Genomic DNA, 57,671 nt, shown 5'->3' on the forward strand with positions numbered 1-57,671 from the left:
AGCCGGTTCCTTAGGGAGCCGGCTTTATTTATCCTTATCCCGCTATTTAAGGGCAGTAACACCCCCACTTCAAGGCTTAGAGAAATCAGAAAAGGGCTAAGTGGGGGATAACTGCCCGTAAAAGCCCGAATTGGGCGGGCTAACCCTCGGTGGGGGATGAGAAAAAACCCCCACCGAGGGAAGTTTCACTTTATGTTAGTAATGGTTAGTAATAGTTACTTTATGAATATACAGGAGGGTTTGCTTTCAGAAGCTGCCCCTTCTTTGTATAATAGTAAGAAAGGACTATTTTCTTACGTATATAATAATTCGGAATGATTGCTCATAAAGTAATAGAAACCGTAAAGCGTACAAGCTATATGCTTTAAACAAGGATATAAAGGATAGATAAACTCGTTGTGAGAGGAGGGGGTTTTTCTGAAGCGGGAACAGGAGATTACGATACATCTGTATCATACGAATGATTTACATAGCCACTTTGAAAATTGGAAACCAATCTCTCAATTTTTTCGAAAAGAAAAAGAACGGTTAGTAAATAGGGGAGAAGACGTATTTACGTTAGATATAGGAGATCATGTGGATCGTTTTCATACTATTACAGAAGCGACCGCAGGAAAAGCGAACGTCCAGTTATTAAATGAAGCAAAATACGATTTTGCTACAATTGGAAATAATGAAGGAATTACGCTGAAGAAGGAAGATTTAGATCATTTATACGATGAAGCGGAATTTTCGGTGCTCGTAGCAAATTTATTTTACAAGGATGGAACTCGTCCGGCTTGGGCAAAGCCCTATGAGCTTCGCACGCTGCCAAGTGGAATTACGATAGCATGTATTGGGGTAACGGTAGCATATCCTGTATTTTATTCGCTGCTTGGCTGGAGTATTACAGATCCTTACGAAGCATTAGAAGCATGTATGGACGAGGTGCGAGAGAAAGCGGATGTCGTCGTCTTATTGTCGCATTTAGGTCGAAATGAAGATGAATATATTGCGGAGCATTATGATATAGACGTCATTTTAGGTGCCCACACTCATCATTTTTTTGAACAAGGCTTACTATTGCATGGTACATTACTATGTTGTGTTGGCAAATGGGGAAGACATGTTGGTCATGTTCAAATCGGATTGAATCCCGTAACGAAGAAAATTATTCGTAAGAAGGCTCGCACTCTTGCCACTTCGAAGCTACATGGCTATACAGATACCGGAACGATGCTTTTGAGACTGCAAGAAGAAAGTGAGCATATCATGAATGAACAGGTCGTAGAGCTAAAGGAAGACCTCGTCATAGATTGGTTTGCTGATTCTAACTTTTCCAAGCTATTGGCAGTTTCTTTAAAAGAATGGTGTCATGCTGATATAGGTATGGTCAATGCCGGCATAATCTTAGATTCTTTGCCGAAGGGAATTGTTACAAGAGGAGATATTCACCGAGTTTGCCCGCATCCAATTAATCCATGTAGGCTTGTGGTAAAGGGAAAAACGTTGCGGGAGGTTATCTTAAAAGCACAGCGGCCACAGACTGAACATATAGAGGTTAAGGGTCTAGGCTTTCGCGGGAAAGTGATGGGGAAGATGATCTATGAAGGGGTTGAAATTATCCCCGATACGATTCCTGGGAACAAACGCTTACTTGAAGAGGTATTAATTAATGGGGAACCGCTAGAACTAGAGCGCCTGTATAGCGTTGGCACGGTTGACATGTTCACGTTTGGTTATTTGTATCCAGAGCTGTTAGTGGCGAAAGAAAAGCACTATTTTATGCCGGAGCTATTGCGTGATGTATTAAGAGAAAAGTTGATTGAGGTAGGACACTCTGTAAAATCGTAACAAACGAACACTCTTCTTCATAGAAATAAAGAGAAACATTTATAGGTGTATGTACGATGTCTAGTACGAAGAGGAGTGTGGGTTTGTCATGATGAGTTTAGAGCCGCTCGTAATTAACGGGCATACTTGTTTAGCAGTTACGGTACATTTACCGAAAACAAATCTGTTAGCAGTAACTACCGATAAAGGATACATCATGTGTGGTGCCCTTGATGTTGCTCTATTAAATGATAAGTTAAAGGATAGAGAAATACTTGCTGCAAGAGCAGTTGGTGTTCGAACGATTCAGGATCTATTGGAAGCACCGCTTGAATCTGTCACCTATGAGGCAGAAAAACGTGGCATTACCGTAGGAATGATGGGAAAAGATGCTCTGCTCAAAATGATTTAGATAATGTCCCCTCATCTTGCATACATATGAAGTGAGAAGGGGGGATTTTTTTTGCGTGTGTTTCGAACTTCACGATTTCGGCGAGGGCCGCTCCCGTTTCGATACGTATTGCTCATTTCCTTTCTTATTTTCTTACTATTAACGGTTCAAGGTCTGTGGATTATTAGTCGAAGCATCACCCCTACGCTTATGCTGTATGCACAATCACAAACGAAACGATTAGCGACAGTTATCATTACGAAAGCTGTACAGGATAGAGTTCAATCGGGTTTTTCTGTTGATAAGCTGATTGCTGTAGAACGTGATAATCAAGGGAAGATAACAACGATTGACTTCAATCCGGAGGTTGTGAATGGAATTTCATCTTCGACAACAGCGTCAATTGAACAATATTTACGCTTAGCAGAAAAAGGAGATATGGCGAAGCTTGGACTGGATGATAACACACAGCTTACATTAAAACAAAAAGAAGGAAATGGGGCAGTATTTGCGATTCCGCTTGGTCAAATTACAAACAATGCGTTAATAGGAAATTTAGGGCCAAAGATTCCCGTTTCCTTTACGACCATTGGGGATGTACATACGAATATCAAGCGTGACGTGAAGCCCTATGGGATTAACAATGTTATGGTGGATATTGCGTTAGAGGTAAACGTGACGATGCAAGTCATCATTCCGTTTCAATCGAAGGAAACGATTGTAACGACCGATGTACCGATTGCAATGCGTGTAATTCAAGGAGAAGTGCCGACGTATTATAGCGGTAGTAAAGATGGAGGTACACCAGCTTTGCCCGTTCCAAATCCAAAACAGCCATAGTAAGGAAGAAGTCGAATCACTGCTTTTGAAGTGATTCGGCTTTTCTATTACATGATGATTGACCAAGCTTATAACTTTGTAAAAAATAAAAGGGGCTTCACAGTATTTTGATTGTGGGATAGCCCCTACGTGGTTATCTTTTCTTTTTCTGTCGTTCCTGTCTTTCCCATACCGATAAATACGCATAGGGATCAAAAGCCCATTCGTTTATGCCGTTATCTTTGTAGAGACCATAATGAAGATGTGGTGGAAACTTTCCTGATGTTCCTGGAGGACCGTAGCCCGTGCTTCCTACATACCCAATTACCGTTCCGGGCTCGACAATTTGTCCCACTCGTAAATCCTTATCCTTAGCAAAGCCCCCTAAGTGTGCATAATAATGATAATTATTTTGCAGGTCACGAATACCGATACGCCATCCTCCGAGGCGATTCCATCCTTTTAGTTCAATCGTTCCGTAGCAGGTTGACCGAACGGGTACACCGTAATTGGCAAAAATATCTGTCCCTTCATGTACTCTTCTCCCTCCGAAGCTTCGTTTGTCCCCGAAGGTACTCCGATAGCTATGACTGCTGTTTATTGGAAGTGGAAAGACGTTTCCTTCGATGTCTAAGCGCCCGTAGTGTTTAAATATATTGGCATATTCCATAATCATGTCAACGGTTTTCCCGCGTTTGTAATGCTCCCAAAGCATGATTTTAATATGATCCTTATCGCTTCCAAAATGGCTAAGAACCGTAGCCATTGTATAGAGCACATCTTTATCATTCGATTGATCTGCAAAGCCATCGCCGTCTCCATCTTGTCCAATTCCACCGAATAAGCCAATTGTATACAGGCTCTGATCTTGTTGATTTGGATTGATTAGCCCAGACCATACCTCTGGCTTAAAGTAAATGCTAATAGCACCATTTTCTTTTTTCGGAATATCGCGTCTCACTTTTCGAATATTGCGCTCGTATTGATCTACAGCTGCAAAATATTCCCAAGGTACGAGCGATAGAGCTTCCATTTGTTTATATAAAGCCATTCTTTCTGTATAAATAGATTGCTTATTTGGTTCACCATATACTTCTTCCAGTGGTAGAAGCATACTGATACAAAGTACGAGACATATTTTTTTGAGCACAAGATCAAATCCTTTCCACAGCATCTCTATTTATATTGTGGAATATATGTTTATTTTCATAATAGTAAATAGATGGTAATTATTTTCGCGTGAGATAATTGAGGAGTTTTTCTTCCTTTCGATATAATGTGTATGATATATTTAATATCACTTATATGATAGAAAGCTCGGGTGATTTGATGCAATCTAATGAATATAAACGAAAACCAGATTGGTTAAAAATTAAGCTAAACACGAATGATAATTATAAAAATTTGAAGCAAATGATGCGTTCAGAAGGACTTCATACGGTGTGTGAGGAAGCAAAATGTCCGAATATCCATGAATGCTGGGCGATGCGTCGTACGGCTACGTTTATGATTTTAGGAGATATTTGTACGCGTGCGTGCAGATTTTGCGCAGTAAAAACAGGCTTGCCGACAGAGCTGGATTTACAAGAGCCAGAGCGGGTTGCTGATTCTGTTCTACAAATGAATTTAAAGCATGTTGTCATTACTGCAGTGGCACGCGATGATTTAAAGGATGGCGGAGCTTCTATTTTTGCAGAGACAATTCGGGCGGTACGGAGAAAAAGCCCATTCACTTCTATTGAAGTTCTTCCTTCTGACATGGGAGGCGTGCGTGAAAACTTGCAAATGCTAATGGATGCTAAACCAGATATATTAAATCATAATATTGAAACCGTCCGTCGTTTATCAGATCAAGTTCGTGCAAAAGCAAAATATGATCGTTCTCTCGAGTTTTTACGTCGTGCGAAAGAAATGCAGCCTACTATTCCTACAAAATCAAGCATTATGATTGGTCTTGGTGAAACAAAGGAAGAAATTATCGAAGCATTGGACGATTTACGTGCAAATGCTGTAGATATTGTGACACTTGGACAATATTTGCAGCCAACGAAGAAACATTTAACGGTTGAAAAATATTGGACACCTGCAGAATTCGCAGAATTAAAGGAAGTAGCTCTAAGTAAAGGATTTAGTCATTGTGAAGCGGGTCCGCTCGTGCGCTCTTCGTATCATGCAGATGAGCAAGTGAAAGCTGCTCAGGAAGAAAAACTGAAAGCTAATTAACAATAGGGACTGTCACAGAAGGCTTTCTTTTTCTGTTTGACAGTCCTTTTATTTGATACGGAGTTATGGATTGATTAGAATGAAGGAATCGATTAAGCACCGTCTATTACAATTTAGAAATTGTTGGATGGTGCCATTTGTGATAGGATTAGGATAAAGTAGTATAGAAAGGAATATGGAAAGATGGAAAAGCCTGAGGTGAAGAAAAGCATAATTGTTAATAATACACTCTATGAAGTGGTTGAAGAAGTTCACAATGCCTTTAATGAAGAAGCATTTAAAAACCGCTATGCGGACATTTTAAATAAATACGATTATATCCTTGGAGATTGGGGCTATAGTCAGCTTCGTCTTCGCGGATTTTTTGATGATAACAATCAACGTGCAACGTATGACACACGTATTAGCACATTATCGGAATATTTGTATGAGTATTGTAATTTTGGATGTGCATACTTTGTTTTAAAAAAGGTGAAAAAATAAACTTTTAAAAAAAGGAACCCATGGTGAAATGAATGATTTCTCCGTAGGTTTTTTTTATGTAACCAGAACCAATAAAAAAGCTGTCTTCTAGTCTGAAATAGACTAGAGACAGCCTCCGTACTTTACTGCACAGCCTCATAAAGAAAGTCACGAAGCTCGTTTGCAGTATCTTCATCTACACCAAACGCAACCTCTAAATAACCCGGTTCATCTAAATCATCAGAGCCGATGATTGCAAATTTATTACGCTGAATATCAAGGACCAGCACTTTATTGTAGTAGTGATCAGAGAAGATTAATGCTAAATCATGTCTTACATTTTCCCCCATAAAGCTTACAAAACGCGTTTTTGTTACTGCCGTATCATCGTACAGAAAAAAACGTTCTCCCATATTCCCGCTCCTTTATATGTTTAAATTTAAATGCGGCTTATGATCTAAATGGTGATGAGCACGAATAAATCGTACGGTTCTCGTTTTTGCACGCATTACGATGGAATACGTTTCAGCTAAATCTCCGCCTAGAAATTTAACCCCTTCTAATAGCTCTCCATCAGACACACCTGATGCTGCAAAAATGGCATCGTCACCAGCAACCAAGTCTTCCATAGTTAACAGTTGGCGTGGATTTTCAAGTCCCATTTTTCGGCAGCGAGCCTCTTCTTCATCTGTCATAGGAACAAGTCTTGCTTGCATTTCTCCTCCTAGACATTTTAAAGCGGCAGCAGAAATTACGCCTTCAGGAGCACCACCGATGCCAACGAATAAGTCAATGCCCGTAGTAGGGATAGCGGTAGCAATAGAAGCTCCAACGTCACCATCGCTAAATAGTTTAACACGAGCTCCTTTCGCACGTACACGGTCAATGATATCTTGATGTCGTTCACGTTCTTGAACAATGACGGTTAAATCACGAATTCGTTTGTTATTTGCCTTTGCAACGGTTTCAATAGTCTTTTCGATTGGATCATCCAAGCTTATTTTACCGGCTGAATTTGGTCCTACTGCTATTTTTTCCATGTACATATCAGGTGCATGCAATAGGTTTCCTTTATCTGCAATCGCAATAACTGCCATTGCATTTGCCACACCTTTTGCAACAATATTCGTTCCTTCTAGCGGATCAACAGCAATATCTACATCTGGTCCATTTGTAGTTCCTAGTTTTTCTCCAATATACAACATCGGTGCTTCGTCAAGCTCACCTTCACCGATGACGACTGTTCCATTCATATTTACAGAATCAAACATAGTGCGCATCGCAGTAGTTGCGGCATCATCTGCTTCCATTTTTTTGCCTCGACCCATCCACTGGGCGGAAGCTAAAGCAGCTGCTTCTGTTACACGGACAATTTCTAACGCAAGTTCACGATCCAAGATGACATTCCTCCAATTTCAGAAATCCAACATTATAACTATATCAGAGATATGGGAAAAGATAAAATCCAAAGGAGTCGATTTTTTTTAAGGAAAGAAGTAAAATATAGATAAATAGTGAATGAAAAGGCTTTAATTTCCTATTAAGGAGTGGTTTCATGTATTTCGTTGATCGTAAGAAGATTGAACTAATGCTTCAATGCCTAGAAGAGGTTACTACTATTTTTACAAATGAAAAGCAATATAAAACATCAATTGAAAAGCTTGCATTAGAGCGAATTGTACTTCTAATGATAGATTCCATTTTAGATGTTGGAAACAGTATGATTGATGGCTTTATTATGCGAGATCCTGGCAGCTATGAGGATATCATCGATATTTTAATGGATGAAAAGGTTGTGCTAGAAGAACAGGGGAAACAGCTTAAAGAAATAATCAAGCTTCGGAAAATACTCATGCAAGATTATATGAATATGGATCATGAGCATGTTGAATCTGTTGTGAATGCAAATATACAAGCGATTCAAGCATATCCTTCCCGTATTCGTAATTATTTAGAAAAAGAGCTTGGTCCGGTATCTGCTTTTAGTAATTCTTGAATGGAAAACCAACAAAAAAAGTGACAAAACAAGAACGCTTCAGTCGAGGCGTTTTTTTTCTGTCATAAAATCGATTATCATAGAAATGTAGCTTATTGAAGAAGGAGTAAACAATATGAAATCATATAAAGGATATTTAATCGACTTAGACGGTACCATGTATCGTGGAGAAGAGAAAATCGAAGAAGCGAGCGATTTTATAAAGGTATTAGTGGAAAAGAACATTCCGTATTTATTTGTAACGAATAATTCTTCGCGTAAGCCAGAGCAGGTTGCTGAGAAATTAATGAGCTTGGATATTCCGGCAACACCTGNATTTTATAAAGGTATTAGTGGAAAAGAACATTCCGTATTTATTTGTAACGAATAATTCTTCGCGTAAGCCAGAGCAGGTTGCTGAGAAATTAATGAGCTTGGATATTCCGGCAACACCTGATCATGTCTTTACAACGAGTATGGCAACTGCAAACTATATGATGGAGCGTAAGCCGCAGGCTGCTGTGTATATGATTGGGGAAGAAGGATTACGCGCCGCTTTACAGGAGAAGGGTTTTATTCTTACCGATGAAAATCCTGATTATGTAGTAATGGGTATTGATCGAGAAATTACCTATGAAAAATTGACGAAGGCATGCTTATCTGTGCGAAATGGTGCTACTTTTATTTCCACGAATGGAGACATTGCACTGCCAACTGAGCAAGGTATGCTTCCAGGCAACGGCGCGTTAACATCGGTCATCGCAATCTCTACGCAAGTAGAACCAATCTTTATAGGAAAGCCGGAAGCCATCATTATGGATCAAGCTTTAAAGGTTATTGGAACGAAGCGCGAGGAGACCGTCATGGTTGGGGATAATTATGATACAGATATTTTAGCAGGGATACGAGCTGGAATGAACACGCTTCTTGTTCATACAGGCGTAACGACAGTGGAAAAGCTGTCACAATATGAAATACAACCAACCCATGTTGTCCATTCGTTAACAGAATGGTTAGAGAACATATAATAAAAAAAACAGTAGCCTAGGCTACTGTTTTTTGTTAGGATTTTGCAAAGCGTTTTAGCATAGGAATACGCTTGATTTGGCTACCGAGTATACCGGAAGTTAACGAGCCTCGTAAGGATAGCCATAGGAAAGTAATTGCACCCAATCCACCGCAGACAATCACAATAATGAATGATTTGAAATAGGTTTGTCCTGGAATCAATGATGATAGCAGAAGACGAGCTACTATAACGATAGCAGCCATAATGAAAGAGTATGTCAAAATGGAAAGAATAACCTTACTGGTCTTTCGATAATCAAACTCTGTATATTTGATTATCGAATATATCATAATGACATCGGATACCAAATAGCCAAGTATCGTACCAATTACAGCACCATGGCCGCCAAACATATATAAAAGAGGTACATTTAAAAGCAGTTTAACTAAAATTCCAATCGAAAATGCAACCATCGTTCTTTTTTGATAATCAATTCCCTGCAAGATAGCGGCAGATACAGTGAATATCGCACTAAAAACGGCAGAAGGCGCATAGGAAATTAAATAAGGAGATCCTTCTAAGGCGACCTGTGGATTTACATAAACGATTCGAAATGCATCGTGGGCGATACAAGCTAAGCCAACAGATGCAGGTATTGTGAATAACAATAGAATTTGATAAATTTTTGAAATTTGTTGCTTTAGCTCTTCTGTTTGTCCCATTGTATGGGACTGTGTGATAGCAGGTATGATACTAAGGGAAAAGCCTGTTGCTAGAGAAGCAGGAATCATAATCAGCTTTTGCGCATAGTTCGTAACATAAGCAAATATTCCATTTGCTTGCTCCTGGGGCATACCGGTACTCTTTAATACATCTGCAACGGTATATTGGTCAATCAGCGTATAAAGTGGAATCGCAATTCCTACAAATACAATAGGGATAGCGTAGCGAAGCAATTCTTTATACATATTGGGAAGAGGGACGTAGGACGAACGAGTCTTCAACTGGCCAGGCTTTGGTTTCAGTCCATTGTATTTTCTCCAATAGATAATTAAAACGACTATGCTTGCTATTGCGCCAATGGTTGCGCCAAATGTTGCAACCGAAACAGAATAAGCAATCGAGCCATTCCATATTTTCGTGACTACAAAACTCCCAATTAATATGAACAGGACGCGGGCAATTTGTTCAATTACCTGTGACAGCGCACTTGGCTTCATATGTTGAAAGCCTTGGAAATATCCTCTCGTTACACTCATAGCAGGTACGATGATAAGTGCGAAACTAAGCGCACGCATCGTAAGTGTTACATTTTCCACAAATCCAGGTTCTGGTGTTGTCGAACGAATGATTAGCTTGGATACGTAAGGAGCTCCGAAATATAAAATGGCAAACCCTATAAACCCTAGTAACAGCATTAATTTCAAGCTAGAGCGATATAGCTTTTTACTTGTGTTGTAGTCATCTAATGCGTTGTACTTTGCAACAAATTTTGAAACGGCAATCGGTACACCAGCTGTAGAGAAGCTAAGCAGTATCCCATACCAAGAATAGGCATACGAATATAACGCGACGCCTTCTTTTCCAACCAATAGCTGAAACGGAAAGAAGTAAATAAATCCTAAAATGCGGGAAATCATCGTTGCTCCGCTAAGAAGCATCGTTCCTTTTAATATTTTTGAATTAGACACATTTTTCACCCTGTTTACTTCGAATAAGTTTATGCTCTTTAACATGTAATGAAACAACTATTAGTATATGTCAAATTCCTCTCGATGTAAAAGTTCGAAATGGTGAACAACATCGTTAAGAAGATTTTCTTTAAAATAAAATGAACGATTCGCCTACTTGAAACGTATTACGAATATACGGATTAAAGGAGGGAACACGATGCTTCATATCAAACATTTATCCAAAGCGTATAAAGGTGGTAAACAGGCAATACATGATATAAATCTGACAATAGAAAACGGAGATATTTATGGCTTTATCGGACCAAATGGCGCAGGGAAAACGACAACTCTGAAGTGCGTGGCAGGAATACTGGAGTTTTCAGAAGGGGAAATATATATTGATGGAAAGTCTGTAAAATCAGATCCGTTAGCGTGCAAAAGAGTGACTGCCTATATTCCGGATAATCCGGATTTATACGAAAATATGACCGGTATTCAATATTTGAATTTTATTGCTGACGTTTTTAAAATTCCAAAGTACGAACGTGAGAAGCGAATTGAACAATATGCGAACCTATTTGAAATTACGGAACGGCTGGGAGATGTATTGACCGCTTATTCACATGGGATGAAACAAAAATTAGCCATTATTTCGGCTTTGATTCACGAGCCAAAATTATTAATATTAGATGAACCGTTTGTTGGCTTAGATCCAAAAGCAGCCTTTCAATTGAAACAACTTATGAAAGAATGCTGTCAAAATGGAACAGCTGTCTTTTTCTCCTCCCATGTACTTGAGGTTGTAGAAAAACTATGCAATAAAATTGCTATTATTAAGGATGGACATCTTATCGCTAGTGGTGAAACGCAACAGGTAAAAGGAAATGGTTCATTAGAAAGTCTGTTTTTGGGGTTGACGAATCATGCATAATGTATGGGTATTACTCAAAGCAAATATCCTCCAATCTCTCGGTCTCAATAAACTACTTAATATAAGAACAAAAAGCGAAAAAGGACGCATCGCTTTGGTAACCTCTATTTTAATAGTTGGGCTACTGTTCACATTTATGATGTCCTTCCTATATATGTTTGGTTTAGCTACGTTACTGAAATCAATTGGGGCATTTCAGTACTTTCTTTCCTTTGCAGTCATTCTTGCTTGGATCTCTATTTTTTGTGTATGTCTTTATATGATGCCCGGCTATTTATTAGCTTTTAAAGATTTTCATTTATTATGGGCGTTACCATTGAACTCTACAGCTATTTTGCTTAGTAAAATGTTGTTTCTGTATCTATTGAACTATCTAATTACATTGCTTATTACGATTCCAATCGTTGTAATCTATGGCACCGAAACCAATGCCAATCTTTTATTTTATCTATTTGCTCTCATCACGACCATTTTTATTCCATTGATACCAATGGAGATAGGGGCTTTCGTATCGTTTCTATTAGGCAAACTCTCTACCAAATTTCGATCCCAGAATACGGTCCTGCTTATCGGTTCCTTTATTCTTTTATTAGCTTTCTTTGCAGGTCCATTATTTATAGGTGGAAATACTACTACCCAGGTAACAGCTCTGTTACCTGTCATTGAAAAAACAGTAAATCTATTGTTTTTACCAGCCGTATTTATGCAAGGATTACGTGATTTACATGTAGGTGATTTACTATTATTTGCAGGAATTAACGTTGTTCCCTTTGTGTTGCTTACTGCTGTATTTTCGAAAGGGTTTATGTCAATTAATGCTCAAATGACCGAAACATATAAAGCAGAAACGTTTCAGTTGACTTCATTAAAAACTAGCTCAATTTTCAATGCCTTAGTAAGAAAAGAACTTCGGACGTATTTTAGCTCCTATATTTACGTATTGAACACTTCTTTTGGCATGGTATTACTTACATTTTTCGTCATTATGACAACGTTTTTGGGTTCGGATATGTTAAAACAATTCATTGGTATATCCACTAACTATCCAATGGAGCTTCCTATTTTCATGGCAATATTTACAGCCTCTGTCTGCTTAAGTTGTACAACAGCTTGTTCCATTTCGATTGAGGGGCAAACTTATTGGATTGCAAAATCGTTACCGCTTGATCCATGGTCCATTTTTAAAAGTAAAATTACTGTCAATTTAATAGTCATTATGCCATTGTTAGTAATAGATACAGGTATTGTAGCTGTAACCTATCATGTATCATTTATTTCTTCCATCCTATTACTGGTTGTCCCTTCTTTATATGCACTATTAATTGCAAGCGTCGGATTGTTAATCAATCTATATGTTCCAAAACTTATTTGGAGTTCTCCAATGATAGTCGTGAAACAAAGTTCAAGTGTACTTCTTTCCATGTTGTTTGGTTTTCTTGTTGCCGTTTTGTCTTTCGGCTGTTTTATGATTTTTCAACCGCAAAATTTTCTAGCTTTTTCTTGCGGCCTTATTCTCTTCCTATTGGCTGTTAACGCGATTGTATGGCGTGTACTGAAAACAAAGGGAGTCCATCTTTATCAGCAGCTATAAAACAATTCCTATTGGCGAACACGATTTAGGAGGGAGTTCATAAACCTACAATGTCTAAACAAGAATTAATAGAACGGGCTAAACAGAAGGACAAAGAAGCATTTGCAACGCTCTTTCAAATGCATTATTTGTTTTTGTATCGGTACTTGTTGAAATTGACGTTACATCATGAAACGACTGAAGACATCATTCAAGAAACAATGATGAAATGTTTTTTATATATTAACAAGTACAATGCATCTTCTTCTTTTTCTTCCTGGTTAATTACGATAGCGACCCGCACGTATTTTGATTTATTACGTAAGAAGAAACACGAAAGAGAATGGATCAATCATCAAATGGAAGCTGGAAAGCATCAGCTAAGTTGGCAGCTCCAATCGATCAATGAGCGTTGGTCGGATATGATGGAAAGCTTTAGTGAACTGAAGCCGGATGTAAGATGTGCTTTGTTATTAAAACATTATTATGATTATTCTTACGATGAAATTGCGCAGATGACGGGGGAAAAGTGCGGCACGATTAAATCACGCGTCCATTATGGAATCGCACATGTAAGAAAGGAGCTTACACATGATGAATGAACAAAATCATTCTCTAAGAACCGAATTGCAGAAATTGGATCAAATCCCCACAAGAAATGTAACAATAGAAGAAATTATGATGAACATGAGCGAGCAAGAACAGCGGCAAAAGGCCAAGCTGAGAAACGACATATTGATATTCTTATTGGTAGCAAGTGTTTTGCTGACCGGGCTTATCGTATCCTTGTTAAAAATGTCCATCGTTTTCATTGCATTACAATTTATCGTGTTTGTCTTCCTTCCTTTATTGACGTATTTTGATAAGCAGTATAGTAAACGGATCAATTGGTGGGAGGAAAGATGAGCGGGTTACAGATTACATTATTAGTTAGTATATTGCTTTCCCAAGGAGTTTTCTTATTTATTGATGCAAGAAAAAGGGGGTTACAGTTACATGCATGGTTTTGGGGGATTATTGGTTTAATACAATTTCCGTTCCCAATCGTTTTTTATTATATTTTTATTATGAGAAGAAATAAAAAGAAGGCAAATTAGGATCAAAATGTAGGGTATGCAAAAAAGAGCTGACGCAAATGGGGATGATGATCTCCCTTTACGTCAGCTCCTTCCTTTATTCGTTATTCGCAATGCGGTGTGCTAATCGGCTAGAAGCTGCTGCAGCGATAGCGCCGACAATGTCATCTAAAAAAGTATGAATAGAACCAGTTGATTTATCATTTAAATGTTTTAATATACCAGGTTTTACTTTGTCTACATAGCCGAAATTCGTAAAACCAATCGATCCATAGACGTTTACAATAGACAATGCGATAACCTCATCAATCCCATATAGCCCTTCATCACGTGCCACGATACTTTGCAATGGTTCATCTAACATCTTTTTTTCAGCCAGCATATCAAGCTGAATACCTGTCACAATTGCGTTTTGCACTTCTCGTTTTGCTAACACACGACTCACGTTAAACCGGCATTCTTCCATCGTTAAGTTTTCGTGATATTGTTCTTGTAAAAAATAAACGAGCTCAGCAATATCTTCTGTTTTTACGCCGCGCTGTTGTAATAGTTCTAATGCTTTGTCCTGAATTTCATTGCCAGTTGACATTCAATCACCTTTTCTTCTTAGTATGGTATTTTTTATCCGATTTTACTTATTGAGAACTCCTTTTTTCAGTTACATAGAAAATGGCGTATGAAAATAAAGGTAAAGATAATCTCATATATATCATAGCAGGGTGGTGAATATATGATACAAGAATTGTTTGATTATTATCAGTTACAAGTAAATGAACTTGTTACATTAGGAAATTATAAGAGTTTTTGGATACGAAATAAAGTATACATTCTGGCTGAGGTTGGTTCCTTTAAGGAAGAGGAACTGGTTGAAATGAAAAAGCTAAGTGATTTCATGGCGCAGCAGGGTGATCTCTCGGTTGTTACGTTTGTACCAAATATGCAAGGTTATTATGTGAGTGAGATACAAAAGGTACAATACAGCCTGTTAAAAGGAACACGATTGGCTGAGAGGCAACAGCTTCCAGATGGAAAGGAGTTATCTCTATTTCATCAGCGTGGAAGAGTATACCCTAGTGAAGTAGAGCAATTGAACCGGATTGGAAAATGGAAAGCGCTATGGGAAACGCGCCTTGATCAACTCGAAAGATTTTGGCAGGGCAAGCTCTATAGCCATCCTACAACACCTTTTGAAACGCTGTTTATTGATTCATTTCCTTATTATCTAGGTTTAGCAGAAAATGCAATACAATATGTGGTAGATACAGAAATTGATGATGAACCAAAGCACTTTGATGCAGCAACTATATGTCAAGAGCGGTTTACATCCCAAACATGGCCTGCTACGAAACGGTTAAAAATTCCTACAGAATGGGTATATGATCATGGAACAAGGGATATAGCTGAATGGATTCGTTACGTTCTATGGGAGGAAAGCGAGAATGTAGAAGGGAACATTCTTCAATTTTTGCAGGACTATGAAAGTGTTCAACCACTTACCTCATTTGGTTGGCGACTTCTCTATGGAAGGCTGTTATTCCCTCTTCCTTATTTTGAAGCGGTTGAAGGATACTATTTAGCGGGAACTGAAGAGATAAGAAGTATATACGCTGACCAATTAGAGACCATCGTAGAAAACTCTAATAGAATAGAAGCGTTTCTTCGCAATTTTTACGAAATGGTTCGAATTCCTACAGAAAAATTAGGTATTCGTGAAATTGATTGGTTATCGAAATGAACAGAAACTGCTCCATTATCTTAATAACCCTCGGGTCCAAAAAAGCAAATAGCATTGACACGAGGGTTATTGTATAGGGAATGTTACACCTTTGTTTAGAATACTTGTTCCACTTCAATTACACCAGGAACTTCTTCTAATAGTGCACGTTCAATACCAGCCTTTAGTGTAATAGTAGAACTTGGGCAGCTGCCACATGCGCCCATAAGTCGTAATTTTACGATACCTTCTTCGATATCCACTAATTCAACGTCTCCACCATCTCTAAGTAAGTAAGGACGTAATTTATCTAGAACTTCTTGAACTTCATTAAACAGTGTTTCGTTATTCATTTTATCGACTCCTTTCTTTAGTTTTATTATAATCAGGTTAGTGAGAAAAAGCGAACGAATAAAATTGAGTTTTTACTTTTTTCTACATGAAAATGATGGATACGATGTGGAGGTATGGGAGTTATGAAAATTAGTGTTTACGGAGCAGAGGTAACATGTGCAAGCTGTGTTGGAATGCCATCTTCAAAGGAAACCTATGAATGGCTGCAAGCGGCGATTGGTAGGAAATATCCAAATTACCAGTTTCATTTTGAGTATGTTAATATTTTTGATCCGCAGGTGGAAGAAGAAAAACGCGCCTTTTCGCAACGAGTGATTGACGAAGATTTATTTTATCCCGTTGTTTTGGTGAATGGAACCATTGTAGGGGAAGGGAATCCTAGGTTGAAGGACGTGTATGCGGAGATTGAGAAAAGTTTGTAAATGGGCTTTGTTAAAGAAAAAGTAAAGGAGGGTTTTTTCACCTCCTTTACTTTTTCTCCTTAGATAAACAAACAGTCTGTCAAGCCTTCAGGCTGCTTACATTAGTTGCGCCCGTTTTGTGAAAAATGTTTGGTAGCCGAACTGGACAAGGGCAATGACGGTGAAAGATACACTGCCTGTAATACCGAGCATGATGGCGATTTGATATTGAATGGCGATAAGCGGCGAAACGCCTGAAAGGATTTGACCGGTCATCATCCCGGGGAGCGTTACAATGCCCATGCCCACCATACTATTTATAGTTGGTAAAATAGCGGTATCAAAGGCTTGCTTTACGACTTCTTTAGCTGCTTGCTTTGGGGTTGCACCAAGCATAAGAGCGCCTTCGATTATGCTTCGATTATCTCTCATTCCGTTCACAAGAGCAGTAGCACCAAGTGAAACGCCTGTCATCGCATTTCCAATAATCATACCTGCAATCGGAACAACGTACTGGGGCTCATACCAAGGCGAGTGTCCAATGACAACGAAAATGAAAAATAGGAGAGGAATAAGCGTCCCGCCTATCATGGAAAGGGCCATTATTTTCTTTAGCGGTTGCGATAGCGGAATCTTTACCCGTTTGTGGGCATTATGAATCGCAAAGCCAAGCATGATTGAAATAATAAGTATGGTGTAGAAGGGATTGCTGTTGTCAAATACATACGTCAAAATATAAGCGACGAGAACGAGCTGCACTGTCATACGAATGGTTGCAATCGTAATTTCTTTTTCCCTAGGAATCCCCATCCAACGAACAAGGCCAAGCAGGATTAGAATAAAGATATACGCAGCAGACAGCTGCCAAATTTGAAGTGTAATGATTCCTTTCATTTCACAAGTTCCTTTCGTGTAATGCGATGCTCTTTATCGATTTCGATGATGTCATCTGCTTCATCCTCTGCAAGACTGCGCAAATGAGTAATCATAATGACGGTTTTCTGCTCCTTTTTAGCATTTTCTAAAAATTGAGACATGACCGTATGCGCTGTTTGCTCATCAAGAGCAGAGGTAGGTTCATCTAATAAATAGACGTTTGGCTTCATCAGTGCAATTCTCGCTAATGCTAACCGCTGCTTTTCCCCTCCAGATAAAACTTCGATTTTGTCATCTAGCTTTTTATTTAGTTGTACATTTGCAAGTGCATGGCTAAGTGCTTCGTCGTCTTTCTCCTCTTGATCGGAAAAACGGAGTCCAATAAGAAGATTGTCTCTCACATTGCCTTCAAACATAGGTGGTGTTTGACCTAACATCACGATCTCTCTTCGAAGTGCGATAGGATCATAGGAAGAAAGAGGCTTGCCCTGATAGAGAATGGTCCCGCAATCTGGAGAATGAAGATCATTTAGCAGCTTCAACAGAGTCGATTTGCCGCTGCCACTTTCACCAAGAATACACGTTATTTTTCCGTTACGGATCTTCAGTTGTGGAATATGTAAAATGTGTTTAAACTTCACGTCTTGTAGTTGAAACATGAAAGAGCCTCCTTTGTCATGTTTATTATGAAGAAAATTCACTTCTGACACAAGACATTATAAGTAAAAGGAGGTGAGTTGCAGGGGAGTGCTACATAAACAAATCTGTCTATCCAGCTATTCTATTCTTTTTGAAGGTAAAAAAAGAGGTCTGTGTTAATTCACAAGACCTCATTAAGGATTTTGAATATTATCCATTATGATATTTATACATCCATAATATCCCGGATTTTAACAATCGTGGCACGCGTCCCATAAGAGGTTGATTTGCTAATAATCCAAAGCCGTGCTTCTTACCGAGTGCGCCAAGGATTCCTTTTAGCTTAATAATAGGCATTTCCTCTGGTAGCTCTTCACCGTTCCAACGTTTTAATAAAATTGTTACGATTTGTTCAGCTTGTCCTTCTGCTAATTGTGCAGATGGTGCATGAGGAAGACTTGCACAGTCTCCGAGAGCGTATACGTTTTCATTATTAGGAATATTGTGGTGCTTCGTTATAACAATTCGTCCGCCTTTATCTTTTTCAACAGGTAGCTGTTGTACAACGGCGTTTGCTTGAATGCCAGCAGTCCAAACAACCGCATCACAAGGAAGGGCTTCGTCATGATTGTAAACGATGTTCGGTTCTACTTTTGTAATATTGGAGTTGCGAACGATTTCAACATTGTTTTTAATAAACCAATCTTCGACATAATAGCTTAGTTTTTCTGGGAATGCCGGTAGAATACGATCGCCTCGGTCAAATAAAATAATTCTTAAATCTGGTCTACTTTCACGAAGTTCACTTGCAACTTCCACACCGCTTAATCCTGCACCAACAATGGTAACAGTTGCATTTGCAGATAGACTATTTAACAACTGGTACGTATGTCTTGCTTTTTCAATAGATTGAATGCTACAAGTGTACTCTTTTGCTCCTGGTACGTTATGGTACTTATCATCGCAGCCGAGGCCGATAATTAAATCATCATATCGTATCGCGCTATCATCTTTAAGCTCTACTTCTTTACGATCAAGATTAATATTTACGACTGTACCGTATTTTACGGTAAGGCGTGGGTGCTCTGGAAATGGAATGCGAATGTTTGTCTCACTAATTGTTCCTGCAACTAATGCGTAGAATTCAGTTTTAAAACTGTGGTACGGCACTTTGTCAACAAGAGTAATTTGGACATCGTCCGGAAGCTTGTCATTTGTAAGAAAACGCTGTAAAATTCTCATCCCACCGTATCCGCCACCGAGAATAACGAGGTGCTTCATGATGGATTTCCCCTTTGCAATTTAGTTCCATAAAACGAATGGTATCCCGTTTTAACGGGAGTAGTCCCCCAACTTTAGAGAAGATTCACTTAATCTAGTCTTATATTGATAAAATTTTTTGAACATTACCCATCAAAATTATATCGAATCCTCAGATAAATAACAATTAATATCTAGTCCTTTTTGCAACTTATAAATGTAGGAATTGCTTGACGAGTGCTTTAAAAACAATTACATTAGCTGTAAATAGTGAGGTGAATATTCGGTGATTAAGCCATTAATTGAATTTTGTGTTAGTAACTTAGCAAACGGTTCACAACAAGCCCGAGCTGTATTAGAAAAAGATTCGAATTTAGATGTTATTGAATATGGCTGTCTCGGTCATTGTGGAATTTGTTATGAAGGACCTTATGCTCTTGTAAATGGTGAAGTTGTATCTGGAACAACACCAGATGAACTGGTTGAAAATATATATGAATATTTAGAAGAAAATGAGATTTTTTAAAGACTATAAAACAAGACCGTATGTAAAAACTCAAGTTATGAGTTTTACATACGGTCTTGTTTATTAGGTGAAAATATTACTTTTCACCTTTATGAGAAACAGGGGATGTTCCTATTGTGTTCAACATCTTGGCATTTTATACTTAGGACAAATCATTATTTTGTTTGGGGTGAATAATCATGAAGAAGTTTGCGTTTACGAAAATGCACGGTCTAGGTAATAATTATATATATGTGAATATGTTTGATGAATATTTAGATGAAAGTCAGCTTCCGGATATTGCACGCCAGGTTTCGAATATATATACAGGTATTGGATCAGACGGGATGATTCTCATTTGCCCATCGGAACAAGCACCTGTAAAAATGAGAATTTTTAATCGAGATGGATCCGAAGCGAAAAGCTGTGGAAATGGTCTTCGCTGTGTGGCAAAGTATGCCTATGAACATAATCTAGTAGATGAAACAACATTTCTAATTGATACCGTATCAGGACCGGTTCAGGCACAGGTAGAAGTCGTGAATGGAAATGTGATGTATGTGACAGTTGATATGGGTAAGCCGCGCTTAAAGCGAAATGAACTTCCTATGCTAGGTGCGGGTGATAATCCGTTTATCATGGAGCCATATGAATTTGAAGGAGATCGCTACGATTTAACGGCTATTTCGATGGGAAATCCCCATGCGGTCATCATGGTGGATAAAGTAGAACAAGCACCTCTTACTACATTAGGTCCCGTATTAGAAAAACACGCTATGTTTCCAGAAGGAGTCAATGTTGAATTTATTGAACTAATTAGTGAATCTGAAATGAACTTTCGCGTTTGGGAAAGAGGCTCTGGCGTTACACAAGCATGTGGTACAGGAGCGTGTGCTGCAGTAGTAGCAGCTATTTTACAGGAAAAGATGAAAAAGGGACAGGAAATTACCGTTCATTTAGCTGGTGGAGATTTGCAAATCACGTGGACAGAGCAAGGCAATGTGCTTATGAAGGGACCAGCGGTTACGATTTGTGATGGGGTATACTATTACTAAGCTTTGGGTTTGTGGATGAGCGATATAAGAGTATAATGAGGTTTGAAAGGAAGGGTGTTACGTATGATTATAGTTACGGAACAAGCAGCACTTCATATACAAGATATGCTTAAGGAAAGTGGAGATATGAATCAGTTTGTTCGCCTTGCTGTTCAAGGCGGAGGATGTAGTGGACTTTCTTATGGTCTTGGGTTTGACAATGACATTTATGAAACAGATGAGAAGTTTGACTTTTTCGGGGTGAAATTTGTAGTTGATAAAAAAGATATGCCCATTCTAAAAGGGGTAACAATCGATTATAAGGAATCTATGCTAGGCGGGGGATTCACCATTGACAATCCGAACGCGATTGCGACATGTGGATGTGGATCATCTTTCCGTACTGCAACGAATGCAGGTGCTCCTGAAGAGTGTTAATGTAGAATATATCCATATTAAGAAACGAAGCCTAGCAAAGAGCTACGCTTCGTTCTTTTTTTCGTTGATTTTGTAATCATTGCCTTTTCTAATCAAATTTTCGTACAGTTGGTACACGTATTGCTACGAATACGATAAATAAGATTACGAAAAGTGCACCGCCTTTCATAATGGTTGTAACAGAAAGATGCATCGTAATGAGGAGTGAAGTTATCGTATAGGATACCGGAATCAGTCCCATCGAGGATAGCATCAGTAAGCTCATCACGCGCCCCATCATGTCTTCCTGCACACTGGATTGAATAACTGCCATAAGAGGAATAGCTCCCATCGCTAACGTAGCACCATATATACTACCTGCTAGTAAGGCATGCCATACGACTTGGCTTTCCGTTAGTACAAAGAAGGATAAACCAGATATGAAAATCATGATGATACAGAACAATCCGCGGTGCCGCTTTATATTTAAAATAGCTACAAAAATAGCTCCTACGGCCATTCCTCCACCAACCGATCCTTCTAAATAACTAAATAAGAGGGAATCTCCATGTAATACATTTTTCACAAAGATCGGGAAGCCAATTTGCATAGGACCGATTAAGAACATATTCAAAAAGGCGCTACAAATTAATAGCGTCGATAGAAAAGCTGATTTCTTTACGTATAAAATTCCTTCTTTAATAGAGGTTAGCATGTTTCGTTCTTGCTTGTCTTCTTCTTTTGTAACAGACATCTGGATTTTACGTACGAGAATCGCTGCCATAAGTAGCATACAAATGGTAATAGCAAAAACCGTTGTATAATTACTTACTTTAATTAAATATCCAGCTAGCATGGGTCCAAAAATAGTTGAGGACTGATTGGTCATCTGTGTAATTGAGTTCGCTTGTGTCAGTCGAATCTTTGATACGATCTCTGGTAGGATGGAACCATCGGCAGACCAGAAAAAAGCATCTGCTAGTCCAAAAAATAATGCAAAGAGGGCAAACGTATATAATGTAACACCATCACTAACTAGCCATATGATCAGCCCTGCAACTAAACAAGCCCGAATAATATTGGAATAGAACATGATGTTCTTTTTTGGGAACTTATCAGCAGTCGCACCGCCAATTATCATAAAAACAAGACGTGGAACACTCGATGCAACAAGGACAAGACCAAGGGATGCTTCTAGATCCAGTTTTTTTACGATATACCAGGTTTGGGAGAACGTAAAAAAGGCTAAAGCAAAGCTTGAACAAAGAGTAGCTGCCCATAAATAAAGGAAATTCGAGTTTCGAAATAGCGTTGTGTTCGGTTTTGAAACAGATATGGGATTACGTTGTTCCAATTCTTCCATTTTGTTTCCTTTCATATGAGATTTCGATACAAATGTAGACAAGTTGAATTTCATTATTCATTGTAGACAAAAATATGGAAATTGTACATTCCTTTCTATGGAAACAAAAAAGAGCCAGCAAATGCTGCCTCTTTTTCGTTGTTAATCAGAGAACAAAATCAATCTCTATTTTGTTTTCTATTGTAACATCTAGAAGAATTCAGCTATTAAAATAAACTGGAGCTATGGAGATGTTGTGTCTTTGCAGTTGGATCAATGTAAGATCTAATTGCGTTAATAGCAGTTGGTGCTTCACCAAATCCAGCCGCTATTAATTTTACTTTTCCATCATAAGTACAAATATCGCCAGCAGCATACACGCCAGGAATATTAGTTTCCATCTTTGAGTTTACAACTATACTATTTTTTTCAATTGTTAGACCCCAATCCTTGATTGGACCAAGGGAAGAGACGAAACCATAATTTACAATGACATCGTCAACATCGATTACTACGGTTTCTTCGGTTTTTGAATCTCGAATAACAACTTGCTCAATTTTGTCATCACCAATTAGCTCTACAGGTACATATGGTGTTTTTACATCTACCCGTGAATTCATCAATGTTTCTACACTATGCTCATGGGCACGGAATTTATCACGGCGGTGTACAATGGTTACTTGTTTTGCAATTGGTTCTAGCATAAGAGTCCAGTCAACTGCAGAATCCCCACCACCAAATACAACAACTCTTTTATCTGTAAACTTGCTCATATCATCAACAAAATAATGAAGATTTTTCTTTTCATATTGTACAGCACTTTCAATTTCTAATCTTCTTGGTTGGAATGCACCGTTTCCAGCTGTAATGATGACAGCTTTGGAATAATGTGTTCCGACATTTGTTACAAGCTTAATTGTACCATCCTCTTGTTTATCTAATGCTTGTACAGATTCTTCTAAACAAATAGTTGGTTCAAATTTACTCATTTGTTCCTTTAAATTTGCAATAAGCTCGGCAGCTCGAACTTTTGGAAATCCTGCAACGTCATAAATAAATTTTTCAGGATATAGTGCTGAAAGCTGTCCGCCAAGTTGAGGTAAGCTTTCGATAATTTTTACACTTAATTGTCGCATTCCGCCATAAAACGCAGTGAATAATCCAATCGGACCCCCACCGATAATTGTCACATCGTAAACTTTTTGATCTACCAAAACATTTCCCCCCGATAGAAATAATAAAATGTATAGTTTAAACTGGATTTACTAACTATTCTTACATTTCCGTGCTCATAGAAAAATGATACCATATTTCAAATAAAAATACCTAAATAAACGTAATCCGAAGCTCAACATAAATTGTCCATTTTGTATAAATTTTATTAACAATCAAAGAATAAAGTTGAAAGCCTTTTCTTAGGATTTAGAGGTTTTTTATATGCTAAGTTTCTTGAAAATTGACGAAAAAAAAACTAATATGAAGGTAGAAATATTAATTACGACAATTTTATAACTTTTTATTGAATTTTTTTTGTCGTGTGCATTTATATTTGGTACAATTTTTTTACAAACGATTTTGCATTTGTTTATATTTACTAATAAGAAAAAAGGGTTGTGATTAGGGTGAGTAAACCAAAGATCGTTGTTTTGGGCGCTGGGTACGGTGGTATGATTACTACTGTAAACTTACAAAAGGAATTATCTATTAATGAAGCTGAGATTACACTTGTAAATAATAACAGCTATCATTATCAAACAACATGGTTACATGAAAATGCAGCAGGAACATTACATCAAGATAAAACTCGTATCAATATTACAGATGTTATTGATACAAACAAGGTTCATTTTGTACAAGATACAGTAGTAAACATTAATGCTGCAGAAAAACGTGTACAATTACAAAATGGTGAGCTTGAATATGATTATCTTGTTATCGGATTAGGATTCGAATCTGAAACATTCGGCATTAAAGGATTAAAGGAACATGCTTTTTCAATTGGAAATATTAATGCTGCTCGTCATATTCGTGAACATATCGAATATACATTCTCTAAATATGCTACTGAAAAACGCGATGAGCTGTTAACAATTGTTGTAGGTGGAGCTGGTTTCACAGGTATTGAGTTTCTCGGCGAGCTTGCAAACCGTATCCCTGAACTTGTAAAAGAGTATGACCTTCCTCGTGAAAAAGTGCACATAGTTTGTGTAGAAGCCGCTCCAACTGTTCTTCCTGGCTTTGATCCTGAGCTTGTAAGTTTTGCTGTGAAATATCTAGAAGATAAAGGCGTAGAGTTCAAAATCGGAACAGCAATTAAGGAAGCAACAGCGGAAGGAATTATCGTTGCAAAAGGTGACGATGTTGAACAAATTAAGGCAGAAACAGTTGTATGGGCTGCCGGTGTTCGTGGTAACTCTCTTGTAGAGGAATCTGGCTTTGAAGCAATGCGTGGCCGTGTTAAGGTAGATGAATATATGAGAGCTCCAGGCCATGACGATGTATTCATGGTAGGTGACGCTGCTTTAATTATTAACGAAGCAATTAATCGTCCATTCCCTCCAACAGCTCAAATCGCTATTCAAGAAGGTCAAAATGTTGCGGGAAATATTGCCGTTCTTGTTCGCGGTAAAGGTGAAATGAAGAAATTTTCATTTGATAATAAAGGAACGGTATGTTCTTTAGGAGAAGATAACGGAATTGGGGTTGTCTTTGGTAAGAAAGTAACAGGCTGGAAGGCTTCAATTATGAAGAAGGTAATTGACAATCGTTACTTATACATTCTTGGCGGACCTATGCTTGTCTTGAAAAAAGGTAAATTAAACTTTTTGTAAGATACAAAAAGGATTAAAATAAGAAAGGGCAAGGTAGCTTCAAGCTACTATTGCCCTTTTTTTATCCCGTCAAAGTAGAAGGATAAGCTAGCGGAAATAGGGGGAGAAATTCATCTTGAATAAACGAGGAAATGTTTGGTTGGCGGTTAGCGGCTTAGTACGAACAGACGATGGAAGATGGTTAGTTGTGAAAAAAACGTATGGTGGATTAAAAGGAAAATGGTCGTTCCCGGCAGGATTTGTAAAGGAAGGGGAAACGATTGATGAAGCGGTAAGAAGAGAAATAAAAGAAGAAACAGGGATTACTACGATCATTCACGGAGTTTTAGGTATACGTTCAGGAGTTATTAAAGGAAAAATTAGTGATAATATGGTTATATTTTTGCTGAAACCTGAAGATGAGAGAATCACAATACAAAAGAAAGAGCTATCACAAGCTGCATTCCTATCACGTGATGCAATTTTACAAGATGAAGATACTTCTGTATTGGTTCGGCATTTATTAGAAACAATGTCCAATACGATATTTCAGATGAATGATGCCGTTAATCCTGGTGATCATTTTGGCTATACATCATATCGTGTATTTCTTAATGAAAATAGCAATTGACCTATAATACCTATTTTTGTAAACTTAAGGAAATGATGATTGGAAGGAGAATGTACATTGAGCATTCCTGTTCTACTCATTTCTATGTTGCTTTTTTTTATTTTATTTTTTGGTATTGGTTTTTTATTAAATATGCTGTTGCGTCAGACCTGGGTGATGAGTATGCTTTACCCGATTGTGTGTATATTCATTATTAATCGAATACATATTACGGCATACTTTCAACAACCTTCCTCAGCTTTCTCTTCTCTTCTTACTCATCTATCTTCTCTTGGTCAGGCAGATTTGTTTATATTGACTTCTGGAATGATTGGAGCGCTTGCTTCTGGATTTTCAATGAAAGCGCTTCGAAATAGTGGCTATCGTATGTTTTGACGATGTGAATGGGAAACAACCTATTCACTTTTTTTATTTTTTGTGCATAAAAGAAAATCGTCTTGGTCAACACTACAGATGAAGGAGTGTTGAAATAAACATGACGATACGAATAATTGCGATTCGCCTGTTCATGACGTGTCTATTCTGCATGGCTGTACTCGTTACCTTTCAAGCGATTTCGCATCTAACAATCTCTGATTTTATAAAAGGAAATGTAAAAACGGAGAATGTTCAAACTTTGACAAGTGTAACTATAGAAAAACAGCCGAAAGTAAAGCCAATGATTAATGGTAATATAGAAAATCAGCCAGAATCGAAACCACTTGAACAAGCTGTGGATTGGTCAAAATATGATGCAGTTGAGGTTACGGCTACAGGCTATACAGCCGGTGTTGAATCAACAGGAAAACATCCGAAGCATCCCCAATATGGCATCACCTACTCTGGAGTAAAAGTAAAACGGGACTTATATTCCACTATAGCAGCTGATTTACGAGTATTTCCAATCGGATCAGTGCTCTTTATTCCAGGCTACGGCTACGGAGTTGTAGCTGATAAAGGGGGAGCTATTAAGGGAAAAGCATTAGACTTGTATTACGAAACCGTTCACGATGTGTATGAACAGTGGGGAAAGAAACAACTGAAGGTATATATTGTAAAAAAAGGAACAGGAACCTTAACAGAGGAAGAATTAAAGCAGTTAAATGAAGACAAAGCTATGCAGGTATTTAGACAGCAATATATAAAGAAGCAGTAGGCGGATTTTAGATTGGACTATCATTTTAGTGATGGTCTTTTTTGTTTCTTTGCTTTTGTTATACTGAAGATAGAGATAAAGGGAATAGAGGGATAAGATGAAGGACTATCCACTTGAGTACTATGAGTTTTTTGTGAAATTTAATGAGGATGATTATTATACTTGTCATGATTTGCTCGAAGAAATATGGTTAATAGAAACAGATAATTTCTTTTTAAAGGGTTTGTTGCAAATGACAGTGGCTTTATATCATTATGGATATGGAAATGTGAAGGGGGCACGAGCTATGATGGGTGCTGCAAAGCGATATTTACAGCCTTACCGCCCGCATTATTGGTCATTGGATGTAGAGTATGTACTGCATTTCGTAGAGAAATGTCTCGCAATTATTCCTGCTGATATCGATCGTGTTTCATTTGAAGAAAGTAAGAGGCTCCCGGTTCTACCTGACCTTGTCTTATACATGGAGTAGTAAGCAGTCGCATATTTTAATAAAGAAGACTATAATGGAATCAAAAAAAGTATGGGGGGTACTGGATATGTTTGAGATAAAAGAAAAGCTGAGCAGTCACGATGCCATTGTTGTCGCACTATTTGAAGATGAACAATGCATATATATGAAAGAACTAGAATTAGAAGCACAAATCACTACGTTAGTAAAAGAAGGGGAGCTATCTCCAAAGCAAAAGAAAATTTCTGCTATACATATACTGCAAAATAATTGTATGCAACGATATTATTTTGTTGGACTTGGAAAAAAGGATTCTTATAGCTCGGACGTATTGAGAGGAGCACTAGGTAAGCTGTTTAAAATGTTGAAGGAAACAAGCCTATCAGATGTTGCTATTTTATTGGATTCATTCGTTGCAGATGATATACAACATCTAGATGTTGCTCATATGGTGGGAGAAACATTCTGTTTAGGAACATATGAATTACAAACGTATAAAACAGCTAAGAAAAAAGAAAAAACATTACAAACGATAGCTGTTGTCACCTCCTTCGATAAGGAAGAAACGAAGGCGGCTTTATCAGTGGGCTATATTCATGGCCGTGCAACGAATGAAGCACGTACGCTTGTGAATATGCCTCCTAATATGTTAACAGCAGAAGAACTGGCAAACTATGCAGTATCACTTGCTGAAAAATATGATATGGATTATAAAGTTTTGGATAAGGAAGAAATGGAAGAACTAGGAATGGGTGCCCTTCTAGCTGTAAATCGTGGTTCCGTAAATCCTCCTAAGATGATTGCTCTTCTATATAAAGGAAAAGAAGAATGGACGGACGTGATCGGTCTTGTCGGAAAAGGCATTACCTATGATACGGGTGGTTATTCCTTGAAGCCGCGAGAAAGTATGATTGGGATGAAAGGAGATATGGGAGGAGCTGCTGCTGTTTTGGGTGCGATGGAAATCATCGGAGAGCTTCGTCCAGAAAAAAATGTGATAGCGGTTATTCCGTCTACGGACAATATGATTAGTGCAGATGCCTTTAAGCCTGATGACGTTATTACGTCAATGAGCGGAAAGACGATTGAAGTGTTAAATACAGATGCAGAAGGTAGATTGGCTTTAGCAGATGGGATTACGTATGCAAAGAAGCTTGGTGCTACGCATCTTGTTGATATTGCGACTTTGACAGGTGGAGTTATTGTAGCACTTGGAAACCATACGACAGGTGCCATGACAAATAATCCAGCCTTTTATGAACAGGTTGTGGAAGCATCGTTAGAAACGGATGAACCAATTTGGCAGTTGCCAATATTTGAACGTGATAAGATGCGAGTACGAAATAGTAAATTTGCTGATTTAAATAATTCGCCTGGTCGTGATGGCCATGCCGTTATGGCAGGAACTTTTATAGGTGAATTTGCTGAGGATACTCCTTGGGTTCATCTTGATATTGCAGGTACATCTGAAACGAAAAGTAGTCATGATCTAGGCCCGGCTGGTGCAACAGGTGTTATGGTACGAACGCTTGCAACATTGATAGAGCGATTTTAACAAAAATAGATGTCCATTATCGGACATCTATTTTTTTATGCTTCTTGAAGTAGCCTGTACCTTCGAAGCAATCCTCTCAATCAAAATATTTGAGCCAAAATCAATGAAATAAATGTGAGAAAACGTTTGAAAATTGTTAAGAAAATCCTAGTATACCTTGACGGATAAAAAAGCAATCATGTAGAATTTGAAGGAAGCGTTTTTGCCATATGATTTATACCAAGAATTGTTAACGAAACTTAACAATTTTCTAAAGTCTATTAGTTGTATAATAGAATGGTATGTGTTTGTAACGAATATCACCTTCACTTGTAGTTTAAACTAATCTATAGCAATGTAAATTATTGAAGGATAAAATTGTATGTAGAGAAAGAGGTTATAGACATGAAAAAAGTAAAAAAAGCGATTATTCCAGCTGCTGGATTAGGAACTCGCTTTTTACCGGCAACCAAAGCGATGCCTAAAGAAATGTTGCCAATCGTAGATAAACCAACTATACAATATATAGTAGAAGAAGCAATTGAATCAGGTATTGAAGATATTATTATTGTTACAGGAAAAGGAAAGCGTGCAATTGAAGATCATTTCGATCACGCATTTGAACTAGAACAAAATTTATTAGAAAAGAAAAAATTTGAGTTGCTTGAAAAGGTACAGGCATCTTCTAATATGGTCGACATTCATTATATTCGTCAAAAAGAACCAAAGGGACTTGGTCACGCGGTTTGGTGTGCTCGTAAGTTTATTGGAAATGAACCGTTCGCTGTTCTCTTAGGTGATGATATTGTTCAGGCAGAAACTCCTTGCTTACGTCAATTAATCGATGAGTATGATAAAACTCTTTCTTCTGTAATTGGCGTGCAACAAGTGAATGATTCTGATACACATCGTTATGGAATCATTGACCCATTAGAAAAGGAAGGTCGCCGTTATCAAGTGAAACGCTTTGTAGAAAAGCCAGCACCAGGGACAGCTCCTTCTAATTTAGCAATTATGGGACGTTATGTTTTAAGTCCAGAAATTTTCATGTTTCTTGAAGAACAACAAATTGGAGCTGGCGGTGAAATCCAGCTAACGGATGCGATTCAACGTTTAAATGAAATCCAACGTGTATTTGCTTACGACTTTGAAGGGAAACGTTATGACGTAGGAGAAAAGCTTGGATTCATTCAAACTACGATTGAAATGGCACTTCAGCATGAAGAATTAAAAGATGATTTATTACGCATTATGAGTGAACTTGTTGATTCACAAACACCTTCAATTAAAGGGTAATGAATGAACGTAAAGTAGGCATAGGAAATTGGAGAAATTCAAGGCCTAATTTCCTATGTCTCCTATGTGCTTATAGAAAAAGAATGGGTTTTAGAAGAATAGAACAGGAAAGGAGCGTCTTCTTTGAAAACCATCACGATTTTAGTTCCAGCCTATAATGAGGAAGAAGTTTTAGATCAATTATATAATCGGGTAACTGGTGTAGTGAACGGAATTCCAGCATATAATTTTGAAATCTTGTTTGTAAATGACGGAAGTAAAGATAATACGCTAAATATTATTAAAGAATTTCGTTTAAGAGATGCGCGTATTTCGTATGTAGATTTAGCTCGTAACTTTGGTAAGGAAACGGCTATGATGGCTGGGTTAGACCATGCTAGTGGCGATGCCGTAATCATCATTGATGCAGACCTGCAGGATCCTCCAGAATTAATCCCAGAAATGATAAAATATTGGGAACAAGGCTATGATGATGTATATGCAAAGCGAAGATCAAGAGCTGGTGAATCATGGGCTAAGAAATGGACAGCTGCTAAGTTCTACAGCTTATTAAAACGTACAACCCGTATTCCTATCCAAGAGAATACTGGGGATTTCCGTCTGCTTGATCGCAGATGTGTAGAGGCATTAAAACAAATTCGTGAAACGCAACGATACACAAAAGGTATGTTTAGCTGGATTGGCTATAATAAGAAAGAAATATTGTTTGACCGCGATCCTCGTGCAGCAGGTGAAACAAAATGGAATTTCTTTAAGCTAATGGAGCTTGCGATTGAAGGAATTACTTCTTTTACAACATTCCCGCTTCGTATTGCTACTTATTTAGGATTTTCTGCGTCTCTTCTTGCTTTCCTATATATGGTTTGGATTATTATCAAAACGTTAGCTTTTGGAGAACATGTATCAGGCTATCCTTCCATGATGGCTGTTATTTTATTCTTTGGCGGTGTTCAATTAATTGCTCTAGGAATAATTGGAGAATATTTAGGACGTGTCTTTAATGAGACAAAGAATCGTCCACTTTACTTTGTAGATGAGTATAACGATCAAAAAGCTACAAACCTAAATGGTGGAATTCAACCACCATACGTGGTAAAAGATCAACGAGAAAAAGTTGGTAGATAGGAGAGTTACATGTTGAATAGAAGAAAAGAGGTTTTCAACTACTTACTTTTTGGTGGCTTGACGACTCTCGTTAACATTGTTACCTATTATTTGTTTGTAAAGTTTTTTCATGTAGACTATAAAGTAGCAACTACAATTGCATGGATTGTGTCTGTGCTATTTGCATATATTACAAATAAAAAATATGTTTTCAATAGTCAACACAGCTCTATGACGCAATTGTTTAAAGAATTTTTCTATTTTATGGGATTTCGTATTCTATCCTATTTTATCGACATTTTTTCCATGATTCTTTTTGTAGGAGTACTTCACGTAAATGATTTACTTTCAAAAATTATCGCAAATGTAGTTGTTGTTGTGTTCAATTACTTTGCAAGCAAGTATGTGATCTTTAAACATAAGACACAATTACGCGAAAAATCACACACATAATAAACATAGACAAGCTGGGCACCCCGCCTAGTTTTGTTTTTTATTTCTTTTCCTGTGTGGAGTTTATCCCGCTATTTATGGGTAGTAAGGGCAAGATGGGGAAACTGCTCGTAAATGTAAGGTTCGCGTGTGGGGCTAACCCTTAAGTAGGAGAATGAAAGTCTCTCTTACTTAAGAGAAGTTTCACTTTCATTTGAACACGAGGCTAAGGAGAGTCATGTATTAGCTGTTAACTACAATTTACAGATTTTATGGAGGAGTATAATGCAGCACTTATTGCAACTCTTTAAAAAGAACAAATATGTATTATATGGATCTGCGTTCTTGCTACCGTTTGCTATTTATGGAATTTTATTTATGCTGCTTGGGATAGCACCATTCGGTCCGAAATCCATACTTGTTACGGATATGCATACACAATACGTTCAGTTCTATACGTATCTTTACGATGTTATGCGAAATGGAAAGAGTATTTTCTACAGCTGGGAAGCAGGAATGGGACTTAACTTTTTTGGCGTGTTTGCATATTATTTAGCTAGCCCATTTTCCTTGTTGATCCTTTTATTTGATCGTAGCCATATTCCTGAGGCATTACTTCTTATCACATTGCTGAAGGTAGGATTAGCTGGAGTTACGATGGCTTATTTTCTCAGCAAGGTTACAAAATATCGTGACTTACCTATCATTTTCTTTTCAACTTTTTATGCGCTAATGTCATTTGTTACAGTATACTCATTTTGCGTGATGTGGCTTGATGGCATTTATTTACTTCCTCTTATTTTACTAGGGGTGGAAAATTTAGTTCAAAAAAATAAATTTCTCTTGTTAACATGCAGTTTGGCCCTTATGTTTATTTCGAATTTTTACATAGCTTATATGGTAGGAGTTTTCACGTTTCTTTACTTTGTTGCACGATTCGCAATTGTGCACGATATTCGCAATGTAAAGTTCGGTTTAAAGAAGCTAGGAATATTTATGCTAATTACAGCATTAGCAGTAGGTATTTCTGCAATTGTAACATTGCCGACTTACCTCGATTTAAAAAGCAACTTTGCAGAACGTGCGGCCTTGCCATGGACAATGGAATTTAATTTTGATTTATTAACTGTGTACGGTCGCTTCTTTAGTGGAGTAATTGATACAACTGTAAATGGATTGCCGAATTTATATTGTGGTGTATTAACGATTTTACTCGTTCCATTGTTTTTTATTACGAAAAAAATAACTAGAAAAGAAAAAATAGTATATGGAATTTTAGTATTGATCTTGCTTATATCTATGGAAATTCCTCTATTGAATATTGCTTGGCATGGATTTGAACCACCAACAAATTTTCCATATCGCTATTCATTTTTATTTTCTTTTTTACTTATATATATGGCATTTCGTGTATATTTAATATTTGATAAAGAGTTGCTTCCTGTTCTTCGTAAAGTTGTTATCTTTAACATTTTTATGATTTTATTTATTTCTAAAGTGGCGCATTATTACATGCCTTCAAATAAAATTCTTATTAATGTTGGGCTTATTTTGGCTTATACGTTGCTTCTTTACTGGAAGGCTATTCGCGCCGATAAGAAAACAATTGTTTCCTATTTATTGGTGGCAGTCGTTTCATTAGATGTTGGATTTAGTACGTTATATTCCATAAAGCTTATGGGTTTAGAGTATGGCTACATTCCTCGTGATACGTATGCAGTTGTTCATCCAAATTATGCGGAAACATTTGATTCTATTGCGAAGAAAGATACTGGTTTTTATCGTGTTGAAACGACGGAAGAAAGTACTTGGAATGACGCAATGCGATTTGATTATAAAGGAATTACCCATTTTAACTCCGTTGCAAATGGACATCTAAACTTATATATGCAGGATTTAGGATACGGATTTTTGGATGCTCTTATTTTACAAAATGGGAAAGGAATCGTAACGACAGATTCTCTATTTGGTGTGAAATATATGGTGTCTGACATTCCTCTAGATAAATATGGATTTGAGCAGATTAATCAAGTTGGTAATAATCGAGTGTATGAAAATAAAAATGCATTGCCGCTTGGTTATATGATGAATGGTACAAAGTTTGATACTGTTGGGAAAGACAAGCTTAAGATTCAAAAAGTAGATTATAATAATGCATTCGAATCACAAAATCAATTAATTGGACCTTTGGATGTTACAGGTACGGAAAATTACTTTAAACCACTTTCTCCTTTAAAAGAGGAATATATTAATTTAGATGTTTTACCTGCGTCTAGTACGAAAACAGTTGCAGCAAATGGAACAACTAGCACGAATACAACAACTGCTTCTGCTGCCACAAATACGGATACTATGTTGCCAAAGGATACTAAGCAATTATACTTGGCAAAGCAGCAACAGTATAAGCCTGCAAGTATTAAGTATGAATATGATGTGAAAGGACAGCAGCAGCTCTATATGCAACTGCGAACAGATCCGACAGATTTCACAAAAATATATGTAAACGGCAAGTCGCTTGGAGAAAAGTTTACACAATATCCTCAATATTATTGGAACAATGGGGTTTTAGATTTAGGCTTATTTAAGGATGAAAAGGTAGAAGTAGAAATTCAAGTTGATCGCAGTGCGATTGATGTAAATCAAAATCTAGTCTATGGACTTGATGTAAATTCGTTTCAAAATCGGATCGATCAGTTGAAGAGTCAATCCTTGCAAGTTACAAGTTATGATAGTCGTTCTGTTGCAGGTACCATTAACGTAAAACAACCAGGAACAATGTTTTTATCCATTCCATATGATAAGGGATGGAGTGTCATGGTTGATGGACAAAAAACCAAACCACTTAAATTAAATGATGCCTTTTTGGGTGTGAATCTTCCACAAGGGCAACACAATATACAATTGAAATATACTTCGCCTGGGTTTACGGTAGGAGCTATTATATCCTTATTTAGCGTAATCCTTACTGCAGGTGCAGGATGGTGGATGAAGAGGAAACGATTGTAAATATACGCTCCTCTTAAAGTAGACATTCTATTCAGATGCCTTCTTTAGGAGGATTTTTTATTTTCTGACATGTTTTGCTCTTTTATGAATAACAGAAGAATGTCAAGACAAACCGCATTCTATGTCTAGGCTTCACATTGATTTGTTTTGTCATTTACTATGTGAAGGGGGTTAAGAATGAAATATATAACGCATTTTAGAGTTTATCTGCTTAGCTTTTTTATACCTTTTACTATTTTACTATGCTCCTATTTTCTGTTCGGTGTATATCCAGCTGGTCATTATTCCGTTCTTATTAGTGACTTAAACACGCAATATATTCAATTTTATACTTATCTAAATCATGTCCTAACAGAGGGAAAAAGCTTACAATATTCATTTGAACTAGGCGGCGGAACCAATTTCTTCGGTACCTTTGCTTATTATTTAGCAAGCCCATTTTCTCTGCTTATATTTTTATTTCCGAAGCATCTTCCGGATACAATATTTTTAATCACGTTATTAAAGGTTGGATGTGCAGGTTTAACAGCTTCTATTTATTTTCATGTTCTAATGGGAAAGAAGCGCTTAGAAATTGTTTTGTTTTCGACGGCCTTTGCTTTAATGGGCTTTATTATGGATTATTCTTTTCATATTATGTGGCTGGACGGTATGATTTGGTTACCTATCATTTTCTTATCCATTGATCGGATTCTTCATGAGAGAAAGCTTGGATTGTTTATTATTGCACTTGCTGCTACATTTATGAGTAATTTCTATCTTTCTTACATGATCGGTATTCTTACGTTCCTATATTTTCTTATCCGTTTGTTTTCTATTTATCGCATCAATGAAATTACCAAGTGGCTGAAATACGTTGGAATGTTTGTAGTCGGTACTGCCGTTTCGGGAGCATTAGCTTCCTGGGTTATCCTCCCTGCCTATAAAGCATTAGGAAACAATCCATATAATGTACAGACATTGCACTTTAAGCTGGAATGGAAACTCAACATACTAGATTTTTATTGGAAGCTTCTATCAGGTGGATTTGATTCCAGTATATTTGGCGCACCTAATGTGTATGCGTCACTTCTTGTATTATTGCTATTTCCACTTTATGTGTGGATGAAGGAAATTCCTAAGCGAGAAAAGCTACTTGTAACCTTAGCCACTCTCTTTGTATTTGTTAGTTTTGGATTTCCCTTTTTTAATTTAATCTGGCATGGATTGAAATGGCCGAATGCTTATCCGTATCGCTATGCGTTCGCATTTTCGTTTCTTATTATTTTCATGGCTGCTCGTGCTTTTATGTATATGTCAAAGCAATATATCCGCCCACTATGGACTGTTTATGGTATCCATATCGTTTTGATTGGCCTGCTTTGGGTGAAAAGACCAGTGCTAAATAAAAAAATACTTCTGATAAATATTGCTTTATTAACAGTACTTGCGATTTTATTAACAATTCGCTGTATGTCAGTATCCTTTATGAAAGCAACATTGATTCTACTCGTTCTTGTAATGGTAGCAGATGTAGGTTTCAATACATATGCAACGATTCGATATTTAAATAAAGAAATGCAGTATACATCTCGAAATGAGTATGCGATGAAGACGGAAGTGGAACAAGCCTTTCAATATGTAAATAAGGATAATATACAGCAATATCAGGTAGCTTCGATGTTTTATCGAACATTAAATAATTCATTACAATATGACTATCCTTCTTTTCAAAATTTTAATTCAATGGCAAATGGTTCTTTTAATCGTTTCTTACATAATGTAGGATATTCGACATCTCCAGATTTTATTGTTGCAAATAATTCGGGAGATACATTGCTATTCGATGCAATTTTAAGAGTGGGGTATACCATTAATGATAGTAGTATTCACAAATATGGGTATGATACGCTACAAACATTTGACTATGTAACAGTATCGAAAAATAGATTATTGGTTCCGTTTGGGTATGCGGTAAAAGAATTAAATGATGATATAAACAAGGAACAGGATCCGTTTGCAATGCAGGAAATGCTAATAGGAAAAAATAAAGGTGACCTATTTCAAAATCTAACCCCGTTACTTGTTTCCTATGATAATCTGAAGCCTGCTTCCGAGCCAGGAAAGTACAATCGAATAAGTAAAAATAAACCTGCTTCTATAACCGTCCAAGTAACAGCACCCGCTGATATGCAAATATACGGCTATATTGGTGGATTAAACACTTCTACACAAGCTGAAGTAAATCATAATTACCATGTATATATTCCTTCTAAAAATGAACGGAGTATAACGGATTTTGGGTATATGACTGCTAATACTCCTGTAACGGTTTCATTGAAGGTAGACCAGGATACGTTATCACTAAATGATTTCGTTTTTCACGGTTTAGATGTTCATACATTTGAAAATACGGTAAAAGATTTACAACGAAATTCAATGAATATAGAAAATCGAAAAGGTACAACGATTCAAGGTACGATTCATGTAGATGATAACAGTCTATATGTATTTCCTATTCCATATGACACCGGTTGGACAGTACTTGTAGATGGAAAGAAAACACCGGTTGAATCCGTTGCGAAAGGTTTAATCGGAACGAAGCTGCAAAAGGGCGAGCATTCCATCGTGCTAACCTATCAATCTCCAGGATTACGAGATGGAATTATGATATCCATTTTTGGTGTGGTTATCTTTGCCGGATTGTTAGTTTGGCAGTATAGAAGGCAACGGAAAAAATAAAGGAAAACTTCTTTAAGTTCAAGGTGATGACGAGTGCATCTAGAGATCCACTGCTAGTTGTACTCGTTTTGTCGTGTTTGAAAGGAGTTTGTATAGTAGAATAGAGGTAATACATATATAAAGCGGAAGAAAACGCTTACTTTTTTATTTTTAAAATGTATTTACACCTATTATATAAATATGGCAAACTAGAGATTGTGACATAACGTTACATTGCCATATTTATTTTACTTTTTCGATACCATATAGACAGGGGTATCGTTCATTTTGTAAATGGAGTAACTGATAGAAATGAGTGAAACAAGAGTGAAATCATCGTTTACGAATTATCTGTATTTACATGCAACCTTTTTATTGTACTCTCTCATTATGCTATATATGAAATGGAGTTCTCATTTTTCTATTGCATCTATATTCTTTTATTTAGCATACGCAGTGCTTATTGGGTTATTGTTTGTATATGCTGTTATTTGGCAGCAAGTCATCGCCCATTTTGACATTTCCAAGGCCTATTCCCATAGAGGTGTTATTATTGTATGGACACTATTGTGGTCTGTGCTCTTTTTTCATGAAAGCATACATTGGAATCAAATTCTTGGAATCTGCATTATTATTTTCGGAATTGGTGTGGTGACACGTGATGAATAAATATGTCCTCCTATTTTTGTTTGGTGTACTTATAGCGAATTATTCACAAATATTATTAAAAAAAGCTACCTTACAGAAATATGATTCAAAGTTGAGAGAGTATGCGAATCGATATGTTATTGCAGGGTACATGCTTTTTACGATAAATGCAGGTATCAATATCATTGCAATGAAAGGAATGTCTGTTGCCTTAGTCTCTGTACTAGAATCATGTAGTTATATTATTATGCTTATATTTAGTAGATTGTTTCTAGGCGAGCCTATTACAAAACGAAAGGTACTTGGTAATATCATTATCGTTATAGGTATTATGGTTTATGTACTTTTGTAATAGAACGGGTCGACAGTCAGAAGGGGGATTTTAACAAATATGAAACGATTAGCAAAATCGTTTATTATGTTTTTGGTTATTACAACGATTATTTTTGTGTATGCCTCTGCAAGAGGAGATATTATGCATGCACAGGGAGGAAATGCAAAAAATACGAGAGAATTTGTTACTATTATGCCAGGAGATACTGTTTCACAGATATTGTATCCGAAACACACCAATGTAGAGGGGCTAACAATAGCATTTAATCCAGAAGTGAAGGATACAAATTTTACTGCTGATGTTGAAGTACGTTCTGCTAATGGTGTAGATCTTTTTCATATATCTTCTGCTCAGATGGATATTCTTGGACAGATGTCCTTACCACTTTCAAAGAATGTCCAAGGTAGTGAACAGAAGTTAGACCTTGTGATTTCTAATATTCATTATGATAGCAGGAAACCTGTATCTATTAAAACTGCCCAGCCGCTTGAGAATACGGTAATGACAATAAATAAGGAGACAAGCAAAAATGCAGCAGTAGTTGTGTCTTACACGCTATCATCCATTCCTTATTTGAAATGGTTTGTTTTGCTATTGTTAGCAGTTTGTGTGACTTGGTGTTTATCTTTTGCTGGATCAAATCTAATCCGTGAATATGCACTTATTGCTACACTATTTGGTCTGCTGTTTGCGATTTTTACTCCGATTTATCAATCTTCAGATGAATATGTACATTATTTGAAAAGCCAAGATGTAGCAGCTGGTCATTTTATAACACCGAAATATAATGGGTATGTTGGCTATTTCGTATCACCAAAAATCTTAGATACGGAAGTTGCCCCTGTTGAAAAGGATGAAAAATTTAATCCAGATGTGTATCATTTCATAAGCGGCAGTAGCGTAAAGCCTGATGATCTTTCTAAGCAAGTATTTACAAATCAACCTACAACAGCTGTATATACGTTTATTCCGTATATCCCGCAAGCTATTGGTATTAAAATAGCCATGCTATTCAATACGGATATATGGACTGCGAATATTTTCGGCCGCTTAGCAAATTTATTTACATTCGTATTGATGTCTACATATGCTCTGAAGCTTATGCCAATTATGAAACGAACGTTTATGTTTTTTATGCTTGGTCCAATTATTATGTTCCATGCAAGTAGTCTATCGGCAGACACCGTATTAATGGGATCTAGCTTTATGTTTTTCGCATTATTAATGAAGCTCTGGTTTGAAAAGGAAACGATGAGCAGAAAAGAGAAAATACTTCTGGGATTGTCTGGCTTCATCATGGTACTTTGCAAATTTACGTATTGGCCGCTAATATTACTTGTTTTACTTGCACCTTCTGCACGATTGGGAAGCAAAAAAGAATTTATTCGATTTTCTAGTATCTTCATTGGGATAACAACCCTTACAGTTGCTGCATGGAACTTATTTGTCATGAGTTATGTAGGAGATGCTGTTGCAGGCGGTAATGTATCTGCTAGCAAGCAGCTTTCATTTATGTTGAGTCATCCGGCTGAAACGCTGCATGTGTTTACGGTATCACTTGATCATGGATTAAGTGAATGGGTTCAAATGTACAATACGTTTGGTTTTCTCTCAACTCCATTAAAGGCAATTTTATATATATACCCGATAGTAATCGTATTGCTTGCTATTTTAGATCATCAAGATCGTCCGTTGCCTTTGCATAAATTTCAGGTTTGGGGATTACGTGTAAGTGTTATGGCGGTTACATTTTTAGTGATGCTAAGTTTATATTTAACTTGGACACCAGTTGGATATCAATATATTTACGGAGTTCAAGGAAGATATTTTATACCAATTATTCCTCCTTTGTTACTACTGATAAGACAACATTTTACATTACAAGTGGATAAGCCTTCTATACCGATTTTTGCATCACGTGCTGCCACCTTGTTTTTAGCCTATTCGTTCTTATTTTGGTTTGCAAAGATGTTTTAAATTCGTTAAAAGAGAGGGAAGGGATATCTGTTGGAGAAGAAAAAACTTATCATCATTCCAGCCTACAATGAATCTATGAACTTAATTCATGTTGTTAAAGATATAGAATGCTATGCAAAGGATTTTGATTATGTCATCATTAATGATTGTTCTAAGGATGATACGGAAGAAATTTGTAAGGAAAACGGTTTTAATTACGTGAATCTGCCAATTAATTTAGGAATCGGTGGAGCTATGCAAACGGGATACAAATATGCTAAAAAGTATGGCTATGATATGGCTGTGCAATTTGACGGAGATGGTCAACATGATGCATCGTATATAGATGTCCTGCTTCGAACGATGGAAGATAAGCAGGCTGACATGGTAATTGGTTCTCGGTTTATTACGAAGGAAGGCTTTCAATCCTCTTTTTCTAGAAGACTAGGTATTCGTTTTTTCGAGTTTCTTATCTATGCCATTACGAGAAAGCATATTACGGATGCGACCTCGGGATTTAGAATCGTGAATCAAAAAATAATCACTGATTTTTGTTCGTATTATCCGACAGATTATCCTGAGCCAGAAAGTATAGTATCGATTATACGAAATCAATATAAAATAGAAGAAGCACCAGTTATTATGAGAGAACGCCTCGGAGGCACTTCTTCTATCGTTAATCTAAAGGCTGTTTATTATATGATTAAGGTGACGCTTGCCATTGTCATTGACAAGCTAAAGCCAGCGAGAAAGGGTGCTTTGAAATGACGATTCGCCTTCAGGCACTGATTTTAATTGCAGTACTCATTATGTTTATTCAATTTATTAACTTACTGCGCAAAGAAAAGATGGAACTAAAATATGTGCTCGTTTGGTTTGCTGTATTAATAGGCATTGCGATTGTATGCTTGTTTCCAAGTATAATAGATTCGGTATCAAGCTTATTAGGAATTGAAACACCAATGAATTCTTTATTTTTCTTTGGCTTTATCTTTGTATCCTGTTTGTTATTTTCAATATCTGTGACAATTTCTAAGCTATCGGTCCGAGTGAAAGAATTGACGCAAAAGGTTGCCCTCTATCAGTTCGAAAATGACAGATTAAAGAAAACCTTGCAAGAGGGAAAGAACGAGGAAAAATAGAACATGTAGCAAAAAAAGTAGGCTCCTCTTCAGAGGAGCCTACTTTTTGTCTAGAAGTATAACATGTGAATGCTTCAAGATAGATAAGTCCGTATATGCTTGTCCATTTATTCGTTACAATCCGAATGATTATATACTTCAAACGTTTTATGAATCATATTGGCGAAGGTGAAGTGTTGTAAGTAATGGTTTCTACCTTGATTTGCTATGCGAGCATAAAGCTCCTCATTTTCGAGAAGCTCCTGAATTGCATGAGCTAACTCTTTATGATCTCCATATGGAACGAGTAGACCAGTTTCATTGTGTATGACTACCTCAGGTAGACCGCCAATTCTTGTTGCAATAACAGGTTTTTCCATTGCTAAAGATTCAATAGCAACATAGGAAAGCGACTCATTTTCTGATGGAATAACAATGATGTCGTTGTTTATATATTCTTCTACAACATTTTCGCAGAAGCCTTTAAAAGAAACACTGCCAGACAAACCTAAAGATATTGTTTCTTCTTCTAATGCCAGCTTTAATGGACCTTCTCCAATGATGTTGCAGTGCCACTGAAAAGATGGCCTAGCGTTTTGTAAGTTCCGTAATGCGTGTAATAAAAAATAATGTCCCTTTTCCTTGCTTAGTCGCCCGATTACTCCGATCTGTTTGACATTGTTTTGGAAAGTAGGTTTGGTAACGAGGGGGTCTTCAACACCATTGTAGATCACTTGAAGTTTATGACTAGTTGCCCCTTTCTCGAGGAGCCTGTTTTTCATAAACTGAGAAACACAAATGATTGTATCATTATTTTTTGTAAACAATTCATTTATATTTTTTAGAAAAAACGGCATCGGAACATCCACATGATAGGTCCAAATTACACGTACATTCGCTCCAAGTTTTTTGGCTAATATAGATATAAAGTTTTCTCTTAAAAATTGAGTATGAATAATGTCAATGTTTTCACGTAATACAATTTGACGAATTTTCCATGCAGCCTGTAAATCAAACGGATGACGCATTTTAACTTGATATATTGGAATATTCATTTGTTTAAATTTTTTTAAAAGGGGACCTGGAGTTGAATAGACAAATATGCAATGATCGCGCCCTACAGCTTCGATTAAATTCATTACATATTTTTCAGTTCCTCCATCTCCTATATAATTTAATATGTACATTATCTTTGTCATCTTTATTCCTTCCCTATAGAAAAAATACAGCTCGTCGTTGTTGTCATGCTTGTACTCTTATAGAGTCCGAAGAGGAGTCTATTGCATAATGATGGAATGTACAAAGCAGCTTTTCCAGAGCAAACGCCAAGCGTGAAAAAGAAGGTGACAATTACACAAATTGTTAGCGTTCTTTTAAGATTTTCTTATAAAAATAATCTTCATACAGTAAGTTCATCTTTCTCAAGAATAATTTATTTGGAGATAAAAAGCAACGTATGTTATGCAGTTGCTTGTTTGGAAAGTCCATGTAATCCATTTAAAGAAAGGATTATATCTATATGTATTATAAGCCATTATACGTGTGAGAGTTATGCTTTTTTGAGAGGAATAAGAAAAATATGCTCGCCAATTGGCGAGCATATTACTTAAGCAGTACGGGAATAAGATGTGTTCGTTACAACAGATTGGTAAATACGAGGAGCGATCACGGCACCGATAATAGTAAATACGAGATCTTTCACCATAAACCAAGTCATTGTTTTCCAAACGGCTGCATAGGTCAGTGGTAATGCTAGCCATGCCTTTGCTGCAAGATACATGTAATTCGTACCAATTAAGTAGATAAGAACAATTCCGACTAAAGAAGCGATTAGAAAGGTTGAAAACTGTGGGTCTTTTTTACTCTCAACGATTTTTCCGACTACATAGGCTACAACGATATAAGCAAGAATGAATCCGCCTGATAATTTAAAAAGAGTGCCGATGCCTCCGGAAAAATTTGCAAATACAGGTGCTCCTGCGATTCCAACTAACATGTAAACAATCATTGAAGTAGCACCTAAACGGCTACCTAATAATAAGCCTGCTAGAATTGCAAAAAATGGTTGCATAGAGAGTGGAATCCCTCCTACTTGAAGAAACGGAGCCCAAGAAGTAATATTTGCTCCAATTGCCATAAGAGCAACGAACATGGCAGCAAGTGTCATGTCAAGTGTACGAAACTTACGCATATTATGTTAACCTCCAAATAATAAAAGTTAACAATATCGTACAAATATAAAGTTAACTTGTCAACAGGAAAATTGTAATCGCTATCTTTGTAAATATATTAGCTCTAATGCTAATATATTTAAGGGCTTACTACCCTAAAAAGAAGTTTCACTTTATCCCATATGTGTAGAAGGAAAGTATGTGGCATAAGAGAATTAATAAATAAAAGAGTTTATTCTAGTAATAAATAGAAAAGGGGAGAAGCGATAGTGGAGCAAACATTAATGGAAGCGTTAGGTATTAAGATTACGAAGCTTGCAGAGGACCTTGTTGAAGCGACGATGCCAGTGAATGAGAGTACTCATCAGCCTTTTGGGTATTTACATGGAGGAGCGTCAGTGGCATTGGCGGAAACGGTAGCAAGTATGGGAACTTATCATGCTATTGATCAGGAAAATGAGATATGCTTCGGTTTGGAAATAAATGCGAATCATCTTCGTTCAAAGCGTGACGGAATCGTTACAGCTATTGCAATTCCTCTACATAAGGGAAAAACGACCATGGTATGGGATATTAAAATTATGGATGAAGACAATGCCTTAGTATGTATATCACGTTGTACAGTAGCTATTAAACCCAAACGCTTATGATAATTTGAAATGATATCAATATGAAAGCAGATGGAGAAAAGAGGAAATCCTATTACAGATTTCCTCTTGTTTTTTTAAAATTCAATTTTGCTTTCTAAGAATGCTCGTAATTCGCTAATTGGCATGCGAACTTGTTCCATTGTATCACGATCACGAACAGTTACTTGGTGATCTTCGAGTGAATCAAAGTCAAATGTAATGCAATAAGGTGTTCCAATTTCGTCTTGACGACGATAGCGTTTCCCAATTGATCCTGTTTCATCGTAATCGATCATGAAATGCTTGGAAAGCTCAGCATATACTTCTCCTGCACCTTCAGCTAATTTCTTAGATAATGGAAGAATCGCTGCCTTGAACGGAGCCAATGCAGGATGGAAGTGAAGCACAGTACGCGTTTCATTTTCCAATTGTTCTTCTTCATAGGCATCACATAAAAAGGCTAAGGTTACACGGTCTGCACCAAGAGAAGGCTCAATACAATATGGTACAAAGCGTTCATTTGTTTGTGGATCGATATAGTTAAAGTCTTCATTTGAATGTTCCATATGACGTTTTAAGTCAAAATCTGTACGACTAGCAACACCCCATAGTTCACCCCATCCGAATGGGAATTGGAATTCAATGTCTGTCGTGGCATTGCTGTAGTGAGACAATTCTTCTTCGCCATGATCGCGAAGACGGATACTTGTTTCCTTTAATGCGAGAGAAAGCAACCAGTTTTTGCAATATTCACGCCAGAAGGAGAACCATTCTAAATCTTCACCAGGCTTACAGAAAAATTCAAGCTCCATTTGTTCGAATTCTCTCGTACGGAACGTAAAGTTACCAGGTGTAATTTCATTACGAAAGCTCTTACCAATTTGTCCGATACCAAATGGTAATTTCTTTCTCATCGAGCGTTGTACATTCTTAAAGTTAACAAAAATTCCTTGTGCAGTTTCTGGACGAAGAAAAATTTCGCTTGTGCTTGTTTGCGTAACGCCTTGATGGGTTTTAAACATAAGATTAAATTGACGGATTTCTGTGAAATCATCACTGCCGCATTCGGTACATTTAATTTCATGCTCTTTAATCAAATCCTTCATTTGATCAAAGGATAGACCATCTACAACCATTTCAATGCCTTTTGCTTCTAATGCGTTTTCGATAAGTTTGTCAGCGCGATGACGTGCTTTACAATGCTTACAATCGATCATTGGATCGTTAAAGTTGCCAACGTGACCAGATGCAACCCAAGTTTGTGGATTCATTAAAATCGCTGCATCTAAGCCTACATTGTACGGAGACTCTTGTATGAACTTTTTCCACCATGCTTTTTTTACATTGTTTTTCAATTCTACGCCAAGCGGACCATAATCCCAAGTGTTTGCTAAACCACCATAAATTTCAGAGCCAGGAAACACAAAACCACGATGCTTTGCTAAATTTACGATTTGTTCCATAGAAGACATATTCTTTCCTCCCTAAGTTTTAAAATAAATTCATAAAGAATGATAAAAAATGGGTGAGCCGAGTTTCACTTTTCTAGTGTCCAGCTACACCGGCTAGCTCCATCCGGCCAGAGAACCTTTGCCCTTAAAAGGCAAAAAGCGCCTTTTTGGTCAAAGAACCTCTGTCCTGCGGAGCTGAGCGAGCCGGTTCTGCTTTTCTAAATAAAAAACGCTCGTCTCTAGGCATATAGCCTAGGGACGAGCGTTATACTCGCGGTTCCACCCTAGTTGACATACATATTGTATGTCCCCTTGTAGCATGTATAGCTCAGGATTGCCGTTTCCTTGCTTTCTAGGCTTTCACCGTCCCTAGATCGCTTTGTTTGCAAGTACTTATGTATCCTTCATTGCAACAGTATAAAATTAGATGAGGCTATTCTAACATGTTCTGAAAAAATACACAAGACGAGGACAACAATGAAGATTTTAAAGAGTTCCATCTATTTGTACGATGTGTTTTAATGCTTCCCGTTTACTTAAAGGAGCAAGGGAATGTGTTTTAACAAATTGCAAAACAGAAGCCTCATTTGTTTTTGCATATTCACGAAGTGCCCAACCGATTGCTTTTTGAATGAAAAATTCTTTCTGATCTGTAAGCTTTTCTATAATCGAAAAAAGTAGAGTTTCATTGGTTTTCTCTTTATATTTTAATTGAAATAAAATACATGTTCGTTGTAACCAAATATTTTCTGAATGCATCCACTCGTGAATGAAGGATTCAATTAAATCAGGATGTGCAGAAAATATTGGGCCTATAAGGCGAGAGGCTATATAGTCCACCGTATCCCACCACGAGTTTGTTATGATCATTTCTTCAAGTAACGGTAAAAAGGAAGAGTCCAGACACTTTTTATTTTTTTCCAATATATCAAGGGCTATGTAAGTAAATTCTCGTTCAGGCAATCCCCAGAGGGAACGTATGATAATGGGAAGTTCCGCTGCTAAGGGCTTAGGCCTAGTTGATAAAAACGACTTTAGAAGCTCTTTTCGTTCAGGTGCTCTGACTCCAAGAAACGGAAATTGGTTTTTCATATAGCGTTTCATATATTCGGCATTTTCTGTATTGCGGTAAGGATCGTAATGAAGCTGCAGAGCTTGTACGAATGGATGCATAATGCTTACTCCTTTATTCTAATTTTTAATTATTATACATGAACTTTATTACAGCTACATAAAAAAACAGTGATTCGGTTAGGGTTCATCTACAAACATAAATTCATTTTTAAGAATTGCATTTTATAAAAATATTTAATTATTTTTTCTCATATATATAAAATACATAACTGTCGGAAAAACGTCTCAGACCACATACATTTGTTCGTAAGTTGATGTGTGGAATGAAGCATAAGGAAGGGATCGAATGAATGAACATAACTATTTATTTATAGACTTTGAGTTTACGATGCCGGAAAATAAACGAAAACCGTCTGGGTTTTATCCTGAAATTATTGAAGTCGGATTAGTCGCAGTAGTAGACAGTGAGATTGCAGATACATTTTCTAGCTTTATTAAGCCTGAAAAATTTTCTATATTAACGGAGCGCTGCAAGAAATTTTTAAATATTAAGCAAGAAGATATTGAAGAAGGTATACCGTTTTCGCAGTTTGTAGATACGTTACGGGGTTATGAGCAGGGGGAGTCTAGTACTGTGATTACATGGGGGAATATGGATATGAAGGTATTAAAGAATAATTGTGAAGTAGCAGGGGTTTTGTATCCATTTAAAGGAAAACATCGTGATTTATCCCTCGAATACAAGCATTTCTTCGGTGATCGTAATCAAACGGGACTTAGGAAGGCCATCGAAGCCTATGGAAAGAAAGGAACGGGGAAGCATCACCGAGCTCTTGATGACGCATTAACAACGTATAGTATTTTTCAACTGGTAGAGAAGGATAAAGAATATTTAGTAAAGCCTGCCCCTACTACTATTGGAGAGTTAGTTGATCTATCGAAGCTACTAAAAAAGGCAAGAGCACAATAAAGGCCAAATTAACAGGGAATTGATAATCTGGCCTTGTTTTTTATCCCGCTTTAACGGGCAGTAAGCCCCCCTTCAAGGCTTAGAGAGCTCGAAGAAGGCTAAGTGGGGGACAACTGCCCGTAAAAGTCCGAATGGGGCGGGCTAACCCTCGGTGAGAGAAAACCCCCACCGAGGGAAGTTTCACTTTATAACTTATAATCATTTTTTAAATTGTATAAGTTTTCAAGGCAGCGCTCTGCCCATTCAGTATGTTCTTTTTGCAATGTTTCTATTTGCTCTGAAATTGCCTGCTGCAAGGATTCTTTATAGGTTGGAACGGTATGTTCATAACGCTTTACCATTTGTTTTGGAACAAAGGCTTGCTCTTGATAAGAAAGTGCACGGCGTTCATGAAAAAAAGGGACATTCACCTGCTTTACGTGATGCAGATCTCCTTGGATTGGATGCTTTCGTACTGCAAGAACCTTAAGTAAGTATTGACCTTGACGTATGTCCGTTATTTCTCCAATATATTTCCCTGTTTTATAAATGCCAGTGACAATATCTCCGATTTGCAATGTGTCTTCCATATGTATGCCTCCTTTTTATTTATCGTACAAAGTTGAATAGGGTTAGGTCAACTTTATCGTATAGTTTTCTTGGGATTTCTAATATAATGGAAATAAAAGGATGGTGATGTCATGATTCCCGATCTTTATTTTCCTCAAGATAAAACTGAGTATATTCCTGCTGTTTTGTTGTGCTTACTGTTTTGCTTAGCAGCATTCATAACTGTACGAATTTTTATAATGATTTCAAAAAAAGAAATGAGGACGTTTACAAGAATTGAAGAGAAGATCATGCTACAGAGCGAGAAAAAAAAGGAGGGAAAATAACGCATCGTTTTATTTTTTCTTTGTATGTTTCTCCCTTATCCGGTAAACATAATGAAAAACGGATATGCTGGAGGAACATCATATGAAAATGAAGTATGCTTTTGTCGCTTTATCTATTATCATTGCTGGTGGCTGTGATAAAGGTCAGCCAAAGCAAGTGGAACTAAAGCTATATAATTCTACCGGTGATGAAATGGGAACAGCCAAAATGTCAGAACAACCGAATGGGGTAGAAATAAAATTAAAAGTAAAAGGGGTTTCACCAGGGCCACACGGTTTACACGTGCATGAAATTGGACAATGTGAAGGACCCTTGTTTAGTTCAGCTGGAAACCATTTTAATCCAGATCAGAAGGAGCATGGTTTATTAAATGAAAAAGGTCCAGAGAATGGGGATTTACCGAATGTAACTGCGACGAGTGCGGGTGAAATTAATTCAAAAATTGTAGCGACTAACATTTCCTTTCTGGAAGGAAAGAAGACATTACGGCGTAAAAGTGGAACGTCTCTCATCATTACAGAAAGTCCTGATGATGGTATGACACAGCCAGCAGGAAATTCTGGAAAGCGAATTATATGCGGCGTTATTACTGAAAAAGTAAAAGAATCTTAGGGAGATAATTTTAATTACATATTCATCGTTTTTTCTTCACTTGCATGATTATGAGGGGTACAATTAATAATAAGACAATGTGTTACATTTCTATTCGTTTGAATGGAATATGACGATGCACGAAACTATTCTATACTCCAATTATGACACAGTTTGTAAAAACGAATCATAATTTCTCATAGCATAAGAAACAGAATAAGAAAGATAGGAGGAATACGATGAGCGGTGGTGTGTATGCAAAGCTTGTTGAAGTTGTAAAAGAATGGGACCCGTTTCAATTTGGACCTGAATTTTATGAAACAGAAGCAAGTGACATTGTACAGATTGTGACAAAGTTTGATGATATTGATTACATAGCAACGAAAATTCAACGTATTTATTTTTTATCGTTTGAGGAAAAAATCGCCATAGAAAGATGCAAGCAGCTGGCACAAAAGCTCGTTGAATTAAAAAATTCACTCTCACATAGCTGTAAGATTTATCATAAATAATAATGATGACTTTTATTTAGATGTATCTTCCATTCTAGTGTTTTTCGTTTTTGTCTTTTTAAGAAATTCTCCCCGTTTTTCTGTGAGTTCTGTTGATCCTCTCTTCTCATTTTCTCTATATAAAACCTTCCCCTTATAGTAGACAGTATTAGCTTTTAACTGTCTACTATAAAGGGAATCGTGTTAAGAGAACCCTCTGTCTTAAAAGGAAAAGCTCATTTTCAGCCAGAGAACCTCTGTCCTGCGGAGCAAAAGCGAGCCGGTTACGCTTTTCTACATCTCAACAAAGTGTAAGATATTTTCGTAAATATGTTCTGGCTTTTCCTCTGGTAGTAAATGCCCAGCTTTTTCGTAAGAGATGAAGGTTGAGTTTTCTAAATCGTTATGCAGTCTTTTTCCAATGGAGATTGGGACGACTCGGTCTTCTTCTCCCCAAATAAGAAGAGTTGGCGTTTGGATTTTTCGTAATTCGTGTGTCGGTAAATCTCCTTCTCGGTCACGAATCATTCGCGTTAATGCTTGGAAGATACGATCATCATAAAATGGTGCGGCATATCCATGCATCATTTCCTCATCGATTAGCTGGGTATCATGAACAACATTTAACAGATTACGTAGCACGCCTCTTCGTATGAACCAATTTTTCATATATAAATAAAAGAACGGCATGTATGACGAATAGATCAATGGTAAAGAGGAACGAGAAAGGTAGCCTGAACTACATAGAAGTACAGAGTGACTTATTAGGTCTGGACGTATGCGGTTTACGTAAAGTGAAATTTGTCCTCCCATTGAATGGCCAACTAATATGATGTTGCAAAGCTGTAAATCCTCAATAAGAGATATAACAAGATTCGCTAAATTTTTGTAGGAATAGGTGAATGTAGTGGATTTTTCACTTTTTCCGAAAGGTGGAAGGTCTAGAGCGATAACCGTCCCTTTTTTAACTAGGAGCGGGATGAGTCTACGATAGCTAAAGGTAGACGAAAGAAAACCGTGAACGAGAATGAATGTGGGTTGCGATGTATCCGGATTATAGTTGTATAACTCATAGTGAACAGTTATCCCTTTAATGGAATAAGAGGAGTGGTGTGAAAGAGAAATCTCTGCTGTCATGGTTATCACCTCATTGTTTTTTTGTTACTATCATCCCCATCCTATTTTTGTTCTATGCTCATTTCATGTTTTGTAAAATATCCTGTTACTATATATAGGATTTTTTTTATATAATGAATAGGCTGGCTATTTTTTGTTATAGTTATTGCGATGCTATAATATCTTTTATAAGCTGTAGAGCCAAAATGCAGAAGTGTTATAACCATGATCAGCAGGCTCTATGTAAAGGGATCTGTCTGAGGCGTAGAGCTTTGTTTAAAAATTGAAGTAATCTCCTTTATATTTATCAACGGTAATTTCTAAGTAAAGGTTTTCATAATAGCTGTACGTTTTATAAGATTCAATTCATACTCTTTCTAATCCATCCTTTTGCAGGGCTTTTGTTTATAAAAAGACTTGTTCACATAAAGCGGCAAGGAGTTTTATTTGTTACTATTTTATGCGCTTACATTACAATCGTGTCATAATTGTCGCAATCTTCTGAAATGATTACTAACTATTTTTAGTTGTCATATACATTTAGATGCAGTGTCTTGCACTCCTTTTCCACCCGTTTTGTCATATAATAATAAAAAAATTATTACAATGTTATAGAACAAGAAGTTGCAAAATAGAGAATTGTTTGTATACTCAATTCAAGGGTACTTATTTTATCCGCTGTGATAAAATGTTATGTTGAAGAAAGGAAATGACATGTATGACTGAAAAAGAACTAGAGCTTCTTGATTGCTTAGAAAAAAATAGCCGCCTCCCGATCGATGCGCTAGCAAAAATGCTAGACATAGAAGTGGCAGAAGCCGAGGCGATGATAAAAAAGCTTGAGCACGAAAAAATCATCGTTGACTACGTAACACTAGTAGATTGGACGAAGGTAAAAGAACAAGAAGGCTTAACAGCCATGATTGATGTGAAAGTAACACCAAAGCGCAATGTAGGCTTTAATGAAATTGCAGAGAAAATATATCGTTATCCAGAAGTGAAATCTGTATATTTAATGTCTGGTGCTTATGATTTATCAATTGTAATTGAGGGGAAAACGATGTCTGAAGTTGCAGCTTTCGTTGCACATAAGTTATCTACTTTAGATTCCGTCGTTTCAACTACAACTCATTTTATATTGAAGAAGTATAAGCATGATGGCATTATTTTTGACCAACCAGATGATGATAAACGGATTGTGGTGACACCATGAAAAGCTTTACTCTATCTAAAACAGCGGTAGATTTACAACCATCCGGCATTCGGAAATTTTTTGATCTAGCTTCCGGCATGAAAGGTGTTGTTTCCCTTGGTGTTGGCGAGCCTGATTTTGTAACTGCATGGCATGTACGTGAAGCATGCATACGTTCTTTAGAGGAAGGATTTACAGCCTATACAGCAAATGCAGGGTTACTTGAATTACGTCAAGAAGTGTCGCATTATTTAAAAAAACAATTTGATGTATCTTATGATGCGTCGCAAATCATTATTACGATTGGAGCAAGCCAAGCACTTGATGCTGCGCTTCGAACTGTTATTAATCCTGGTGATGAAGTCATTGTTGTAGAGCCATGCTTTGTATCGTATGCACCGACTGTATCGCTTGCAGGGGGAATTCCTGTAACTATTTCTACTTCTCCAGAACATAATTTTAAGCTTCAACCTGAAGAACTTGAGGAAGCGATTACACCGAGAACGAAGGCGATGATTCTTTGTTCACCAAACAATCCAACAGGTACACTATTAAGTAAGGATGATTTAGAAGGAATTGCTGAGATTGTAGATAAATACAATTTAATTGTACTTGCAGATGAAATATATGGAGAGCTAGTGTATGATGAATCCTTTACAAGCTTTGCAGCTATTCGTAACATGTATGAAAATACGATATTAATTTCTGGATTTTCAAAGGGATTTGCGATGACTGGTTGGCGTCTTGGAATTGTTGCTGCACCGAAGTATTTTATCGAGCCAATGCTTAAAATTCATCAATATACAATTATGTGTGCTCCGACCATGTCTCAACATGCAGCTTTGGAAGCGCTTCGTCATGGTGAACAAGATGTGATAGAAATGAGAAAGAGCTATCGCCAACGTCGTAATTTTATTACCAAATCCTTTAATGAAATGGGACTTTCTTGTCATGTACCTGGGGGTGCCTTTTATGCGTTTCCTTCCATTAAATCTACCGGGTTAACCTCAGAGGAATTTGCAGAGCAATTGCTTGTGGAGGAAAAGGTTGCTGTTGTACCAGGTTCAGTATTTGGAAAAAGCGGAGAAGGGTATGTCCGATGTTCTTATGCAACATCTATGGATCAATTATTAGAAGCTGTTTCACGTATTAAGAAATTTTTACAAAAAAAAGACAAAACAATTTCTGTTTTGTCTTAAAAAAAGGGGGGAATACTAGAAAGCCATGTGCTATCAGTGTATCCCTCCTTTTTTTAAAATATACGTAAAAATAGAAAATATTTTTGCTAATAGCTAATAATGGAGCGATGTTGTTATTCTTTTGAAGGTAATGAATATACGTGTTATAATTCATTAATATTTATTTTATTATCCTGTATTTAAGGGATAATGTAAGGGAAGTTTCACTTTATAGGAGTGTTTTTATGACACGTATTTATCAGTCTGGAACAGTAGTTAGTGGAGTTGTAACAGGCATTCAGGCATACGGTGCATTCGTAGCTTTAGATGAACATACACAAGGATTGATTCATATATCTGAAATCACAAATGGATATGTGAAGGATATTCATGATTTTCTTAAAGTAGGCGACAAAATTAAAGTAAAAGTGTTAGTAGTGAATGAGGAGAACGGAAAAATTAGCTTATCCTTAAAAGCGGTTGAAGAACAGACGAGATCCATGAAGCAGACAACGATGAAAGTTCTAAAGCCCTCTCCAGATGGCTTTCAAACACTTCGCGAAAAATTGAACGAATGGATCAAACAAGTGTAGATGTCTGTACATATGCAAGGATGCTGCCTAAAACAAAAGAGCCTACCAAAGGGGCTCTTTTGTTTTACCTATTACTTATCGAACGTTTCTTGGTTCTGGATTTCTAGAAAACTCTTCGGAAGGTTTAAACAGCAATCCTAAATTAATTAAACCTGCAATACCGACGATACCGTATACGATACGAGCTATAGCTGAATCCATTCCTCCAAAAATAGAAGCAATTAAGTCAAATTGAAAAAATCCAATTAATCCCCAGTTGATTGCACCAATTATTGTAAACACTAAAGCAATTCTTTGTAGTGTACTCATCTTAATTCCCTCCTAAATAATTATTGCTTCACTTATAGAATGTTTTAAAAAAGAATTTCTTATGCAAATTTTTTGGGGATTTGTATCTTTTTTGTTATGGTTATAAAAGAATGTAGAAAAGGAGATAAATCTATGCAAAATTTTGCATTTCAAAATCCAACGAAACTAATATTTGGGAAAGATCAAATAGAACAATTGCGTATAGAGGTTCCGAAGTACGGAAAAAAAGTTTTACTTGTATATGGTGGGGGAAGTATAAAACGTAATGGTGTATACGAAGCCGTAACGAAAATTTTGCAGGATTTACATACCACAGTCTGGGAATTAGCTGGTGTTGAACCGAATCCCCGCCTTTCTACTGTTCGTAAAGGTGTAGAGATTTGTAAGAAAAATGGAGTTGAGTTTATTCTTGCATTAGGCGGCGGAAGTGTAATTGACTGCACAAAAGCAATTGCTGCAGGCTCTAAATATGAAGGAGATGCATGGGACATAGTAATACAAAAGGTAGTTGCTGCTGAAGCTCTGCCATTTGCTACTGTACTAACCCATGCAGCAACAGGATCTGAAATGAATGCTGGTTCCGTTATTACAAATTGGGAAACAAATGAAAAATATGGATGGGGAAGTCCTGTTACCTATCCGAAGTTTTCTATTTTAGATCCAACCTATACGTTTACAGTTCCTGTTAAGCAAACTGTTTATGGAATTGTGGATATGATGAGTCATGTATTGGAATCTTATTTTCATCAAGAAACAAATACACCTGTTCAAGATCGCTACTGTGAATCATTATTACAAACAGCCATTGAGACAGCACCAAAGCTAATCAACGATTTACAAAACTATGAGTATCGTTCAACGATTATGTATATTGGAACAATGGCACTTAATGGTACACTTTCTATGGGTCTTCGTGGTGATTGGGCTACTCACAATATCGAGCACGCTGTATCCGCAGTATATGATATTCCACATGGCGGGGGACTAGCTATTCTGTTCCCGAATTGGATGAAGCATGTATTGGATCAAGACGTATCTCGTTTTAAACAATTAGCAGTTCGAGTCTTTCATGTTGATACCGAGGGAAAATCAGATCGTGATATAGCAATAGAAGGAATTGAAGCCTTACGTAATTTTTGGGATTCCATTGGTGCACCATCTCGACTTTTAGATTACGGTATACAGGATGATAAGTTAGAGCTTATGGCAGAGAAGACGGTCGTTAATGGACCATTTGGTAACTTTAAGAAACTAACGAAAGAAGATGTTCTTGCCATTTACCGAGCATCCTTGTAAAAAAGAGGGCGATTACAATCGTCCTCTTTTTACGTTGTAAATTCCATAAAAATCCAATATTTGTCTATTTTATAAAACCTTTATAATGGACACGCTTACAAAAAGAAGTATGCTTGATTTACAAGTTTTGTTTCGTTAAAGTGGATATGGAAATGGGTATTCTATTATTGGAGGGAATAACATGACACACGTAACATTTGATTATTCAAAAGCGTTATCGTTTATTAGTGAACATGAACTTACATATTTGCGTGATGCAGTTAAGGTATCACACCATGCAATTCACGAAAAAACAGGAGCAGGTAGCGATTTCTTAGGTTGGGTAGATCTACCTGTTGCTTATGATCGTGATGAATTTGCACGAATTCAACAAAGTGCTGAAAAAATTAAAGCAGATTCTGATATACTGCTTGTTATTGGTATTGGTGGTTCCTATCTAGGAGCACGTGCAGCTATTGAAATGTTAAATCATTCTTTCTACAATGTCCTTTCTAAAGAGCAACGTAAATTACCACAAATTATCTTTGTTGGTCAAAATATTAGTTCATCTTATTTGCAAGACGTTATGGATGTTTTAGAAGGAAAAGACTTTTCTATTAATGTCATTTCTAAATCTGGTACAACAACTGAGCCTGCGATTGCATTTCGTATCTTCAGAAAGATGCTTGAAACAAAATACGGTAAAGAAGAAGCGACAAAACGTATCTATGCAACTACTGATAAGGCACGCGGTGCATTAAAAACATTGGCTAATGAAGAAGGATACGAATCCTTTGTTATTCCTGATGATGTTGGCGGAAGATTCTCTGTTCTTACGGCTGTAGGTTTACTTCCAATTGCCGTAAGTGGATTAAACATTCAAGAGATGATGAATGGGGCAGCAGCTGCATTTGAAGATTTCAATAAATCTGAGCTTGAAGAAAATGCTGCTTATCAATATGCAACTGTTCGTAATGCCCTTTACAATAAAGGAAAAACGATTGAAATGTTAGTTAACTATGAACCTGCACTTCAATATTTCGGAGAATGGTGGAAACAACTATTTGGTGAAAGTGAAGGAAAAGACCAAAAAGGAATTTTCCCATCTTCTGCTAACTTCTCAACAGATCTTCATTCTCTTGGACAATATATTCAAGAAGGACGTCGTGATTTATTTGAAACAGTTATTAATGTTGAAAAGCCACGTCATGAAATAGAAATCCCTATGGAAGAATCTGATTTAGATGGTTTAAACTATTTAGCTGGAAAATCAGTAGACTTTGTTAACAAGAAAGCCTTCCAAGGGACTGTATTAGCGCATAATGATGGCGGTGTTCCAAACTTAATTGTTAACGTTCCTGAGCTTAACGAATATTCATTCGGTTATCTTGTGTACTTTTTTGAAAAGGCATGTGCAATGAGCGGATATTTATTAGGAGTTAATCCATTTAATCAGCCAGGTGTAGAGGCATATAAGAAAAATATGTTTGCTTTATTAGGTAAACCTGGTTTTGAAGAATTAAAAGTAAAATTAGAAGAACGCTTGAAATAAGAATGGGAAGGACCTTTAGCAGAGCGCTAAAGGTCCTTTTTTATGTTTTGATGACAATAAATATATCTCCTGTTTGTAATAAAAAGGGGTGAGATGGATGGATGATATTTTCTCCATTTCTTTGCACTCCTAGGAGGAGCATGTCTTTTTTCAACAATTGTTCTCCGTATATTCTGAATAGACTTTGATCATCCTTTTCTAAAAATGGAATGAGTTGTATTTTGTTAGCTGTAAATAGCTTACAAAGTGATATAATCGTTTCTGAAGAAGATGGGAGCGTCATAGAAGCCGTCATAACATAGCTAGTTAACTTATTGGCTTGTACAATTTCGTCTGCACCAGCACGCTTTGCATTTTCAATTTGATGAGAAGTAAGCATTTCTACAATACAATAAATATTCGGGTTCATTCCTTTTACAGTTAGCACAGTTAAAACAGAATGAACGTCTGCATCCCCCTCGCTTTTTTCTTTATCAGCTGTAATCAGAATTGTATCTGCATGTTTACTATCAGCTCGCAGCATAATCTTATCGTGATGGGAACAGCCCTTTACAAAATAAAG

Annotated in this window: 61 protein-coding genes and 2 pseudogenes (1 of these 63 running past the window's edge); 44 read left to right on the forward strand and 19 right to left on the reverse strand. The window is 37.0% G+C overall.

Features of this window, described 5'->3' with window-relative positions; translation table 11 throughout:
• Positions 1–435: 435 nt before the first annotated feature.
• From ACM5BR_RS13695 to yunB, 3 genes are all read left to right on the forward strand, one after another.
• Positions 436–1,833, forward strand: coding sequence for a bifunctional metallophosphatase/5'-nucleotidase (locus ACM5BR_RS13695; RefSeq protein ID WP_416828610.1), 1,398 nt, complete (start codon positions 436–438; stop codon positions 1,831–1,833).
• Between the two features lie 88 nt (positions 1,834–1,921).
• Positions 1,922–2,224 (forward strand): YunC family protein, encoded by a 303-nt coding sequence (locus tag ACM5BR_RS13700; RefSeq protein WP_416828515.1) that lies wholly within the window; start codon positions 1,922–1,924, stop codon positions 2,222–2,224.
• Positions 2,225–2,275: 51 nt separating this feature from the next.
• Positions 2,276–3,043, forward strand: a complete 768-nt coding sequence (gene yunB / locus ACM5BR_RS13705) for a sporulation protein YunB (protein ID WP_416828516.1) — start codon at positions 2,276–2,278, stop codon at positions 3,041–3,043.
• Between the two features lie 133 nt (positions 3,044–3,176).
• Here the strand turns inward: yunB and ACM5BR_RS13710 are convergent, their stop codons facing one another.
• Positions 3,177–4,172 carry a M23 family metallopeptidase gene (locus tag ACM5BR_RS13710; protein WP_416828517.1) on the reverse strand — a complete coding sequence of 332 codons (996 nt, stop codon included), beginning with the start codon at positions 4,170–4,172 and terminating at the stop codon, positions 3,177–3,179.
• Positions 4,173–4,351: 179 nt separating this feature from the next.
• Between ACM5BR_RS13710 and lipA the strand changes: the two genes are divergently transcribed.
• Both lipA and ACM5BR_RS13720 read left to right on the forward strand, forming a co-directional pair.
• Entirely contained in the window at positions 4,352–5,245 is an 894-nt protein-coding gene (gene lipA / locus ACM5BR_RS13715) for a lipoyl synthase (RefSeq protein WP_416828518.1), read from the forward strand.
• Positions 5,246–5,428: 183 nt separating this feature from the next.
• A complete protein-coding gene (locus ACM5BR_RS13720; protein WP_416828519.1) occupies positions 5,429–5,728 on the forward strand; it encodes a YutD family protein in 300 nt (99 codons plus the stop codon).
• 122 nt (positions 5,729–5,850) lie between these two features.
• Here the strand turns inward: ACM5BR_RS13720 and ACM5BR_RS13725 are convergent, their stop codons facing one another.
• A complete protein-coding gene (locus tag ACM5BR_RS13725; RefSeq protein WP_416828520.1) occupies positions 5,851–6,120 on the reverse strand; it encodes a DUF3055 domain-containing protein in 270 nt (89 codons plus the stop codon).
• Between the two features lie 12 nt (positions 6,121–6,132).
• A complete protein-coding gene (glpX, locus tag ACM5BR_RS13730; protein WP_416828521.1) occupies positions 6,133–7,104 on the reverse strand; it encodes a class II fructose-bisphosphatase in 972 nt (323 codons plus the stop codon).
• A 158-nt stretch (positions 7,105–7,262) separates the two neighbouring features.
• On the opposite strand from glpX, the gene ACM5BR_RS13735 reads away from it, so the two are divergent.
• From ACM5BR_RS13735 to ACM5BR_RS13745, 3 genes and pseudogenes are all read left to right on the forward strand, one after another.
• The gene (locus ACM5BR_RS13735; RefSeq protein WP_416828522.1) at positions 7,263–7,703 is read left to right on the forward strand and encodes a DUF86 domain-containing protein; all 441 of its coding nucleotides are present in this window, start codon (positions 7,263–7,265) and stop codon (positions 7,701–7,703) included.
• Positions 7,704–7,818: 115 nt separating this feature from the next.
• A pseudogene (locus ACM5BR_RS13740) lies at positions 7,819–7,914 on the forward strand (TIGR01457 family HAD-type hydrolase); the annotation flags it as partial.
• 124 nt (positions 7,915–8,038) lie between these two features.
• Positions 8,039–8,710, forward strand: a pseudogene (locus ACM5BR_RS13745) (TIGR01457 family HAD-type hydrolase); the annotation flags it as partial.
• A 34-nt stretch (positions 8,711–8,744) separates the two neighbouring features.
• On the opposite strand, the gene ACM5BR_RS13750 reads toward ACM5BR_RS13745, so the two are convergent.
• A complete protein-coding gene (locus ACM5BR_RS13750; RefSeq protein WP_416828523.1) occupies positions 8,745–10,382 on the reverse strand; it encodes a putative polysaccharide biosynthesis protein in 1,638 nt (545 codons plus the stop codon).
• 199 nt (positions 10,383–10,581) lie between these two features.
• Here ACM5BR_RS13750 and ACM5BR_RS13755 point away from each other — a divergent pair, with 199 nt between their 5' ends.
• The 5 genes from ACM5BR_RS13755 to ACM5BR_RS13775 are packed head-to-tail and all read left to right on the forward strand — an operon-like array spanning position 10,582 to position 13,962.
• Positions 10,582–11,295, forward strand: a complete 714-nt coding sequence (locus ACM5BR_RS13755; RefSeq protein WP_416828524.1) for an ABC transporter ATP-binding protein — start codon at positions 10,582–10,584, stop codon at positions 11,293–11,295.
• The gene (locus ACM5BR_RS13760; protein WP_416828525.1) at positions 11,288–12,886 is read left to right on the forward strand and encodes a hypothetical protein; all 1,599 of its coding nucleotides are present in this window, start codon (positions 11,288–11,290) and stop codon (positions 12,884–12,886) included. Before ACM5BR_RS13755 ends, ACM5BR_RS13760 begins: the two co-directional genes overlap by 8 nt.
• Before the next feature lie 50 nt (positions 12,887–12,936).
• Positions 12,937–13,467, forward strand: a complete 531-nt coding sequence (gene sigY / locus ACM5BR_RS13765; RefSeq protein WP_416828526.1) for an RNA polymerase sigma factor SigY — start codon at positions 12,937–12,939, stop codon at positions 13,465–13,467.
• A complete protein-coding gene (locus ACM5BR_RS13770) occupies positions 13,457–13,771 on the forward strand; it encodes a YxlC family protein (protein ID WP_416828527.1) in 315 nt (104 codons plus the stop codon). The genes sigY and ACM5BR_RS13770 overlap by 11 nt, the downstream gene beginning before the upstream one ends.
• The gene (locus ACM5BR_RS13775) at positions 13,768–13,962 is read left to right on the forward strand and encodes a transcriptional regulator (RefSeq protein ID WP_416828528.1); all 195 of its coding nucleotides are present in this window, start codon (positions 13,768–13,770) and stop codon (positions 13,960–13,962) included. The genes ACM5BR_RS13770 and ACM5BR_RS13775 overlap by 4 nt, the downstream gene beginning before the upstream one ends.
• A 76-nt stretch (positions 13,963–14,038) precedes the next feature.
• Here the strand turns inward: ACM5BR_RS13775 and ACM5BR_RS13780 are convergent, their stop codons facing one another.
• The gene (locus ACM5BR_RS13780) at positions 14,039–14,530 is read right to left on the reverse strand and encodes a phosphatidylglycerophosphatase A family protein (RefSeq protein WP_416828529.1); all 492 of its coding nucleotides are present in this window, start codon (positions 14,528–14,530) and stop codon (positions 14,039–14,041) included.
• A gap of 141 nt (positions 14,531–14,671) precedes the next feature.
• Here ACM5BR_RS13780 and yutH point away from each other — a divergent pair, with 141 nt between their 5' ends.
• Complete coding sequence (gene yutH / locus ACM5BR_RS13785; RefSeq protein WP_416828530.1) at positions 14,672–15,676, forward strand: spore coat putative kinase YutH; 1,005 nt, start codon at positions 14,672–14,674, stop codon at positions 15,674–15,676.
• Positions 15,677–15,771: 95 nt separating this feature from the next.
• Here yutH and ACM5BR_RS13790 read toward each other — a convergent pair whose 3' ends face one another.
• Entirely contained in the window at positions 15,772–16,008 is a 237-nt protein-coding gene (locus tag ACM5BR_RS13790; protein WP_416828531.1) for a NifU family protein, read from the reverse strand.
• A 123-nt stretch (positions 16,009–16,131) separates the two neighbouring features.
• Between ACM5BR_RS13790 and ACM5BR_RS13795 the strand changes: the two genes are divergently transcribed.
• Positions 16,132–16,431 carry a YuzD family protein gene (locus ACM5BR_RS13795; protein WP_416828532.1) on the forward strand — a complete coding sequence of 100 codons (300 nt, stop codon included), beginning with the start codon at positions 16,132–16,134 and terminating at the stop codon, positions 16,429–16,431.
• Between the two features lie 96 nt (positions 16,432–16,527).
• On the opposite strand, the gene ACM5BR_RS13800 is transcribed toward ACM5BR_RS13795, so the two are convergent.
• The 3 genes from ACM5BR_RS13800 to ACM5BR_RS13810 form a co-directional block, all read right to left on the reverse strand.
• Positions 16,528–17,304, reverse strand: coding sequence for an ABC transporter permease (locus ACM5BR_RS13800; RefSeq protein ID WP_416828533.1), 777 nt, complete (start codon positions 17,302–17,304; stop codon positions 16,528–16,530).
• Positions 17,301–17,945, reverse strand: coding sequence for an ABC transporter ATP-binding protein (locus tag ACM5BR_RS13805; RefSeq protein ID WP_416828534.1), 645 nt, complete (start codon positions 17,943–17,945; stop codon positions 17,301–17,303). The genes ACM5BR_RS13800 and ACM5BR_RS13805 overlap by 4 nt, the downstream gene beginning before the upstream one ends.
• A gap of 190 nt (positions 17,946–18,135) precedes the next feature.
• Complete coding sequence (locus ACM5BR_RS13810) at positions 18,136–19,206, reverse strand: NAD(P)/FAD-dependent oxidoreductase (protein ID WP_416828535.1); 1,071 nt, start codon at positions 19,204–19,206, stop codon at positions 18,136–18,138.
• A 265-nt stretch (positions 19,207–19,471) separates the two neighbouring features.
• On the opposite strand from ACM5BR_RS13810, the gene ACM5BR_RS13815 reads away from it, so the two are divergent.
• The 3 genes from ACM5BR_RS13815 (at position 19,472) to ACM5BR_RS13825 (ending at position 21,162) form a co-directional block, all read left to right on the forward strand.
• Entirely contained in the window at positions 19,472–19,711 is a 240-nt protein-coding gene (locus ACM5BR_RS13815) for a YuzB family protein (RefSeq protein ID WP_416828536.1), read from the forward strand.
• Positions 19,712–19,890: 179 nt separating this feature from the next.
• Positions 19,891–20,745, forward strand: a complete 855-nt coding sequence (gene dapF, locus ACM5BR_RS13820) for a diaminopimelate epimerase (protein ID WP_416828537.1) — start codon at positions 19,891–19,893, stop codon at positions 20,743–20,745.
• 63 nt (positions 20,746–20,808) lie between these two features.
• A complete protein-coding gene (locus tag ACM5BR_RS13825) occupies positions 20,809–21,162 on the forward strand; it encodes a HesB/IscA family protein (RefSeq protein ID WP_416828538.1) in 354 nt (117 codons plus the stop codon).
• 88 nt (positions 21,163–21,250) lie between these two features.
• Here ACM5BR_RS13825 and ACM5BR_RS13830 read toward each other — a convergent pair whose 3' ends face one another.
• Both ACM5BR_RS13830 and ACM5BR_RS13835 read right to left on the reverse strand, forming a co-directional pair.
• Entirely contained in the window at positions 21,251–22,504 is a 1,254-nt protein-coding gene (locus tag ACM5BR_RS13830; RefSeq protein WP_416828539.1) for an MFS transporter, read from the reverse strand.
• Between the two features lie 206 nt (positions 22,505–22,710).
• Positions 22,711–23,697 (reverse strand): NAD(P)/FAD-dependent oxidoreductase, encoded by a 987-nt coding sequence (locus ACM5BR_RS13835; RefSeq protein WP_416828540.1) that lies wholly within the window; start codon positions 23,695–23,697, stop codon positions 22,711–22,713.
• Positions 23,698–24,105: 408 nt separating this feature from the next.
• On the opposite strand from ACM5BR_RS13835, the gene ACM5BR_RS13840 reads away from it, so the two are divergent.
• The 16 genes from ACM5BR_RS13840 to ACM5BR_RS13915 all read left to right on the forward strand — a co-directional run bounded on the left by ACM5BR_RS13840 (position 24,106) and on the right by ACM5BR_RS13915 (position 41,662).
• Positions 24,106–25,314 carry an NAD(P)/FAD-dependent oxidoreductase gene (locus tag ACM5BR_RS13840; protein WP_416828541.1) on the forward strand — a complete coding sequence of 403 codons (1,209 nt, stop codon included), beginning with the start codon at positions 24,106–24,108 and terminating at the stop codon, positions 25,312–25,314.
• A gap of 115 nt (positions 25,315–25,429) precedes the next feature.
• Positions 25,430–25,924 carry an NUDIX hydrolase gene (locus tag ACM5BR_RS13845; protein ID WP_416828542.1) on the forward strand — a complete coding sequence of 165 codons (495 nt, stop codon included), beginning with the start codon at positions 25,430–25,432 and terminating at the stop codon, positions 25,922–25,924.
• A gap of 57 nt (positions 25,925–25,981) precedes the next feature.
• The gene (locus tag ACM5BR_RS13850; RefSeq protein ID WP_416828543.1) at positions 25,982–26,299 is read left to right on the forward strand and encodes a YuiB family protein; all 318 of its coding nucleotides are present in this window, start codon (positions 25,982–25,984) and stop codon (positions 26,297–26,299) included.
• A gap of 100 nt (positions 26,300–26,399) precedes the next feature.
• Complete coding sequence (locus ACM5BR_RS13855; RefSeq protein ID WP_416828544.1) at positions 26,400–27,059, forward strand: 3D domain-containing protein; 660 nt, start codon at positions 26,400–26,402, stop codon at positions 27,057–27,059.
• A 97-nt stretch (positions 27,060–27,156) separates the two neighbouring features.
• Positions 27,157–27,531 carry a DUF309 domain-containing protein gene (locus ACM5BR_RS13860; protein ID WP_416828545.1) on the forward strand — a complete coding sequence of 125 codons (375 nt, stop codon included), beginning with the start codon at positions 27,157–27,159 and terminating at the stop codon, positions 27,529–27,531.
• Between the two features lie 67 nt (positions 27,532–27,598).
• Positions 27,599–29,065, forward strand: a complete 1,467-nt coding sequence (locus ACM5BR_RS13865; protein WP_416828546.1) for a leucyl aminopeptidase — start codon at positions 27,599–27,601, stop codon at positions 29,063–29,065.
• A 384-nt stretch (positions 29,066–29,449) separates the two neighbouring features.
• Positions 29,450–30,340: a UTP--glucose-1-phosphate uridylyltransferase GalU gene (gene galU, locus ACM5BR_RS13870; RefSeq protein ID WP_416828547.1), complete on the forward strand. Its 891-nt coding sequence runs from the start codon at positions 29,450–29,452 to the stop codon at positions 30,338–30,340.
• A 123-nt stretch (positions 30,341–30,463) separates the two neighbouring features.
• Positions 30,464–31,465, forward strand: coding sequence for a glycosyltransferase family 2 protein (locus ACM5BR_RS13875; protein ID WP_416828548.1), 1,002 nt, complete (start codon positions 30,464–30,466; stop codon positions 31,463–31,465).
• 9 nt (positions 31,466–31,474) lie between these two features.
• Positions 31,475–31,897 (forward strand): GtrA family protein, encoded by a 423-nt coding sequence (locus ACM5BR_RS13880; RefSeq protein WP_416828549.1) that lies wholly within the window; start codon positions 31,475–31,477, stop codon positions 31,895–31,897.
• A gap of 264 nt (positions 31,898–32,161) precedes the next feature.
• A complete protein-coding gene (locus tag ACM5BR_RS13885; RefSeq protein ID WP_416828551.1) occupies positions 32,162–34,882 on the forward strand; it encodes a YfhO family protein in 2,721 nt (906 codons plus the stop codon).
• A 177-nt stretch (positions 34,883–35,059) separates the two neighbouring features.
• Positions 35,060–37,603 carry a YfhO family protein gene (locus ACM5BR_RS13890; RefSeq protein ID WP_416828552.1) on the forward strand — a complete coding sequence of 848 codons (2,544 nt, stop codon included), beginning with the start codon at positions 35,060–35,062 and terminating at the stop codon, positions 37,601–37,603.
• Between the two features lie 291 nt (positions 37,604–37,894).
• Positions 37,895–38,251 (forward strand): EamA family transporter, encoded by a 357-nt coding sequence (locus ACM5BR_RS13895; RefSeq protein ID WP_416828553.1) that lies wholly within the window; start codon positions 37,895–37,897, stop codon positions 38,249–38,251.
• Positions 38,244–38,582 carry an EamA family transporter gene (locus ACM5BR_RS13900; protein WP_416828554.1) on the forward strand — a complete coding sequence of 113 codons (339 nt, stop codon included), beginning with the start codon at positions 38,244–38,246 and terminating at the stop codon, positions 38,580–38,582. Before ACM5BR_RS13895 ends, ACM5BR_RS13900 begins: the two co-directional genes overlap by 8 nt.
• A gap of 39 nt (positions 38,583–38,621) precedes the next feature.
• On the forward strand, positions 38,622–40,541 hold the full coding sequence (locus tag ACM5BR_RS13905; protein ID WP_416828555.1) for a DUF2142 domain-containing protein: 1,920 nt from the start codon (positions 38,622–38,624) through the stop codon (positions 40,539–40,541).
• Between the two features lie 30 nt (positions 40,542–40,571).
• Complete coding sequence (locus tag ACM5BR_RS13910; RefSeq protein ID WP_416828556.1) at positions 40,572–41,288, forward strand: glycosyltransferase family 2 protein; 717 nt, start codon at positions 40,572–40,574, stop codon at positions 41,286–41,288.
• Entirely contained in the window at positions 41,285–41,662 is a 378-nt protein-coding gene (locus ACM5BR_RS13915; protein WP_416828558.1) for a DUF2304 domain-containing protein, read from the forward strand. The genes ACM5BR_RS13910 and ACM5BR_RS13915 overlap by 4 nt, the downstream gene beginning before the upstream one ends.
• A gap of 107 nt (positions 41,663–41,769) precedes the next feature.
• Here ACM5BR_RS13915 and ACM5BR_RS13920 read toward each other — a convergent pair whose 3' ends face one another.
• Positions 41,770–42,840 carry a glycosyltransferase family 4 protein gene (locus ACM5BR_RS13920; protein ID WP_416828559.1) on the reverse strand — a complete coding sequence of 357 codons (1,071 nt, stop codon included), beginning with the start codon at positions 42,838–42,840 and terminating at the stop codon, positions 41,770–41,772.
• Between the two features lie 81 nt (positions 42,841–42,921).
• Here ACM5BR_RS13920 and ACM5BR_RS13925 point away from each other — a divergent pair, with 81 nt between their 5' ends.
• Entirely contained in the window at positions 42,922–43,251 is a 330-nt protein-coding gene (locus tag ACM5BR_RS13925) for a hypothetical protein (RefSeq protein WP_416828561.1), read from the forward strand.
• On the opposite strand, the gene ACM5BR_RS13930 is transcribed toward ACM5BR_RS13925, so the two are convergent.
• On the reverse strand, positions 43,248–43,832 hold the full coding sequence (locus ACM5BR_RS13930) for a biotin transporter BioY (RefSeq protein ID WP_416828562.1): 585 nt from the start codon (positions 43,830–43,832) through the stop codon (positions 43,248–43,250). The genes ACM5BR_RS13925 and ACM5BR_RS13930 overlap by 4 nt on opposite strands.
• A 249-nt stretch (positions 43,833–44,081) precedes the next feature.
• Here ACM5BR_RS13930 and ACM5BR_RS13935 point away from each other — a divergent pair, with 249 nt between their 5' ends.
• Complete coding sequence (locus ACM5BR_RS13935) at positions 44,082–44,462, forward strand: hotdog fold thioesterase (RefSeq protein ID WP_416828564.1); 381 nt, start codon at positions 44,082–44,084, stop codon at positions 44,460–44,462.
• 74 nt (positions 44,463–44,536) lie between these two features.
• Here ACM5BR_RS13935 and ACM5BR_RS13940 read toward each other — a convergent pair whose 3' ends face one another.
• Together ACM5BR_RS13940 and ACM5BR_RS13945 are read right to left on the reverse strand one after the other, a co-directional pair.
• Positions 44,537–45,913, reverse strand: coding sequence for a glycine--tRNA ligase (locus ACM5BR_RS13940; protein ID WP_416828565.1), 1,377 nt, complete (start codon positions 45,911–45,913; stop codon positions 44,537–44,539).
• 465 nt (positions 45,914–46,378) lie between these two features.
• Positions 46,379–47,065, reverse strand: coding sequence for a DNA alkylation repair protein (locus tag ACM5BR_RS13945; RefSeq protein ID WP_416828566.1), 687 nt, complete (start codon positions 47,063–47,065; stop codon positions 46,379–46,381).
• 247 nt (positions 47,066–47,312) lie between these two features.
• On the opposite strand from ACM5BR_RS13945, the gene kapD reads away from it, so the two are divergent.
• A complete protein-coding gene (gene kapD, locus ACM5BR_RS13950) occupies positions 47,313–47,936 on the forward strand; it encodes a 3'-5' exonuclease KapD (protein ID WP_416828567.1) in 624 nt (207 codons plus the stop codon).
• A gap of 185 nt (positions 47,937–48,121) precedes the next feature.
• Here kapD and kapB read toward each other — a convergent pair whose 3' ends face one another.
• A complete protein-coding gene (kapB, locus tag ACM5BR_RS13955) occupies positions 48,122–48,505 on the reverse strand; it encodes a kinase-associated lipoprotein KapB (RefSeq protein ID WP_416828568.1) in 384 nt (127 codons plus the stop codon).
• A 388-nt stretch (positions 48,506–48,893) separates the two neighbouring features.
• On the opposite strand from kapB, the gene ACM5BR_RS13960 reads away from it, so the two are divergent.
• Together ACM5BR_RS13960 and ACM5BR_RS13965 are read left to right on the forward strand one after the other, a co-directional pair.
• Positions 48,894–49,424: a superoxide dismutase family protein gene (locus tag ACM5BR_RS13960; protein WP_416828569.1), complete on the forward strand. Its 531-nt coding sequence runs from the start codon at positions 48,894–48,896 to the stop codon at positions 49,422–49,424.
• A 218-nt stretch (positions 49,425–49,642) separates the two neighbouring features.
• Complete coding sequence (locus ACM5BR_RS13965; protein ID WP_416828570.1) at positions 49,643–49,915, forward strand: DUF1871 family protein; 273 nt, start codon at positions 49,643–49,645, stop codon at positions 49,913–49,915.
• 273 nt (positions 49,916–50,188) lie between these two features.
• Here ACM5BR_RS13965 and ACM5BR_RS13970 read toward each other — a convergent pair whose 3' ends face one another.
• Positions 50,189–51,031, reverse strand: a complete 843-nt coding sequence (locus tag ACM5BR_RS13970) for an alpha/beta fold hydrolase (protein WP_416828571.1) — start codon at positions 51,029–51,031, stop codon at positions 50,189–50,191.
• 697 nt (positions 51,032–51,728) lie between these two features.
• Between ACM5BR_RS13970 and ACM5BR_RS13975 the strand changes: the two genes are divergently transcribed.
• From ACM5BR_RS13975 to yugI, 3 genes are all read left to right on the forward strand, one after another.
• Positions 51,729–52,223 (forward strand): Lrp/AsnC family transcriptional regulator, encoded by a 495-nt coding sequence (locus ACM5BR_RS13975; protein ID WP_416828572.1) that lies wholly within the window; start codon positions 51,729–51,731, stop codon positions 52,221–52,223.
• Entirely contained in the window at positions 52,220–53,401 is a 1,182-nt protein-coding gene (locus ACM5BR_RS13980; RefSeq protein WP_416828573.1) for an aminotransferase, read from the forward strand. The genes ACM5BR_RS13975 and ACM5BR_RS13980 overlap by 4 nt, the downstream gene beginning before the upstream one ends.
• A gap of 224 nt (positions 53,402–53,625) precedes the next feature.
• Positions 53,626–53,973 carry a S1 domain-containing post-transcriptional regulator GSP13 gene (gene yugI, locus ACM5BR_RS13985; RefSeq protein WP_416828574.1) on the forward strand — a complete coding sequence of 116 codons (348 nt, stop codon included), beginning with the start codon at positions 53,626–53,628 and terminating at the stop codon, positions 53,971–53,973.
• Positions 53,974–54,048: 75 nt separating this feature from the next.
• On the opposite strand, the gene ACM5BR_RS13990 is transcribed toward yugI, so the two are convergent.
• Entirely contained in the window at positions 54,049–54,282 is a 234-nt protein-coding gene (locus ACM5BR_RS13990; protein WP_416828575.1) for a DUF378 domain-containing protein, read from the reverse strand.
• A 132-nt stretch (positions 54,283–54,414) separates the two neighbouring features.
• On the opposite strand from ACM5BR_RS13990, the gene ACM5BR_RS13995 reads away from it, so the two are divergent.
• Together ACM5BR_RS13995 and ACM5BR_RS14000 are read left to right on the forward strand one after the other, a co-directional pair.
• Positions 54,415–55,578: an iron-containing alcohol dehydrogenase gene (locus ACM5BR_RS13995; protein WP_416828576.1), complete on the forward strand. Its 1,164-nt coding sequence runs from the start codon at positions 54,415–54,417 to the stop codon at positions 55,576–55,578.
• 181 nt (positions 55,579–55,759) lie between these two features.
• Positions 55,760–57,109, forward strand: coding sequence for a glucose-6-phosphate isomerase (locus ACM5BR_RS14000; RefSeq protein ID WP_416828577.1), 1,350 nt, complete (start codon positions 55,760–55,762; stop codon positions 57,107–57,109).
• Positions 57,110–57,149: 40 nt separating this feature from the next.
• Here the strand turns inward: ACM5BR_RS14000 and ACM5BR_RS14005 are convergent, their stop codons facing one another.
• On the reverse strand, positions 57,150–57,671 hold the 3' portion of the coding sequence (locus ACM5BR_RS14005; RefSeq protein WP_416828578.1) for an ion channel. 474 nt of this gene lie beyond the right edge of the window; only the last 522 of its 996 coding nucleotides appear in the window; its start codon lies beyond the right edge, outside the window; its stop codon occupies positions 57,150–57,152.

Source organism: Ectobacillus polymachus, assembly GCF_048159605.1.
In the GTDB taxonomy this organism is placed as follows: domain Bacteria; phylum Bacillota; class Bacilli; order Bacillales; family Bacillaceae_G; genus Ectobacillus; species Ectobacillus polymachus.

What these genes read in the sequence shown, in the direction of transcription:
- ACM5BR_RS13700 (WP_416828515.1), top strand. Translation starts at nt 1,922, where the DNA reads ATGATGAGTTTAGAGCCGCTCGTAATTAACGGGCATACTTGTTTAGCA.
- lipA (WP_416828518.1), top strand. Translation starts at nt 4,352, where the DNA reads ATGCAATCTAATGAATATAAACGAAAACCAGATTGGTTAAAAATTAAG.
- ACM5BR_RS13720 (WP_416828519.1), top strand. Translation starts at nt 5,429, where the DNA reads ATGGAAAAGCCTGAGGTGAAGAAAAGCATAATTGTTAATAATACACTC.
- ACM5BR_RS13725 (WP_416828520.1), bottom strand. Translation starts at nt 6,120, where the DNA reads ATGGGAGAACGTTTTTTTCTGTACGATGATACGGCAGTAACAAAAACG.
- ACM5BR_RS13735 (WP_416828522.1), top strand. Translation starts at nt 7,263, where the DNA reads ATGTATTTCGTTGATCGTAAGAAGATTGAACTAATGCTTCAATGCCTA.
- ACM5BR_RS13755 (WP_416828524.1), top strand. Translation starts at nt 10,582, where the DNA reads ATGCTTCATATCAAACATTTATCCAAAGCGTATAAAGGTGGTAAACAG.
- ACM5BR_RS13760 (WP_416828525.1), top strand. Translation starts at nt 11,288, where the DNA reads ATGCATAATGTATGGGTATTACTCAAAGCAAATATCCTCCAATCTCTC.
- sigY (WP_416828526.1), top strand. Translation starts at nt 12,937, where the DNA reads ATGTCTAAACAAGAATTAATAGAACGGGCTAAACAGAAGGACAAAGAA.
- ACM5BR_RS13770 (WP_416828527.1), top strand. Translation starts at nt 13,457, where the DNA reads ATGATGAATGAACAAAATCATTCTCTAAGAACCGAATTGCAGAAATTG.
- ACM5BR_RS13775 (WP_416828528.1), top strand. Translation starts at nt 13,768, where the DNA reads ATGAGCGGGTTACAGATTACATTATTAGTTAGTATATTGCTTTCCCAA.
- ACM5BR_RS13780 (WP_416828529.1), bottom strand. Translation starts at nt 14,530, where the DNA reads ATGTCAACTGGCAATGAAATTCAGGACAAAGCATTAGAACTATTACAA.
- yutH (WP_416828530.1), top strand. Translation starts at nt 14,672, where the DNA reads ATGATACAAGAATTGTTTGATTATTATCAGTTACAAGTAAATGAACTT.
- ACM5BR_RS13790 (WP_416828531.1), bottom strand. Translation starts at nt 16,008, where the DNA reads ATGAATAACGAAACACTGTTTAATGAAGTTCAAGAAGTTCTAGATAAA.
- ACM5BR_RS13795 (WP_416828532.1), top strand. Translation starts at nt 16,132, where the DNA reads ATGAAAATTAGTGTTTACGGAGCAGAGGTAACATGTGCAAGCTGTGTT.
- ACM5BR_RS13800 (WP_416828533.1), bottom strand. Translation starts at nt 17,304, where the DNA reads ATGAAAGGAATCATTACACTTCAAATTTGGCAGCTGTCTGCTGCGTAT.
- ACM5BR_RS13805 (WP_416828534.1), bottom strand. Translation starts at nt 17,945, where the DNA reads ATGTTTCAACTACAAGACGTGAAGTTTAAACACATTTTACATATTCCA.
- ACM5BR_RS13810 (WP_416828535.1), bottom strand. Translation starts at nt 19,206, where the DNA reads ATGAAGCACCTCGTTATTCTCGGTGGCGGATACGGTGGGATGAGAATT.
- dapF (WP_416828537.1), top strand. Translation starts at nt 19,891, where the DNA reads ATGAAGAAGTTTGCGTTTACGAAAATGCACGGTCTAGGTAATAATTAT.
- ACM5BR_RS13825 (WP_416828538.1), top strand. Translation starts at nt 20,809, where the DNA reads ATGATTATAGTTACGGAACAAGCAGCACTTCATATACAAGATATGCTT.
- ACM5BR_RS13830 (WP_416828539.1), bottom strand. Translation starts at nt 22,504, where the DNA reads ATGGAAGAATTGGAACAACGTAATCCCATATCTGTTTCAAAACCGAAC.
- ACM5BR_RS13855 (WP_416828544.1), top strand. Translation starts at nt 26,400, where the DNA reads ATGACGATACGAATAATTGCGATTCGCCTGTTCATGACGTGTCTATTC.
- ACM5BR_RS13860 (WP_416828545.1), top strand. Translation starts at nt 27,157, where the DNA reads ATGAAGGACTATCCACTTGAGTACTATGAGTTTTTTGTGAAATTTAAT.
- ACM5BR_RS13865 (WP_416828546.1), top strand. Translation starts at nt 27,599, where the DNA reads ATGTTTGAGATAAAAGAAAAGCTGAGCAGTCACGATGCCATTGTTGTC.
- galU (WP_416828547.1), top strand. Translation starts at nt 29,450, where the DNA reads ATGAAAAAAGTAAAAAAAGCGATTATTCCAGCTGCTGGATTAGGAACT.
- ACM5BR_RS13880 (WP_416828549.1), top strand. Translation starts at nt 31,475, where the DNA reads ATGTTGAATAGAAGAAAAGAGGTTTTCAACTACTTACTTTTTGGTGGC.
- ACM5BR_RS13885 (WP_416828551.1), top strand. Translation starts at nt 32,162, where the DNA reads ATGCAGCACTTATTGCAACTCTTTAAAAAGAACAAATATGTATTATAT.
- ACM5BR_RS13890 (WP_416828552.1), top strand. Translation starts at nt 35,060, where the DNA reads ATGAAATATATAACGCATTTTAGAGTTTATCTGCTTAGCTTTTTTATA.
- ACM5BR_RS13895 (WP_416828553.1), top strand. Translation starts at nt 37,895, where the DNA reads ATGAGTGAAACAAGAGTGAAATCATCGTTTACGAATTATCTGTATTTA.
- ACM5BR_RS13900 (WP_416828554.1), top strand. Translation starts at nt 38,244, where the DNA reads ATGAATAAATATGTCCTCCTATTTTTGTTTGGTGTACTTATAGCGAAT.
- ACM5BR_RS13905 (WP_416828555.1), top strand. Translation starts at nt 38,622, where the DNA reads ATGAAACGATTAGCAAAATCGTTTATTATGTTTTTGGTTATTACAACG.
- ACM5BR_RS13915 (WP_416828558.1), top strand. Translation starts at nt 41,285, where the DNA reads ATGACGATTCGCCTTCAGGCACTGATTTTAATTGCAGTACTCATTATG.
- ACM5BR_RS13920 (WP_416828559.1), bottom strand. Translation starts at nt 42,840, where the DNA reads ATGACAAAGATAATGTACATATTAAATTATATAGGAGATGGAGGAACT.
- ACM5BR_RS13930 (WP_416828562.1), bottom strand. Translation starts at nt 43,832, where the DNA reads ATGCGTAAGTTTCGTACACTTGACATGACACTTGCTGCCATGTTCGTT.
- ACM5BR_RS13940 (WP_416828565.1), bottom strand. Translation starts at nt 45,913, where the DNA reads ATGTCTTCTATGGAACAAATCGTAAATTTAGCAAAGCATCGTGGTTTT.
- ACM5BR_RS13945 (WP_416828566.1), bottom strand. Translation starts at nt 47,065, where the DNA reads ATGCATCCATTCGTACAAGCTCTGCAGCTTCATTACGATCCTTACCGC.
- kapD (WP_416828567.1), top strand. Translation starts at nt 47,313, where the DNA reads ATGAATGAACATAACTATTTATTTATAGACTTTGAGTTTACGATGCCG.
- kapB (WP_416828568.1), bottom strand. Translation starts at nt 48,505, where the DNA reads ATGGAAGACACATTGCAAATCGGAGATATTGTCACTGGCATTTATAAA.
- ACM5BR_RS13960 (WP_416828569.1), top strand. Translation starts at nt 48,894, where the DNA reads ATGAAAATGAAGTATGCTTTTGTCGCTTTATCTATTATCATTGCTGGT.
- ACM5BR_RS13965 (WP_416828570.1), top strand. Translation starts at nt 49,643, where the DNA reads ATGAGCGGTGGTGTGTATGCAAAGCTTGTTGAAGTTGTAAAAGAATGG.
- ACM5BR_RS13970 (WP_416828571.1), bottom strand. Translation starts at nt 51,031, where the DNA reads ATGACAGCAGAGATTTCTCTTTCACACCACTCCTCTTATTCCATTAAA.
- ACM5BR_RS13975 (WP_416828572.1), top strand. Translation starts at nt 51,729, where the DNA reads ATGACTGAAAAAGAACTAGAGCTTCTTGATTGCTTAGAAAAAAATAGC.
- ACM5BR_RS13980 (WP_416828573.1), top strand. Translation starts at nt 52,220, where the DNA reads ATGAAAAGCTTTACTCTATCTAAAACAGCGGTAGATTTACAACCATCC.
- yugI (WP_416828574.1), top strand. Translation starts at nt 53,626, where the DNA reads ATGACACGTATTTATCAGTCTGGAACAGTAGTTAGTGGAGTTGTAACA.
- ACM5BR_RS13990 (WP_416828575.1), bottom strand. Translation starts at nt 54,282, where the DNA reads ATGAGTACACTACAAAGAATTGCTTTAGTGTTTACAATAATTGGTGCA.
- ACM5BR_RS13995 (WP_416828576.1), top strand. Translation starts at nt 54,415, where the DNA reads ATGCAAAATTTTGCATTTCAAAATCCAACGAAACTAATATTTGGGAAA.
- ACM5BR_RS14000 (WP_416828577.1), top strand. Translation starts at nt 55,760, where the DNA reads ATGACACACGTAACATTTGATTATTCAAAAGCGTTATCGTTTATTAGT.